Below are 56,555 nucleotides of genomic sequence, written 5' to 3'. Positions count from 1 at the left end.
AATGCGACTGACCCCGAACCCGCCCGAGACGATGATGTGGCGGCCGTCGATGATGCGATGACCATAGGCGAGATCGTGGCCCGCGACCGGGCGGATGGCCGGGGATCGGCCGAAGATCCGGACCTGCCCGCCATGGGTGTGGCCCGACAAAGTGAGCGCGACGCGCTTCGACATCCAAGGGAAGATCTTCGGCTCGTGCGCCATCATGAGGACCGGCGCGTCGTCCGTGACCTTCGCCAACGTGCCGGGGAGATCGGCGATGCTGATCGGCCTATACTCGAAGGGCTCCTGATCACCGAGCCCCGCGAGCCAGAACGGCTTGCCGTCCTTGGTGAGCCGGATGACGTCGTTCTCGAGGACGGGAATGCCCCGGGCCTCCAGGATCTTGCGGACGCGGGGCGTGCCGCCGACGGCGAGTTGCGTCGCCTCGTCGTCCCACCAATCGTGGTTGCCGAGGATGGAATAGGTGCCGAGGGGCGCGCGAAGTCCCTCCACGAGCCGGGCGAAATCCGACAGAGGCAGCTTTTGCCACGCGACCTTCCCGGCCGGATAATCCCCGAGCATCAGAATGAGGTCCGGGCGAAGCGCATTGGTCGTGTCCACGATCTGCGCCACCCTGTCGAAGGGCATGAACGGCTCACAAATGTGGAAATCGGCCAGCACGGCGATCCGAAGGGATGGACCGTTCGCCCATGACGGGATCGATGGCGCGTAGCGTGTCACGACCAGACGATGCAGGGGCTCGACGCCGAAGCCATAGGCCCCTGTCGCTCCCGCGACGCCGACGGCCGCACCGAGACCGGTGAGGAATTGGCGCCGGCTCGGCAGGATCAGCATGACCTCGTTCCGCTTCGTTTCATGACCTCGCCGATCCATTCCCGTTGCGGGATCATCTGGTTCATATCCGGTCTAGAACACCTTTGGTTGACGGCGCCTGAACCGGACTGCTCAAGATGATGGAAGCGGAGCATTCGCTTCTGTAAGGTCGCGCTGCCGCCCCCGTCCGTGAGAAGCGACACACACCCGACATGCTGAACCGCCCCCTGCGCATCGGCACCCGCGGCAGTCCGATGGCCCTCGCCCAAACGGGCATGGTCCGCGACAAGATCGTTGCCGCCAATCCCGGCCTGGAAACCGAACTCGTCGTCGTCACCACGGTGGCCGACAAGATCCTCGACCGGCCGCTCTCCGAGATCGGCGGCAAGGGTCTGTTCACCAAGGAATTGGAACAGGCGCTCTACGCGAACGAGGTCGACGTCGCCGTTCATTCGATGAAGGATGTCGAGACGTGGCTGCCGGAAGGGCTCGCCATCGCCTGTATCCTCGAACGGGACGATCCGCGCGACGCGTTCCTCTCGCCCCATGCCGAGACGCTGCTCGCATTGCCCGAGGGTGCGCGCGTCGGCACGTCGTCGCTCCGCCGGGCGGCGCAGGTGCTGATGCATCGGCCCGACCTGAAGGTCGTTCCCCTGCGCGGAAACGCCAACACCCGCATGCGAAAGCTCGAATCGGGCGAGTGCGACGCGACGCTTCTGGCGCTCGCGGGGCTCCAGCGCCTCAGCCTGGAATCCATGGCCCGCTCGGTCCTGCCGGTGGAGACCATGCTGCCCGCCGTGGCGCAGGGGGCGCTCGGCATCGAGTGCCGCGAGAACGATGCGGAGATCCGCGCGCTGCTCGCGCCCATCGCCTGCGAGACCACCACGATCGCCGTGGGCGCCGAGCGGGCTCTTCTGGCCGAACTCGACGGGTCCTGTCGGACGCCCATCGCGGCGCTGGCGCAGATTCAGGGTGACCGCCTGCGGATCGATGGGTTGCTGTTCCTGCCGGACGGAAGCCAGCATTGGGCGGCCTCAGGCGAAGGCCCTGTGGCCGATGCCGAACGTATCGGGCGGGAGGCTGGCGCCGCGCTGAAGGCGCAGGCGGGCGACACCTACACCAAGCACCTTCAGTAGAAGGGGGCTAGCGCGCGATCTCCGATTGGCCGCCCTGCGCGAAGGCTTCGCGCTCGCGCAGGGTCTCGATCAGGTCGAGCACGTGCAGCACGCGGCCTCGCAGATCCCACCATGACGGCAGGGCTCGGGGGCCGCGCGGCAAGGGATACGCCGCGACCGCCTCGATGAGGAAGGCCGTCTGTGCCAACGGCGGCAGGGCGAGGTCTGGACCGGCGGGACGCGGCAGGGCGGCAGCAAGGGCGTGGCCGAGCTTCGCCCAATCGCCGACCCTGGCCCGTTGGGTGACACAATCGTAGCCGTTGCGCGCGACCGACAGGCCGATGCGGGAATAGATCCGCGAGGCGGCACGGATCGCCGGCCGGCAGCGCGGCGGCAGCGCGGCGATGCCGGATTCGGCGCGGGCATAGAGCCCGTCGGCCTCCGCGAGCAGTCGGGCGACCACTCGCGCCAGGGCGGGTGAAGGGCGCGGATCGCTCAAGAACGCCTCGGCGTCGAGCCCGGCCTCGTCCATCCAGTCCCGGGGCAGATAGAGGCGGCCCATGCGGGCATCCTCGCCCACGTCGCGGGCGATGTTGGTGAGTTGCATCGCGGCGCCGAGATCGCAGGCGCGGGCCAGGGCTTCCTGGCTTCGCACGCCCATGATGAGGGCCATCATCACCCCGACAGCCCCTGCCACGCGGGCGGCATAGGCGTGTAATTCGCCGATATCCGCGTAGGAGCGGCCCTGCGCGTCCCATTCCAGCCCCTCGACCAGAGCGAGCGGCAGCGCGTCGGGAATGGCGTGGGCGGCGATGGTCGTGGCGAAGGCGCGGTCGGCCGGATCGTCGGCGGGATAGCCGGCATAGGCGAGATGGATCCGTTCGCGCAGACGGGCCACCGCCCGGTGCCGCCCGTGAACGTCGTCGTTCTCGTCCACGAGGTCGTCGGCCAAGCGGCAGAACGCGTAGAGACCGTGGGCGGGCTGGCGCACCGAGGACGGCAGCAGCAACCCCGCCGCGTGGAAGCTCTTGGAGCCCGCGCGGATCGCGGTGCGGCAGGCCGCGCGATCATCGGCGCGGATCGGTTCAGGCCGTGACACGGGCATCCGGCACCACGCGATCGAGGATACGAGCGGACGAGAGAACGCCGGGCAGACCGGCACCCGGATGGGTGCCCGCGCCGACGAGGTAGAGGTTCGGCACAGAGGATCGGTTGTGCGGCCGGAACCATGCCGATTGGGTCAGCACCGGTTCCAGGCCGAAGCCGGAGCCGCGGAAGCTCAGGAAATCGTCCTGAAAATCCTGCGGCGTGGTCACGAAGCTGGTGGCGAGTTCGGCACGAAGGTTCGGCAGGACGCTCTCTTCGAGCATCGCCTCGATCCGCTGGCGATAGGGCTCGGCCAAGGCCGCCCAATCCTGCCCGCCGGCAAGGTTCGGCACCGGAGCCAGCACGTAGAAGCAATCCTGTCCCGGGGGGGCGAGGCTGTCATCCGTCGCCGTGGGGCGGTGGAGATAGAGGCTCGCATCCTTCGCCAGCACCTTCCGGTCGAAGATATCGCCCAGCAGTTCGCGATAGCGCGGCCCGAGCATGATCGTGTGGTGGGCCACGTCCGGGTAACGGCGACGGGTGCCGAAATACCAGACGAACAGACCCATGGATGAGCGTGATCGCTTCAGGCGGCGCGGGCTCCAACGCAGGTTCTCAGGCAGGAGCTTCGCTTGGGTCAGGGCGGAGTCCGCGTTGCTCACCACGATGTCGGCGGGGATGACCTCGCCGCCCGCGAGCCGCACGCCGCGCGCCGCTCCCTGCTCGACGACGATCTCGCCGACCTCGGCGCCAAGACGCACCCGGCCGCCCTGCCCCCGAATGAGCCGAACCAGCCCTTCCACGAGCTTGCCCGTGCCGCCCATGGCGAAATGCACGCCCCAGCGCCGCTCGAGATCGGCGATCAGGCAATAGACACCGCTCGCCTTGAACGGGTTTCCGCCGATCAGGAGCGGGTGAAAGCTGAACACGGTGCGCAGCCGCTCGTCGCGGATGAAGCTCGCCACCACCGAATGAACGCTGCGGTGGCCGGAGAGGCGCAGCAGATCGGGGGCGATCTTCAGCATCGCGCCGACCGAGCCGAAGGGCACATGGCCCAGTTGCTCGAAGCCCAGCGCGCAGACCGCGCGGGCATGGGCCATGAACCGCTCATAGCCCGCTACGTCGCCGGGGGAGAACTTGGCGACCTCGGCGCGCATCCGCTCCGGATCGCCGCTGTAATCGAAGGTGGCGCCGTCGCTGAACCGGATCCGGTAGAACGGATCCATCGGCACCATGGTCACGTCATCGGAGAGGCGTTTGCCCGCCAGCTCCCATAATTCCTCGAACAGGAACGGTGCGGTGACGATGGTAGGCCCGGCATCGAACGTGAAGCCGTCCCGGCGGTGAACGCGGGCGCGCCCGCCGGGCTGCTCCAGCCGTTCCAGCACCGTCACGCGGTATCCGCGCGCTCCGAGGCGGACCGCGGCGGCCAGCCCGCCGAAACCCGAGCCGATCACCACAGCGTGAGGCCGTGGATCGCTCGTGTCCCTCGACTCCGGTCTGGCCGCGAGTGTCAACATTGCTTGACAGTGCCCGGCGATGTTCCGGCGCGCAAGAGAGAAAATCTCGCATGCGGCACCGTTGGCACCGGGTTCTCGCGCGTTCGCCGAAGCTGGCACAGTCCTGGCAGCGCGGCCGTCGGAGGTGAGCATGAGTGTGGACTTTCTCAGGCGGGCCATCACGCAGGGTGCGGGGCGCACCGACGCCGATCTCGTCCTCAAGAACGGGCGCTTCCTCGACCTCGTGACCGGCAACCTCGTCGCCTCCGACATCGCCATCTGCGGCGGGCGGATCGTCGGCACGTTCGGCAGCTATCGCGGGCAACGCGAGATCGACATCACCGGCAGGATCGTGGTGCCGGGCTTCATCGACACACACTTCCATGTGGAATCGTCGCTGATGCCGCCCCTCGAATTCGAGCGGTGCGTGCTGCCGCGCGGTGTCACCACCGGCATCTGCGATCCTCACGAGATGGCCAACGTCCTCGGGACGGACGCCTTCGCATGGTTCCTCGAATCGGCCGAGGCGACGGTCATGGACCTGCGGGTGCAACTTTCGTCCTGCGTGCCCGCGGCGGCGCATCTCGAAACCTCCGGTGCCTGCATCGAGGCCGCCGACCTTCTGCCTTTCGCAAGCCACCCCAAAGTGATCGGCCTTGCCGAGTTCATGAACTTCCCTGGCGTTCTGGCCGGGGACGAGGGTGCGCTGGCCAAGCTCGCGGCCTTTCAAGGGCGACACATTGACGGACACGCGCCGCTGCTGCGCGGGACCGCCCTCAACGGGTACATCGCCGCCGGCATCCGCACGGAGCACGAGGCGACGACGCCCGAAGAGGCGATGGAGAAGCTCTCCAAGGGAATGACCATCCTGATCCGCGAAGGCTCGGTCTCGAAGGATCTGCACGCCCTGGCGCCGATCCTCGACGAGCGCACGGCGCCGTTCCTGGCCTTCTGCACCGACGACCGGAACCCCCTCGACATCGCCGAGGAGGGGCATCTCGACTTCGTGGTGCGGACGGCGATCCGGCTCGGTTGCCCCCCGCTCGCCGTCTACCGCGCCGTCTCATGGTCGGCGGCGAGGGCCTTCGGGTTGCATGATCGCGGCCTCGTCGCCCCCGGGCAGCGGGCCGACCTCGTCATCCTCGACGATCTCGCCCAGTGCTCGGTCTCGGGTGTGCTCAGTGCCGGGAGGCTGGTCGACGATGCCGTGTTCGCGGAGCGCCGGGCGGTCGCGCCGATCGGGCGGAACAGTATCCGCAGCCGCCGGGTGAATGCGGCCGATTTCGCGGCGCCCGGCTCCGGCCCCTCGACGCCGGTGATCGGCGTGGTGCCGGGCAAGATCATTACGCTGCGCCACGACCTCACCCTTCCCTACTCGGACGGGGAGCGGAGGATCGACCTCGATCAGGACGCGGTGAAGGTCGCTGTGGTGGAGCGCCACGGACGGACACGGCCAGGCGACAGGGGAATCGGCGTCGCCTTCGTAAAGGGTTTCGGCATGAAGCGCGGCGCCATCGCCTCCTCGGTCGGGCACGATTGCCACAACATCACGGTGGTCGGCGCCGACGAGGCGGATATGGCGGTGGCCGTGAATCGCCTCGGCGAGATCGAGGGTGGCTTCGTGGTGGCCGAGGGGGGACGGGTCCTCGCGGAGATCGCCCTGCCGCTCGCCGGGCTGATGAGTCTGCAATCCCATTCCGGCATCGCCGAAGCACTTCGGCATCTGCGTGACGCGGCGCGCAGCCTCGGCGTCGTGTTGCCGGAACCGTTCCTTCAGGTCGCCTTCCTGCCCTTGCCGGTGATCCCACACCTGAAGATCACGGATCGCGGCCTCGTCGATGTGGACCGCTTCGAACTGGTCGATGCGTGAGGCACGCATGACAGGCTTGCTGGAATTTAGATTGCGCGCAATCGATATTCTGGATATCCGAACCGTGCCCGCCATTTAATGCGCACGGCCCATCTGCCGGGGAGATCACGATGTCCGTTGATGTGAAGTACCGCACCACTGCAACCGCCACCGGAGGCCGCGACGGCTCGGCCAAGACCGAGGATGGCAGCCTCTCGGTGAAGCTCTCCACTCCGAAGGAGCTGGGCGGCGGCGGCGGCGAAGGCAATAACCCCGAGCAGCTTTTTGCGGCCGGCTATTCCGCGTGCTTCCTCGGCGCGATGAAGTTCGTGGCGCCGCAGCTCTCGCTCAAGGTTCCGAACGACACGACCGTCACCGCCAATGTGGGCATCGGCCCGCGCTCCGAGGGCGGCTTCGGCATCACGGCCGATCTCAAGGTCAGCCTGCCGGGCCTCGACAAGGCGGATGCCGAACGTCTGGTGCAAGAGGCCCACAAGGTGTGCCCGTATTCCAACGCCACGCGCAACAACGTCGATGTCGGCCTGACGGTCGCCTGAGACCGAACCGACGCGCCCGAGCGTTTTCGCCCCTCCTTCCTCCGGGAAGCGAGGGGCTTTCTCATGCGTGAGACGCTGCGCGAACCAAAGCCACCATTCCGCTGCCGTGCCGTTCGATATGCCCGTCGAGTTCCAACTCGAGCAGGACGGTCTGGACCGTTCGGATCTCGCATTGCGCCGCGCGGGCGAGATCGTTGATCGCGACCGGTCCAGGACCGAGCAGGGCGAGGATGCGGCTATGCTCGTCGCCCGGCTCGGCGGGCTCGGGTTCCGGCGCCGTGTCAGCGACGGGAGCTGAGGCACCGTCGAAATCCAGCTCTTCCCAGAAATCCGGCTGGTCTGCGAGATCCGGACGCCTGCGGGCGGGAGCGGCCTCCGGCACGGCGCCGTGCTCGATGATCGGCCCGATCACTTCAAGGATGTGATCCGCCTCCGTCACCAGGGTCGCACCCTGGCGGATCAGGTCATTCGTGCCGTCCGAGCGCGGATCGAGGGGCGAGCCCGGCACGGCGAACACCTCGCGGTTCTGCTCCAGGGCATAGCGCGCGGTGATGAGCGAGCCCGAGCGGCGGGCCGCCTCCACCACGACGCTGCCATAGCTCAGGCCGGACACGATCCGGTTGCGCCGGGGGAAGTCCTGGCTGCGCGCCTGCCACCCCATTGGCATCTCGGCGAGGACGGCACCGCCCGCATCGAGAATGGCATCGACCAGGGCCGCATGGTTCGCGGGGTAGATCCGGTCATGTCCGCCCGCCATCACGGCCACCGTGCCCGTGGAAAGGCTGGCGTGGTGGGCGCGGGCATCGATGCCGCGCGCAAGACCGGAAACGATGACGAGCCCGGCCTCGCCCAGCGTGCGGGCCAGCCGCTCGGTGAACACGCCCCCGGCAGCGGACGCGTTGCGCGAGCCGACGATGGCGATGGCCGGGCGCGACAGGATCGCGGGGTCGCCGCGCAGGGCGATGAGCGGCGGCGCGGCATCGATCGCCCGAAGCAGGGCCGGATAGGCGGCGTCGCCCGAGGTGATGAAGCGGCCACCGAGTCGGGCGAGCGCCGCGACCTCGTCCTCGGTCTGGGCACGGCTCGGAGGAATGACGGGCCGTCCCTTGCGACGGCTGAGATCCGGCAAGGCCTCCAGTGCCGCTGCCGCGCCGCCGAACCGGTTGATCAGCTGGCGGAAGCTGCGGGGACCGATGCCCTCGGTGCGGATCAGGCGAAGCCAGTCGAGTCGTTGCGCGTCGGAAAGGTCCATCGCGCGCTCACCCCTTCTGGCCGATCCGCCCCTCGGTGCCTGCCGCAAGGCGCTTGATGTTGGGGGCGTGCTTCCACCACAGCAGGAGGCCGAGCACGACGAAGAGCAGGGCGGCGGCGGGCAGGCCGAGCAGCCACAGAACCAGGGGCGTCACCGCCGAGGCGGCCAGTGCCGAAAGCGACGAATATTTGAAGGCGAAGGCCAGCCCGAGCCACACCACGGCGAAGGCCAGGAGCGCCGCCGGGCTGAAGGCGATGAGCAACCCGATCAGCGTCGCGACGCCCTTTCCGCCCTTGAACCCGAGCCAAACCGGAAAGAGGTGCCCCAGGAAGGCGCCGAGGCCTGCCGCGATCGCGGGTCCTTCACCGAACTGCGCCGCGATCAACACGGCGGCGGTGCCCTTCAGGGCGTCCCCCAACAGGGTCGCGAAGGCGAGACCCTTGCGGCCGGTGCGCAGGACGTTGGTGGCGCCGATATTGCCGGAGCCGATCGAGCGCACATCCCCCAGTCCTGCGATCCGGGTGAAGATGAGCCCGAAGGGAATCGAACCGAGCGCGTAGCCGATACCCAGTCCCGCGAGGGCGGGGAGCGTGGCGAGATCGGCGGGAATCATGCCGCTGCCGCCAGATCATCGACCGCATGGACGACGCGACCACCAACCATGGTCAGCACCGCTGCACCTTGCAGGCGGGCACTGTCGAAGGGCGAGTTCTTCGAGCGGGACTTCAGCCGCCGCTTGTCGACGACATAGGGCAGATCCGGGTCGATCAGCACGAGATCGGCGGGTGCGCCGATCGCCAGCCGCCCGGCGGGCTTGCCCAGCAGGGTCGCGGGGTTCGCGGTCATCGCCGCGATCAGGCGAGGCAGGCTGACATCGCCCGTATGGACGAGGCGCATGGCGGCGCCAAGCAGGGTCTCGATGCCGAGCGCCCCATCCGCCGCCTCGGCGAAGGGCAGACGCTTGGTGTCGGCATCCTGCGGGTTGTGATCGGAGACGATCACGTCGATCACCCCCGAGGCCAGGGCGGCCACCATCGACTGCCGGTCGGCCTCGTCGCGCAAGGGCGGCGAGAGACGGCAGAAGGTGCGGTAATGGCCGATATCGTTCTCGTTGAGGACGAGGTTGTTCACCGATACGCCGCAGGTGACGGGCAACCCGTCCTCCTTCGCGCGACGCACGATTTCGACCGAATCGGAACAGGAGATCATCGCCGCATGATAGCGGGCCCCCGTGAGGCGCACGAGGCGGAGGTCGCGCTCCAGCATCACGGTCTCGGCCTCGCGGGGCACGCCCATCAGGCCGAGACGCGAGGCGAGTTCGCCTTCATTCATCACGCCCTCGGCGGCCAAGCTCGCCTCCTCGACATGCTGCATGATGAGCACACCGAAATCGCGGGCATAGGTCAGCGCCCGGCGCATCACCTGCGCATCGGCCACCGCGCGAAGGCCATCGGTGAAGGCCACCGCACCTGCCTCCTGCAACAGGCCGAACTCCGTCATCTCCCGGCCCGCGAGGCCCTTGGTGATGGCGGCGGCGGGCAGGACGTTGACGCAGGCCGTATCGCGCGCGCGCCGTAGGACGAAATCCACGATGGCCGGGCCGTCGATCACCGGATTGGTGTCCGGCATACAGACCAGCGTGGTCACCCCCCCGGCGGCAGCGGCGGCGCTGGCCGAGGCCAAAGTCTCGCGGTGCTCGGCGCCGGGCTCGCCCACGAAGGCGCGCAGATCGATGAGACCGGGCGCGAGGACACGGCCCGCGCAGTCGATCCGCTTGGCGCCCCCAGGCGCACCGGGCGCGGCGCCCTGCGCGATGTCGGCGATGGCCCCGTCTCGGACGAGAATCGCGCCGGGCTTTTCCGTACCGCTCGATGGATCGAGCAGGGTCGCGTTGGCGAGCAGAAGGTCGGTCACGGGCGCGGCTCCGCGAGGGGGTCGAGGCGCATGGCGAGGCCGGCGGCGGCCATATGCGCCTTGGCCTCGCTGATCGTAGCTTGGCCGAAATGGAAGATCGAGGCGGCGAGCACGGCGCTGGCCCCGCCCTCGGCGACACCCGCCACGAGATCGTCGAGCCCGCCGACACCGCCCGAGGCGATGACCGGCACGCCTACCGAATCGGAGATCGCCCGCGTGAGCGCGAGATCGTAGCCGGAGCGGGTGCCGTCGCGATCCATGGATGTCACGAGCAGCTCGCCCGCGCCCTTCTCCGCGACGAGCCGGGCGAAGGCGATCGCGTCGATACCGGTCGGATCACGCCCGCCATGGGTGAAGATCTCCCAGCGCAGGGGCTCACCGGGGGCGGAGACGCGCTTGGCGTCGATGGCCACCACAATGCATTGCGCGCCGAACTTTTCCGCCGCGCGGGCGACGAGATCGGGATCCTTCACGGCCGAGGTGTTGATCGCGACCTTGTCCGCGCCCGCGAGCAACAGGGCGCGGACATCCTCGACCGCGCGCACGCCGCCGCCGACCGTAAGCGGCATGAAGCAGGCTTCCGCCGTGCGGCTCACGACGTCGAGCAGGGTGCCACGGGCCTCGCGGCTCGCCGTGATGTCGAGGAAGCAGAGCTCGTCCGCCCCCGCCGCATCATAGGCCTTGGCGGCCTCGACCGGATCGCCCGCATCACGCAGGCCCTCGAAGCGCACACCTTTGACGACGCGCCCGTCCTTCACGTCGAGGCAGGGGATGATGCGGGTCTTGAGCACGGGACGGGCTTCCCTTCTGCCTGAGGTCGCCGCGAGCTTAACGCGAGGCCGCCGCGATCGCGGCCAGGGCCGCGATGGGGTCGATGCGGCCGTCATAGAGGGCGCGGCCGGTGATGGCGCCCGCGATCAGCGCGCAATCGGGCTGCAGCAGCCGGTGCACGTCCGCGATGGAGGCGAGGCCGCCCGAGGCGATCACCGGCACGGCCACGGCCTCGGCCAGCGCAAGCGTCATCTCGACGTTGAGACCCTTCAGGATGCCGTCTCGGGCGATGTCGGTGTAGACGATGGCCGCGACTCCGGCATCCTCGAACCGGCGCCCGAGTTCCTCGGCGGTCATGCTGGAGGTCTGCGCCCATCCCTCAACGGCGACGCGCCCGTCCTTGGCATCGATGCCCACCGCCACCTTGCCGGGATGCAGCCGGGCCGCCTCACGGACGAAGGCCGGATCGCGCACCGCGGCGGTGCCGATGATGACGCGGGCGACGCCTTTGGACAGCCAGCCTTCCAGGGTCTTCATGTCCCGGATGCCGCCACCGAGTTGCACCGGGATGTCGATGGTCGCGAGGATCGATTCGACCGCCTCGGCATTCCGCGGCGCGCCCGCGAAGGCGCCGTCGAGATCGACCACGTGCAGCCACGAGAAACCTTGGCCGGCGAAGATCGCCGCCTGCGCAGCGGGGTCGTCCCCGAAGACGGTTGCCCGGTCCATGTCTCCCTGGACGAGGCGGACGCAGCGGCCACCCTTCAGGTCGATTGCGGGATACAGGATCACCGGGATGTCTTTCTCGTCTGTCCTGCGGCGCCGGTCAGGGGCGCCAGCGAAGGAAGTTGGCGATGAGGGCGAGGCCGAGATGCTGGCTCTTCTCGGGGTGGAACTGCATGCCGGCGACGTTGTCGCGTGCCACGGCGGCCGTGACCGGGCCGCCGTACTCCGCCCGCATCACCGTGTCATCGGGATGCTTGGGCGTTAAGGCGAAGCTGTGCACGAAATAGGCATGCAGGCCCCCTTCCCCGGTCGGGATGCCCTCGAACAGGGCGTGGGGGCGAACCGCGCTGAGGGTGTTCCAGCCCATATGCGGCACCTTGAGCGCCGGATCGGACGGCCGGATCGGCCCGACATCGCCGGGGATCCAGCCGAGACCGGGCGTTTCGACATATTCGAGCCCGCGAGACGCCAGCAACTGCATGCCGACGCAGATGCCGAGGAAGGGCTTACCCTCGCGCTTCACCGCGCCGGTCATCGCCTCGACCATGCCGGGAACGGCGTCGAGCCCGGCCCGGCAATCGGCATAGGCGCCGACACCCGGAAGGACGATACGGTCCGCCGCCGCCACGACCTCCGGATCGGCGGTCAGGACGATGCGGGTGCCGTCGAGCCCGGTCTCGCGGGCGGCACGCTCGAACGCCTTCAAGGCCGAGTGGAGATTGCCCGATCCGTAATCGATGATGGCGACAGTCTGTCCGGTCATTCCCTGTCCCACGCCGTCACCGCAGCCCTTCACGGGCGGGGAACAGACCGATCACCGGCTCCGCCCGGCGCGCGGGGCCGCCCGGGAAGGGCGCGCGCGGCGGTAACGCAGCGTTGCTTGGGTCGAGCCAGCGGGCGAGCGCCTTTGCTTCGGCCTCGGCGGCATCCCGCGCCACGATCACGTCGCGGGCGGCCCAACCCTTTCGGGCCAACGTCCACCGACGCAGGCTCGACGCTTCGAGGCCAATGAGCACGCTGGCGAGCAGGGTCATCAGCGTACCCGCCCAGCGCGCCAGGCCGATGGCGAAGCCGCCAAAAGCCAGCAACACGAGCCCGGCCAGCACGAGGAGGGCTGCGATCCAGAGCCGGTGGTAGAGGAACCACAACACCGAGAAGGCGAAGGCGGGCCGCGAGAACCCGTCGGGCACGAGAACGGCCCGGTCGAGGCCGTCGACCTCACCGGGGCGAGCCTCGGGCGGCAGGTGGAGGGTGTAGCTGCGCATGCGCATTAGGCTTGGCCCCTACAATGTTCCCTTGGTCGACGGGACGCGGCCCTCTTCGCGTGGATCGATCGCGACGGCCTTTCGCAAGGCCCGGGCCAGTCCTTTGAAGCAACTCTCGGCGATGTGGTGTGCATTCTCGCCGTAGAACGTCTCCACATGCAAGGTGAGCCCCGCATTCATCGCGAAGGCCTGAAACCATTCACGGACGAGTTCGGTGTCAAAGTTTCCGATTTTCTCGACCCGGAACTGCGTGCGGAAAACGAGGAACGGGCGACCGGAGATGTCGACGCAGACGCGGCTCAACGTTTCGTCCATCGGCAGATGGACATCGGCATAACGGGTCACGCCGCGCTTGTCGCCGAGCGCCTTGGCGAAGGCTTGGCCAAGCGCGATGCCGCAATCCTCGGCGGAGTGATGCTGATCGACATGCAGGTCGCCCGCGACCTTGATGTCGATGTCGAACAGGGCGTGCCGCGCGAGCAGTTCGAGCATGTGGTCGAGAAAGCCGATGCCGGTGGCGATCGTCGCCTTCCCGGTACCGTCGAGGGCGACCGACACCGAAACGTCGGTTTCGGCGGTCTTCCGGCTGATACTCGCGCTGCGCATCGTGTCCGTGATGAGTGTCGGCGGCGAAGGGGCCGCCGGGTGCTTCTAGAATACGTGACGGGAAAGGGAAATCGCGCGCGGGCGTCAGCCCTTCAGTACGCGTCCGGCCACGGCATCGAGCTTGGCGAGCAGCGCCGGATCGCGCACGGCGGGCGCCGTCATGATCGCGCCGTCGAGCGCCCGGTGCGAGCCCGCGGGGCAGAGCTCGCGCTCGGCCGGGAAGTCGCGGGCGAGGCGCGATACCAGCTGCGCGGCTTTGTCGGCATTGGCCCGCGCCACGGCGATGACGGCGGCGACATCGACGGCGTCATGGCCGGGGTGCCAGCAATCGTAATCGGTCACCATCGCGATCGTCGCGTAGGTGATCTCGGCCTCACGGGCGAGCTTGGCCTCCGGCATGTTGGTCATGCCGATCACATCGAAGCCCTGCGCCTTGTAGGCGCGCGACTCGGCGAGCGACGAGAATTGCGGCCCCTCCATGCAGACATAGGTGCCGCCCCGGTGGACTTGGATGTCCTCAGCCTTGGCCGCCTCAGCGATGCGATCCTGCAGGTGCGGCCCGACCGGATGGGCCAGAGAGACATGGGCGACGCAGCCGTCGCCGAAGAAGGACGAGGCGCGCCCGTGGGTCCGGTCCACGAACTGATCGACGAGAACGAACAAACCGGGGGGTAGCTCCTCGCGGAAGGAGCCGCAGGCCGAGAGAGAGACGATGTCGGTGACGCCGACGCGCTTCATCGCGTCGATATTCGCGCGGTAATTGATCCCGGAGGGCGAGAGGCGGTGGCCGCGCCCGTGCCGGGGCAGAAAGACCAGCGTCGTCTTGCCGATCCGCCCGATGCGCAGCGCATCGGAAGGCTCACCCCAGGGAGAGGTGACGCGTTCCTCGCGCACATCCTCAAGGCCGGGCAGGTCGTAGACCCCCGATCCGCCGATCACCCCGAGCACCGCTGCCGTCATTCCGGCGTCTCCGTCACTGTTGTGGTTCGCCGGTAGCATGGTGGTCGCGCCCAAAAAAGACGGGCCTCCCGGAGGGGAGGCCCGCTTGTTCGTCCGAGCGCTGGCCGGATCACCAGGCCTTGTGCAGCTCCGGCTGAAGACCGTGGACCTCGCCACCGGCGCCCGCCCAGACCTTCTTCTTCACGTAGTAGAGCAGCCCCGACATCACGAGCAGGAACAGGATCACCCGGAAGCCCAGGGCCTTCCGCTCCATCATGTGCGGCTCGGCCGACCACATGAGGAAGGCGGCGACGTCCTTGCCGTATTGCTCAACCGTCTCGGGGACGACGGGCTGATCCTTGTCGTTCTTCGGATAGGTCACCTGACCGTCCGAGATCGGCGGCGGCATCGCGATGATGTGGCCCGGATAGTAGAGATTGTAGTGGCCGCCATCCGGCACCTGGAAGTCCTTTGGGGCTTCCTTGTAGCCGTTGAGAAGGCCGTGGATGTAGTCCGGCCCCTGCTCCGAGTAGCCGACGAAGGGTAGCCAATCGTAGAGGAACGTCAGATTACCGCGCGAGAAGGTGCGGGCCTTGGCGATCACCGAGAAATCCGGCGGCGCCTTGCCGCCGTTGGCGGCAGCGGCAGCCTGATCGTTCGGGAAAGGCGGCGGGAAGGTATCGGCCGGGCGGCCCGGCCGTTCGAACATGTCGCCCGCGTCGTTCGGCCCGTCCTTGACCTGATAGGTGGCGGCGAGCGCCTTCACCTGAGAGGCCGAGAAGTGCGGGCCGCCTTCCTGCGCAAGGTTGCGGAAGGAGACGAGCTTCATCGAGTGACAGGCGGCGCAGACTTCCTTGTAGACCTGGAAGCCGCGCTGGAGCTGCGCTTCGTCGAAGCGGCCGAACATGCCGGCGAAGCTCCACTTCACCCGCGGCGGGACGGGGCCGCCATGGGCATCCTCGGCCCGCGCGGGCGCACCGAGGAGAAGGGCCGCCACCGTGGCAGCGAGGGTGGTCGAGAGGACGCGCGTCATGGCCATCGTGTCGTCGTCCCTCAGCCCTTGATCTGCGGCGCCGCGGCGGCGCCCGCCGGCATGCCGGCTCCCGAGACCTGCTTACCCGGTCCCGTCACGCTCTCGAGGATCGAGCCGGGCAGCGGGCTGGGGGTCTCGAACAGGCCGCAGAGCGGCATCACGATCAGGAAGTGAGCGAAGTAGTAGGCGGTGCAGATCTGCGAGGCGATCACGTAGCCGCCCTCCGGAGGCTGCGAGCCGAGCCAGCCGAGCAGCAGGCACACACCCAGGAACACCCACATGAACTGCCGGTAGATCGGCCGGTAGTTGCAGGAGCGGACGCGCGACGTGTCCAGCCAGGGCGCGAAGGCCAGGATGATCACGGCCGAGAACATCAGGATGACGCCGCCGAGCTTATCCGGAACGGCCCGCAGGATCGCGTAGAAGGGCAGGAAGTACCATTCCGGCACGATGTGGGCGGGCGTCACCGCCGGGTTAGCCTGGATGTAGTTATCGGCATGACCGAGGTAGTTCGGCATGAAGAACAGGAACCACGCGAACAGGATCATGAACACCACGGTGGCGAACACGTCCTTGATCGTGGCGTAGGGCGTGAAGGGAACCACGTCCTTGCCGCTCTTCACCGGGATGCCGGTCGGGTTGTTCTGGCCGGTGACGTGCAGCGCCCAGACGTGCAGGACGACGACACCCGCGATCATCCACGGCAGCAGATAGTGCAGCGAGAAGAAGCGGTTCACGGTCGGGTTGCCGACGGAGTAGCCACCCCAGAGCAGGCTCTGGATCGTATCGCCGACCACCGGGATCGCCGCCAGGATGTTCGTGATGACGGTGGCGCCCCAGAAGCTCATCTGGCCCCACGGCAGGGTATAGCCGAGGAAGGCCGTAGCCATCATCAGCAGGTAAATGATGACGCCGAGGATGTAGAGCACCTCACGGGGGGCCTTGTACGACCCGTAGTAGAGCGCCCGGAACATGTGGACGTAAACCGCGACGAAGAACATCGATGCGCCGTTGGCGTGCGCGTAGCGCAGCAGCCAACCGTAATTCACGTCGCGCATGATCTTCTCAACGGAGGTGAAGGCCCCCGTCGCGGACGGCTCGTAATGCATCGCCAGCCACACGCCGGTGATGATCTGGATGCCGAGGAAGGCGGCGAGGATCGCGCCGAAGGTCCAGAAGTAGTTCAGGTTCCGGGGGACCGGATACGCGATGAACGACGAGTGGACGAGGCCGACCAGAGGCAGCCGCGACTCGAACCATTTCGCGACGCGGCTCTTCGGGACGTAGGTGCTGGCGGTACCGCTCATGTCTGCCTCTACCCTCAGGCCACGCCCTTGCCGCCAGCCGACTCACCGATGCGGATCTTGGAGTCCGACTGGAAGGCGTAGGGCGGAATCGGGAGGTTGATCGGTGCAGGGCCGCGGCGAACGCGGCCCACGGCGTCGAACTGGGAACCGTGGCACGGGCACGCCCAGCCCTCGAAGTTCCCCTGGTGGCCAATCGGCACACAGCCGAGGTGCGTGCAGTTGCCGTAGACCACGAGCCACTGATCGTGGCCGTTCTTCACCCGCGTATCGAACGCAGCGGGATCGATCTGCTGGTTCAGCGGCACGGCCTTCATGTCGGTGACCTCTTTCGAGGTCAGCTTGCGCACGAAGATCAGCTTTCCGCGCCAGAAGACGTTGATGATCTGCCCGTCCTGGATCGGCGTCAGGTCGACCTCGATCGGGGCACCTGCCGCGATCACGTCGGCGTCGGGCGCCATCGAGGCCACGAACGGCCATGCGATCGCACCGGCACCAACGGCGAGGCCCGCGCCCGTGGCCAGAAACAGGAAGTCACGACGGCTGCCGTCGTGGGACGCATCGGCGGGAGCGGCGGTTGAGTTCGCCAAGGGCTCAGCACTCCGAGGTCGTGTGTCACGGATACGAGTCCGCCGGGTGGCGGTCGCCGGGACCACAGCATTATGGTTCTAATCTGTGCAATGCGACCGGCCGTCGCCTCAAGTCAAGCCGGGGTCGGCATATGGCCAAGCCAAACCGGGGAAAGAGTCCCCGAACTGTGTCAGCAGGCCAGCGAGCCTTGGCGGGCGCCCTCGGAAACGGACTAGAAACGTCAATAACGACACAGCATCACGGGCCTTAGCTCAGAATTAAGCACGCTCACCTCAGGATGAGGGGAAGACGCTCATAGGTTGAGCAGGAGTTGCGACGTGCAGCTGTTGAAATTCCGTTTGAAATCGATCGGCTCGAAACTGGTCGTGGCGATGCTGGGGGTTTCCCTCGGCTCCGCAGCGGTGGTCGGCATCGTGAGTTATCAAGCTCAGGTCACCTCCAGTGAGAGCGCGATCAGCGCGAGCCTGCTGCGACGCTACAACGCCGTTTCGGAAGCCATGAGCGAGCAGGGCCAGCGCGCTCTGGCCTCCGCCGTCTCCCTGGCCAACGATCGCGGCATCGCCGATGCCTTCGGCCGGGGGGACCGGGCCGACGCCCTCGCCCGTCTCGCGCCGTCATTTCCGGCCCTCAAGAGCCTCAACCTCGGCTTGGTGACCCTGCACGGGGCTGACGGCAAAGCCTTCGCCCGCGCCCATTCCCCCGAGAAGTTCGGGGACGACGTCCTCTTCCGCCGCGGATTGGTGCGCGATGTGATCCAATCGCGCGGAACCCTGACCGGCATCGAGCCCGGCAAGGACAGCATCAGCATCTTCGCCGTGGTGCCCACCTTCTCGGAGGGCCGCTTCGTCGGCGTCACCGATGTCGGGGCCGTGCTCGGCGATGACTTCATCGCCGCCCTCAAGCGCCGGACCGGCGCCGACATCGCCATGCACCTCGTTGGCGAGAACGGCGTGCAGACCCTGGGAGCCACCTTCCCCCAGAAGACGCTGTTACCCCTTGAGGCGCAGCGTGAGGCGATGGCCGGGCCGATCCCGAAGCAGATGAGCGAAATCGGCGGCCGCCCCTTCGCGGTGCTCGCCGGCCCCCTGAAAAACTATTCCGGCAAGACCATCGGCACCCTGGAAGTCGCCCTCGACGCCACGGACCTCATCGCGGCCCGCGACCACGCGATGTTCGTGCTGGCCGGCGTGCTGCTGGCTGCGGCAGCGGCCACGATGGCGGCGGCCTATGCTCTGAACCGGCATATCGGGCGGCCCGTAGCGGACCTGAACACCAGCATGGGCGAGATCGCCTCCGGCCATTTCGACCGGACGATCCCCGCGATGGGCCGCCAGGATGCCATTGGCGACATGGCTCGCTCGGTCGCCTATTTCCGCGATGGGTTGGTGCAGCAGCGTGCCATGGAGGCCGAGAAGGAGGCCGGGACGCTGGAGAAGATGCGGCAGGCCGAGCGGATGAGCGCGCTGATCCACGGCTTCGAGGGCACGGTCGGCTCCATCGTGGGCATCGTTTCGTCGGCCGCCACGGAGTTGCAGGCCACCGCCCAGCATCTCACCCAGACGGCGGATGACACCTCGGCGCGTGCGGAAGCGGTCGCCGTGTCCGCCCAGCAGGCCGGGGCGAACGTCACCTCCGTGGCCGGAGCGGCCGAGGAGCTAGGCGCCTCGGTGAGCGAGATTGCCCGGCAGGTCGATCATTCGCTAGCCCAATCGACCCACGCCGTGGCCGAGACCCAGGCGTCGGCCACCACGGTCGGCGAGTTGAAGGAGGCGATGAGCCGGATCGGCGAAATCGTCGCGCTCATCGACGGGATCGCCTCGCAGACCAATCTGCTGGCCCTCAATGCGACCATCGAGGCCGCGCGGGCCGGGGATGCGGGACGCGGCTTCGCCGTGGTCGCTTCCGAGGTGAAGGCCCTCGCCACCGAGACCAGCCGGGCCACCGCCGAGATTTCGGAGCAGATCGCGAGCATCCAGGCGACCACCGCACGGGCGGTGTCGGGGATCGGCGGCATCGTGACCACCATCCACGACATCAACCGGGCTGCCTCCGCCATCGCGTCGGCGGTAGAGCAGCAGGGAGCGGCCACTCGCGAGATCGTCCAGTCGGTGTCGCAGGCCTCGGTCGGCACGTCCGAGGTTGGCAGCAGCATCGCCGTGGTCTCGCACGCCGTGTCCGGCACCGGCGCGGCGGCGGGTCAGGTCTTCGCGGCCTCCGAAGAACTAGCTCGTCAGGCCGAGGCCCTGCGCGCCGAGGTGGAAGGCTTCCTCCACGGCGTGCGCGCCGCCTGATCGCCTACTCGGCGGCGTCCTCGAAGGGCGCCGTCCTGTCGGGCAGGAACCCACCCGATTGCCGCGCCCAAAGCCCGGCATAGACTCCACCCCGCGCCACGAGTTGGGCGTGGGTGCCCTCCTCCACGATCCGGCCCGCCTCGATCACGACGAGGCGGTCCATGGCCGCGATGGTCGAGAGCCGATGCGCGATGGCGAGCACGGTCTTGCCCGCCATCAACGTGTCGAGAGACTCCTGGATCGCCGCCTCGACCTGGCTGTCCAGTGCCGAGGTCGCCTCATCGAGGATGAGGATCGGGGCATCCTTCAGGATCACGCGGGCGATGGCGATGCGCTGGCGCTGCCCGCCCGACAATTTCACCCCCCGCTCCCCAACATGGGCTTCAAAGCCCCGGCGCCCCTTGTGATCCACGAGATCGGCGATGAACCTGTCAGCATGGGCAAGGCGCGCCGCCTGAGCCACCTCCGCGTCCGTGGCGTTCGGGCGGCCATAGGCGATGTTGTCCCGGATCGAGCGGTGCAGCAGGGAGGTATCCTGGCTCACCATGGCCACGGCCTCGCGCAGCGATCCCTGCGTCACCCCGGCGATGTCCTGCCCGTCGATGAGGATGCGGCCGCCCTCGACGTCGTAGAGCCGTAGCAGCAGGGAGGCGAGGGTCGACTTGCCCGCTCCGCTCACGCCCACCAGCCCGACCCGCTCCCCGGCCCGGATCGTGAGCGAGAAATCCTCGATGATCGAGGCGTCGCCCCGTCCGTAGTGGAAGCCGACCTGCTCGAAGCGGATTTCCCCGCCGGTCACGGCGAGTTCGCGCGCGTCCGGCGCGTCGACGAGGCCGTGCGGACGGCTGATCGTCTGCATGCTCTCCTGGATGACGCCGACATTCTCGAACACGCCGCGCACGGTCTGCATCACCCAGCCCGACATGGCGATGAGACGCAGCACCAGGGCGAGCCCGGCCGAGGCCTCGCCCGTCGTGAGGCCGCCGCCTTGCCACAGGAGCAGGCAGGCCCCGGCGGTCGCGACGAGGAGCGCGCTGTTCAGGATTCCCAGAAGCGTCGTGGTCAGGGTCACCAGCCGGAACTGGAACAGGTAGGTATCGGTGTTGGTCTGCACCGCCTCGCGCACCGCCGCGCGCTCCTCCCGGTCGCGGGCGAAGAGCTTCACGGTGAGGATGTTGGTGTAGCTGTCGACAACACGGCCGATCAGGGCCGAGCGCGTCTCGGCGGTGGCGTGCGAGCGCGCCCGGGCGCGGGGCACGAACCATGCCGTGAGCCACGCATAGGCGCCGATCCAGACCAACACGGGCAGGGCGAGCCAGGGGGAAATCGAGCCGAAAAGGCCGACCGCCGTCACCGCGTAGATTGCGACGTAAAGCAGCGTGTCGATGAAGACGACCGCCAGTTCGCGCACCGCCGGGCCGACCTGCACGATGCGGTTCGACAGCCGCCCGGCGAAATCGCCCTGAAAGTACGAGAGCGAGTGGCCGAGGGTGTAGAGATGCGCCCGCCAGCGGACGAGGTTGGTCGTCTGCGGTACGACGAGCTGGTTCGAGAGGGCCTCGTGCGCCCAGATCGACAGGGGCCGGACCAGGGCGACCAAGACCAGAGCGAGGGTGATGCCCGTGGCATGGTCCGAAAGGATCGACGTTCGGTCGGCCGTACCGAGCAAGTCGATGAACCAACGCATCACGAGGTAGAGGGACGCCTCGACCGTGCCCGCGATCACCGCGATGACGAAGAGCGCCGCCAGCGCCCAGCGGACCGGACGCAGATAGAACCACACGAAGCCGGTAACCGACTTCGGGGGCATCCGCGTCTCATCGAAGGGCGCGAAGGGGTCGATCCGGCGTTCGAGCCAATCGAGAAACATGCTGGACGCGGGTGCTCCGGAGGGAGCCCCTCATGTAAGGTCCGGGAGCCGCGGGCCAAGCAACCGCGACTCCACGACCGGACGACTACCGGTTGAGGGCGAGAGAGGCGCCGGACTTGGTGAGTGCGCCGTCGAGGCCCGCGCCGCCCTGGCGAAGCCGGGCCGCCACGGTGCCGCCGGGCTGGTAGAGGTAGACCTCGCCATCGCGGTAATCCCAGGCCGAGACGCGGCCGAGTTCCTTGTTCGAACAGCCCGAGGTCGAGGCCTTGTACAGGTCGAGGGAGGGCGTGCTCGACAGCGTCACGCGGCAGCTGGCGCCCGTGGCGTCGCGGGCATCCCAGCCGCCGACGACGGCGGCGCGGCCGGTGGTGGTGACCGGCGGCGGGGGCGGAGGCGGGGTCACCGGCTCAGGCACGACGGTCGGCGCCGGAGCGCTCGGATTGAGGCCCGCGACGGGACCGGGCGGGGGCAGATCGGGGCTGGCCGCGGCGCCCGGCGGGGGCGCAAGCGGCGAGGCCGTGACGGTGCCCGATGGAATTGCGGTGATGGGGGCGTCGAAATCGGCGCGGGGTCCGGGGGCGCGGGTCTTCGGGCCCTCCAACCGGTCGGACGCACAGGCGCCGAGCCCGGCGCTGAGGCAAAGCACGGCGATCAACGAGGGGCTCGGGCGCAGCATCGTTCCACTTGGCTCGGGCAGAATGGCTCGGACGGACACCTCGCGATGTCGTGCGCCTGCCTCGGCGGGAAATGCGCTCGCCACAAGGCGAGCTCCGCGGCGAACTCGTGTTCCGGCGTGAATAGCGGGCTTTTCGCCCCGGTGTTGCGAGCGGGCCGCACCCGCCTCGTCTTTGCGAGCGTGAGCGAAGCTATCCAGGGATACGCGACGTGCCGTGAGGTCGCGCTGCCCTGGGTCGCTTCGCTGCGCTCGCGATGACGGCCGAGCCGTCCGTCAGACCTCGCGCTCGACCATCATCTTCTTGATCTCGGCGATGGCCTTCGCCGGGTTCAAGCTCTTCGGGCAGGTGTTCGCGCAGTTCATGATCGTGTGGCAGCGGTACAGCCGGAACGGATCATGCAGGTTGTCGAGGCGCGCGCCCGTGTTCTCGTCGCGGGAATCGATCAGCCAGCGATAGGCTTGGAGCAGGGCCGCCGGGCCCAGGAACTTCTCGCCGTTCCACCAGTAGCTCGGGCACGAGGTCGAGCAGCAGGCGCAGAGGATGCACTCGTACAGCCCGTCGAGCCTCGCGCGGTCCTCCGGCGTCTGACGCCACTCCTTCTCCGGCGACGGTGTGTCGGTCTGCAGCCAGGGCTCGATCGCCGCGTGCTGCGCGTAGAAGTTCGTCAGATCCGGCACCAGATCCTTCAGCACCGGCATGTGCGGCAGCGGATAGATGCGGATGGCGCCGTCCTTGTCCTTGCGGGTCAGGATCGGCAGCGCGTTGTCGGGGCTCTTGCACTCATCGATGCCCATCGTGCAGGCGAGCGCGTTCTGCCCCTCGATGTTCATGGCGCAGGAGCCGCAGATGCCCTCGCGGCAGGAGCGGCGGAAGACCAGGGTCGAGTCGACCTTGTTCTTGATCCAGAGCAGGGCATCGAGGACCATCGGACCGCAATCGTCCCGGTCGACGAGGTAGGTGTCGACGCGCGGGTTCTGCCCGTCATCCGGGTTCCAGCGGTAGATCCGGAAGGTCTGGAGGTTCTTCGCCCCCGCAGGCGCGGGCCAGGACTTGCCCTGCGTGATCTGCGAGTTCTTCGGAAGGTTGAACTGGGCCATGGGCTTGATCGGATCCGCAAGGGCAGGTCGATGCGGCGGATCGTAGAGCGACCCGCCGCCTGATGGTTCAGCCGAGATGAAGGCTCAGTACACGCGGGCCTTGGGCTCGATGTACTGGATCTCGTTCGACATCGTGTAGGTGTGGACCGGACGATAATCGATGGTCACGCCGCCCGTATCGCCGATCCAGGCCAGGGTGTGCTTCATCCAGTCCTTGTCGTCGCGGTCCGGGAAGTCCTCGCGGGCGTGGGCGCCGCGCGATTCCTTGCGGTTGGCGGCCGATTCCATCGTCACCACGGCCTGGCCGATCAGGTTGTCGAACTCCAGGGTTTCCAGGAGGTCGGTGTTCCAGACGAGGGAACGGTCGGTGATCTTCACGTCCGAGGCGGCGTCGTGGACCTTGTGGATCAGGCCGCGGCCCTCTTCCAGCACCTCGCCGGTGCGGAAGACGGCGCAGTTGTTCTGCATGGTCTTCTGCATCTCGGCGCGCAATTCCGCCGTAGCGGTGCTGCCGTTGGCGTAGCGGAACCGGTCCAGGCGCTCGAGGGCCTTGTCGGTGGCGCCCTTCGGCAGTTCCATCGCCCGGCCGTTCGGCTCCACGATCTCGGCGCAGCGCTTACCCGCCGCGCGGCCGAAGACCACGAGGTCGATGAGCGAGTTCGAGCCAAGGCGGTTCGCCCCATGGACCGAGACGCAGGCCGCCTCGCCGATGGCCATCAGGCCCGGCACCACGGTGTCGGGGTTGCCGTCCTTCAGGGTCAGCACCTCGCCGTGATAGTTCGTGGGGATGCCGCCCATGTTGTAGTGCACGGTCGGGATGACCGGGATCGGCTCCTTGGTCACGTCGACGCCCGCGAAGATCTTCGCGCTTTCCGAGATGCCGGGAAGCCGCTCGTGCAGGATCTTCGGGTCGAGGTGGTCGAGGTGCAGGAAGATGTGATCCTTGTTCTTGCCGACGCCGCGGCCGTCGCGGATCTCCATGGTCATGGAACGCGAGACGACGTCGCGGGAGGCGAGGTCCTTCGCGGACGGGGCGTAACGCTCCATAAAGCGCTCACCCTCGGAATTCGTCAGGTAGCCGCCCTCGCCGCGCGACCCTTCCGTGATCAGGCAGCCGGCGCCGTAGATGCCGGTCGGATGGAACTGCACGAATTCCATGTCCTGCAGCGGCAGGCCGGCGCGCAGCACCATGGCATTGCCGTCACCCGTGCAGGTATGGGCCGACGTCGCCGAGAAATAGGCCCGGCCGTAGCCGCCGGTGGCCAGGATGGTCTGCTGGGCGCGGAACCGGTGAATTTCGCCAGTCGCCTGATCGAGGGCGATGACGCCCCGGCAGCGGCCTTCCTCGTCCATGATAAGGTCGAGAGCGAAGTATTCGATGAAGAAGTCCGTCTGGTTCTTCACCGCCTGCCCGTACAGGGTGTGCAACATGGCGTGACCGGTGCGGTCGGCTGCCGCGCAGGTGCGCTGGGCGGTGCCCTTGCCGTAATCGGTGGTCATGCCGCCGAAGGGGCGCTGGTAGATCTTGCCCTCTTCCGTGCGGGAGAAGGGCACGCCCCAATGCTCCAGCTCGTACACGGCCGCCGGAGCGTTGCGCACGAGATATTCGATGGCGTCCTGATCGCCGAGCCAGTCCGACCCCTTCACGGTGTCGTACATGTGCCAGCGCCAGTCGTCCGGCCCCATATTGCCGAGCGAGGCCGAGATGCCGCCCTGCGCCGCCACGGTGTGCGAGCGGGTGGGAAACACCTTGGTGATGCAGGCCGTGCGCAGGCCCGCCTGCGAGCAGCCGACCGTGGCGCGAAGACCTGCGCCGCCAGCGCCCACGATCACCACGTCGAAGGCGTGGTCATGGATTGTGTAGGCGGGCTTGCCGCCGTTCGTTCCGTTCACGGCCATGGTCGGCTCCGAAGCTTGCGGTGTCAGACGGGCGGCTGGCCGAAGCCCACGCGCAGGATCGCGTAGAGGCAGGCCACAGCCACGATGACAGCATAGAAATTGTTGGCGAACACGGCCGCGATCTTGGTCGCGGGCGCGTGGACGTAATCCTCGATGATCACCTGCATGCCGAGACGCATGTGGATCGTCACCGACAGGACCGCCAGGATGAGGATCAGCGACACGAAGGGGCTGCCCACGAGACGGATCGCCTCAGGGTAGGGCCGACCGGCCATGCGCGCGATGATCACCACGAAGGCGAGCATCAGCACCACGTTGGCGACGGCGGTGAGCCGCTGAACCCACCAATGGCCCGCGCCGTGGTGGGAGACGCCGAGCCCCCGGACCCGCGCGCGCGGCGTCCGGATCGAGACGGCGGGGTTCTGGCGGATGTTTTCCTTGGCCATGTCGTCCCCCCCTCAGCGCGCCAGAAGGCCGATCACCCACACGACGACGGTCAGAACCGTCGAGCCGATGAGGGTGAGACGGGCGAGACCGAGGCGCTGCGTCTTGTCGAAGCCGATGCCCGCGTCCCACACGAAGTGGCGGATGCCGCCGAGCATGTGGTGCAGCAGGATCCATGTGTAGACGAACAGGATCAGCTTCCCGAAGATCGAGCCGAAGAAGCCCGCGACCCAGGCATAGGCCGCCGGGCCCGAGGCGAGCGCAACCAGCCAGATGGCGACGAGCGCCGTGCCGCCGTAAAGCGCGGTGCCGGTGATACGGTGGAACACCGACATCGCCATCGTCCACGTCCAGCGGTAGATCTGGAGGTGCGGCGAGAGCGGTTGGGCCACTGTCGGGCGGGCTGTAGGAGCCATGTGCGGGGGAACCTCGCGGTTTCGAACTGGACCGTCTCTAAGGTGGAACCGGTAGTGTCTGGGCGGGCAAGCCGCAAGGCGGCATGGTGCGGCGCAATGCGCACAACCTGCTGACACTTCATCTAGTTTGTCATTTCGGCCATCCCAGCAGCCACCACCATCCGAAATCCAGCGGCGCTGCAACCAAAAGCGAGACGAGCCCGAACGGCACCGTCAGCCGCGCAACCCGGCGCAACGGCACACGCCCCAGTTCGCTGGCGAAGACGATGGGCGGCGCCTGATAGGGAAAGAACAGGTTCGAGTAGCCGATCACCTGAATCGACACGACGGCGAGGGCCGAGAGCCCGCTCGCCTGAACGATCTCCGGTGCGAGCGCCGTGTAGAGAGCGGGCGCGCCGTTGGCTGTGACGAGAAGGGTGATCGCCGTGCTGAGACCGGTCAGCACCGCGAAATTCTGCGCAGTGGCTCCGGGCGAAAGGGGCGCCACGGCCAGCAAGGCATGGCCGAGCCGCTCGCCGAGCCCGGTGGCGTTCACCACGGCGACGAGGCCGAGCAGCGCCGCGATGTAGAAGCAGGTTCGCAGGCTCACCTGCCCGAAGGCATCCGCATTCATCACGCCGACCTTCGGCAGGAGGCAGATCACCGCCGCCGCGAGGCCAACCCAGGCCGGAGGAATCCCGTGCAGGCTATCGGTCATCCAGAGGGCGAGCGTCCCAAGGAGGATCGCCGCGAGCCGCCGCTCCGGCCCTGTGAGGGGTTGCAGGGCGGGTAGATCCGTCGTGGGCGCCGAAACCCGGTCAGGGAACAGGCGGACTATCAGTGCGATCAGGATCGCGCCTTTGACGAAGGCCAGGACCGGGGCGTGCAACAGGAAATAGGACAGGTAGGAGAAGTGCAGCCCGAGCAGCCGCTCGGCCGCGCCTGCCATGACGAGGTTCGGCACGTTGGCCGGCAGGATGGCCGCCGAGAGGACCGGCGTCGCCACGCCGACCGCGAGCACCGCCCCCTCTCGCCCTGGCCGACCGGCCCCGAGACCGAAGGCATCGCAGAGCGCCAGCGTCACCGGGATCATCAGGGCGATGCGCCCGAGATTGGACGGCATCACCAGGGCCAGCAGGAAGCTGAGTATGACCAGACCAGCAATGAAGCGCGTGTAAGAGCCGGACAATCGCTGGGCGAGCACCCGCGCCATCCGCGCGCCGAGGCCGGTACGGGTCATACCCTGCCCGACGATCATCCCCGACAGGACGAGCCAAAACGCCTGGGACGCGAAGCCGGAAAACACCGTCTCGGCCGGGGCGAGCTTGAACAGCATCGCCAGCCCGAAGAAGGCGAGCGCGGTGACGATCTCCGGAAGCAGCGACGTGGCCCAAAGGCCCATGCAGAGGACGAGCAGGAAAGCCGAGCCGAGCAAAACACCCTGTCCGACCACAGCCAGGCCCCCGTTGTCGTTGGGCGCCGATCCTGCCTTGTTCAGAATTATTCGCAATGCGTCGTCCGTGCATCCAGCCTTCGCCCGCGACGAAGGCTGGATGCAACTCGCTCGGGCGCTAGACCGGAAATCCAACGCCTGCCGCGAAGGATACCGGCAATGCCCCTACAGCCACTCCTTCTGCTGAATGCTGCAGACGGCCTCAGTGATCGGGCCCGTTTTCAACTGAAAGTTAGATCGCACGCAAATTCAAGCATCTAAATGTCCACATCCCGAGCGCTTTCATTGTAAAAAGTCTAAAAGAAATTTTCGATCGCTCATGTTTACTCGTTGTGTTCGGATCTAGAATCTGCGTCATTACGCCACTCCGAACGATCCATCGCGCGCACAGCGCTGAGATAGACACCGAAATGGTCTCAATACTTGAACGTACGCATCCGCGCGCCGTCCTATTCTGCATGATTGCCGTGTTGTGCGCGGCCGACCCTGCGAATGCATGGGATCCTCAAGCCACGCCAACCGACGTGACACTCGAAACCTTGACGGTAGAGGGGCAAGCCGGACCGAGGGGTGTCGTGCCGCCCTATGCCGGAGGGCAGGTGGCGCAGGGCGGGCGCCTCGGCCTCCTCGGCAACACCGAGACGGCGAAATCACCGTTCAGCATCTCAAGCTATACGGATACCTTCGTTCGCGATCGGCAAGCCTCGACGGTCTCGGAAGCCTTGGCCCTCGACCCTTCGGTCCGTGCGACGCAGACGACCGGGGCGCCGTTCGACTCCCTTTCCGTTCGGGGCTTTCCCATGAGCGAAGGGATCAGCGGCGAGATCGCCTTCGACGGTGTCTACGGCATCGCGCCGACCTTTCGCGTCTTCGCCGATTATGCCGAGCGGATCGAAGTGCTGAAGGGCCCTTCGGCCGGCCTGTCGGGCATGCCGCCCAATGGCGGAATCGGCGGTGTCATCAACGTCGTCCCGAAGCGGGCGGGCGAGGATCTGACCCGCGTCACCCTCGATTACGGCTCCCTCGCCCGGGGCGGCGGTCAAATCGATTTCGCTCGGCGGGGCGGCGAAGGCCGCGAATGGGGCGTCCGGTTCGTCGGCAGCCTGCATCGCGGCGACACGCCGATCGACCGTCAGGCCGAAACGACCGGCGTCGGCGCCCTGGCCCTCGATTACCAGGGAGAACGGTTCCGGGCGTGGCTCTACCTTCTCGCGCAGACGAACCAGTTCCGTGCCCCCCTGCGTCCGTTCCTCCTCAAAGCTGGCGTGCCGGTACCGAAGGCGCCCGATGGCCGCCTCAACCTGACCCAGCCCTGGGAAAGCGGGACAGTGGATGACCACGGCGGGCTGCTCCGCCTGGAATACGACCTCACCGACACGACAACGCTGTTCGCCGATATTGGCGGGTCCCAGACCAGCGTCTCCCGCATCTTCGCCTCGGCGCCAACTATCACCAACGCGCAGGGCGACACGACCACGAATCCGCAATTCTACGGCTTGGAGTCCAGCCGGTTCACAGCCGATGGCGGTCTGCGCACCGGGTTCGATACCGGCCCGATCCACCACGCCGTCGCGGTTCAGGCCTCCTATTACCGCGAGGAGATAGGCCGCTGGCTCTCGCCCATGCGGTCCAGCTACCGCTCCAACATCTACAATCCCGTCCTCGTCCCCCCGCTCGCCGTGCCGGTGACGGGTGCACGCCCGCGCTTCTTCGACAGCACCCTCACCGGCGTCACGGTGGCCGACACGATGTCCGCCCTGAACGAGCGCATTCTGCTCACCGCGGGCGTGCGGCGGCAGACGGTCGAGGCGCATAACTATGCCGTGAACGTGCCGGTGATCACGACCTCCTACAACAAGAGCGCCGTCACCCCCTTCGTCGGCCTCGTGCTGCGCCCGTGGGACAACGTTTCGGTCTACGGAAACTATATCGAGGGCCTGAGCCGGGGCGATTTCGCGCCGGCCGTGGCGACCAATTCGGGGACCGCACTCGCCCCCTATGTCGCCCGCCAGGTCGAACTCGGCGTAAAAGTCGATTGGGGGTCGGTCTCCACCAACCTCGCCGCCTTCCGCATCACCAAGCCGAGCGGCGAACTCGGCCCCGACCGCGTTTATGCGCAGACCGGTGAGCAGCAGATCGACGGGCTCGAACTCACCCTCTACGGCGAGGTCATACCCGGCATCCGGGCGCTCGGCGGCGTCACCTTTTTCGACGGCACCCTCACCCGCACCGTCACCGCCGCCAATATCGGCCATAAGCCCATCGGCGTACCCGGCGTCCAAGTGAATTTCGGCGGGGAATGGGACATTCCAGGCGTACCGGGCCTCACCCTCGACGGGGCCGTTGTCCATACCGGGCGCCAATATCTCGATGCCGCCAACCTCCAGGCGGTGCCGGATTGGACGCGCTTCGACCTCGGCGCCCGCTATGCCACCCTGATCGGCGGTCACCGTACCGTGTTCCGCGCCAACGTCATCAACGTCGCCAACGCGAAATACTGGACGGGCGTCGCTTCCTACGGGACCTTCTTCCAGGCGGCCCCGCGCACCTACCTGCTGTCGATGTCGGTGGATCTGTAGATCAGCGGAAGGGCGGCTCGTCGAAGCTGCGGAGCTTGCGCGAATGCAGCCCCGCCCGGTCGGCGCGGAGCGCATCCAGGGCGGCAAGACCGACCTTCAGATGCTCCGACACCGCCCGGTCGTAGAAAGCATTGGCCGCGCCCGGCAGCTTGATCTCCCCGTGCAGCGGCTTGTCGGAGACGCAGAGCAGCGCCCCGTACGGCACCCGCAGGCGGTAGCCCTGCGCCGCCACCGTGCCGCTTTCCATATCCACCGCGATGGCCCGCGATTGGTTGATCCGGCGGCGCTCCTGGGTAAAGCGCAACTCCCAGTTGCGGTCGTCGTAGGTCACGACGGTGCCGGTGCGCAGGCGCCGCTTGAGGGCGTCGTCGCGCTCGCCCGTCACCTGGGCGGCGGCCGATTGCAGGGCGACCTGCACTTCGGCGAGCGCCGGGATCGGCACATCCGGCGGGACCAGCTCGTCGAGGATGCGGTCGCGCCGGAAATAGGCGTGGGCCAGCACGTAATCGCCGATGGTCTGGGATTGGCGAAGGCCGCCGCAATGGCCGACCATCAGCCAGCAATCCGGCCGCAACACTGCCAGATGATCGGTGATCGTCTTCGCATTGGACGGTCCGACGCCGATATTGACCAGCGTCGTGCCCTGCATCGACCCGTCGGGCGCGCGGGAGACGAGGTGGTAGGCCGGCATCTGATGCTTGTGCCAGGGCGAGGCCGCGAGCAGCGCGGCCGGATCGGCATTCGCCGCCTCCTCGCGCTTCACCACGATGCCGCCGGGCAGCACCAGCCGCTCGAACCCCTCTTCCCCCGACGTCAGCCGTTCGAGCCCGTGCCGGATGAACTGATCGACATAGCGGTGATAATTGGTGAGCAGGATCCAGGGCTGGACCTCCCGCCAATCGCAGCCCGTGTAATGGACGAGGCGGCGCAGCGAGTAATCGACCCGCACCCCGTCGAACAGGGCGAGCGGGCGCGGCTCGCCCTCGACCATGTCGAATATGCCGTCCGCAATCTCGTCGCCCACGACGGAGAGGAGCGGAACGGGGAAGTAGGTCGCCAGTTCGGCCGCCTCGACCGAGCGGGCCGAAGGGTCGAGCCCCGCTTCGAGCACGTAGGGATAGGGAATTTCCTGCGCGCTCAGGCCCACTTCGAGGGACACGCCGTAATCGGCGACCAGCGGCTCGAGTTGCCGCAACAGGTAATCCCGGAAGAAGGCTGGGTGCGTGACCGTCGTCGCGTAGGTGCCCGCCGCCTGAAGCTTGGCAGTCGCCCGGCGCAGGCGCGGCAAGGGGCCGTCCGGCCGGTGCGTCACCCGCAGTTCCGGATAACGGAAGGCCAGCCGCTCCGAAGCATCGGGCGGCGCGCCGCCTTCCAGATATCGCTCCAATGCGCCGCGCAGCGCCGAGGTCGCACCGTCATAGAGGGCGACCAGTTGGTCCACTGCCTCGGTGGCATTCTGGACGGCCTGCATCGGCCGCAATTCGCGTTCGATCATCTCTCCTCCGGTCTTTCGGATTACACGGTCGCCGCTGCGGGCGCGAGGCGGTCCTTCGGGGGCCCTTGCATCGACAGGCCCCATGGCCGACACCCCGGTAAGGCAGGACAGGCTCGATGCAGGCAGACGAATTCGGGGTGCGCCCCGGCGAGGTCATGGCGGATCTGCCGGCGTCGTTCGATGCCGGCCTGCATTTCATCGGCCGCCTGCGCACGCCCTGGACCGAGCGCGCGGATTGCCCCAAGAACGGGCTCGAAACCCAGGATATCTGCACGGTCGAGGTCGACCCGGCCTACGCGGCGGGGCTCGGCAACGTCACCGGCTGCACGCACCTGATCGTGCTCTATTGGATGGAGCGAGCGACGCGCGGCCTCCTTATCCAGCAGCCGCGCCACGCCGACGGGCCACGTGGCACCTTCTCCCTGCGCTCTCCGGCCCGGCCCAATCCCATCGCCCTGTCGGTGGTGGAATTGCTCGGGCGCGAGGGAAACACCCTTCAGGTACGCGGCCTCGATTGCCTCGATGGGACGCCGCTCCTCGACATCAAACCCTATTACGCCACGACCGATTCCCGGCCCGAAGCCCAGGTCAACCGCGCGAGCGCCGATCAATGAAGCGCTTCATCGCTCCGGCCCTCGCCGCGCTCATGATGCTCGCGGCGGGGTTCATCGCAGGCTGGACCTCGCACCGGGCCCCCGCGGATGCCCGCGCCTACGCCGCGATGCGCGTCGTGGCCGTGCAGGTGGCTCTGGACGAGGCGCCTGCCGGATATGACTTCCTGGCGGGCGATTCACAGACCGAGTTGCAACCCGGCGACCAGCGGCCCTGCGGTATCCCCATCGTCAATGGCGGCGTGAGCGGTGCGACCTCCTCGACCTATGCGGAGTACTTCGCCAAGCTCACTTTCCCGGTGCGCCCGAAAGCGGCCTCGCTCACCATCGGCACCAACGATCTTCTCTTGAAGAACCGCCCGCGCGGCACCGATGCGGCGTCCCGCTTCGAAACCTCGGCCGAGCGCATCGTGCGGGGCCTCCAAGCGGTGACCGACCGCGTGGTCGTCACCGCCCTCCCCCCGGTGGGACGCGAGATCGCGGCCTTCGTGGATGCCGGGGCCGTGGGAGACTACTCGCAGAGATTGAAGGCGCTCTGCGGAAAGCTCGGCTGCCTCTACACCGACCCCTTCGCCGATCTTCGTGACGGAGAGACCGGCTTCGCCAAGCCCGGCGCGCTCCGCGACGGGCTGCACCTCGCCAAGTTCAGGCCAGCGATCCAGGCCCTCGCGCCGGCTTTGTGCGGGGGGTGAGGCTCACTCCCACTCGATGGTGCCAGGCGGCTTCGACGTGATGTCGTAGGTCACGCGGTTGATGCCCTTCACCTCGTTGATGATCCGCGTCGCCACGCGGCCGAGGAAGGCCATGTCGAAGGGGTAGAAATCGGCGGTCATGCCATCGACCGAGGTTACCGCCCGCAGCGCGCAGACATGGTCGTAGGTCCGGCCATCGCCCATCACGCCCACCGTCTTCACCGGCAGGATCACCGCGAAGGCCTGCCAGATCGTGTCGTAGAGGCCAGCCTGACGGATCTCGTCGAGATAGATCGCGTCGGCCTTGCGCAGGGCGTCGAGCTTCTCGCCCGTAATCGTGCCAGGGCAGCGGATGGCGAGGCCAGGGCCGGGGAACGGGTGGCGGCCCACGAAGGCCTCCGGCAGGCCGAGTTCCTTGCCGAGCACCCGGACCTCGTCCTTGAACAGCTCGCGCAGAGGTTCCACGAGCTTCATGTTCATGCGCTCGGGCAGGCCACCGACATTGTGGTGGCTCTTGATCGTCACCGAGGGGCCGCCCGTGAAGGACACGCTTTCGATCACGTCCGGATAGAGCGTGCCCTGCGCCAGGAACGCCGCCCCGCCGATCTTCTTCGATTCGGCCTCGAACACGTCGATGAACAGGCGGCCGATCGTCTTGCGCTTGACCTCGGGGTCGGACACCCCTTCGAGCGCCGACAGGAACATGCCCGACGCCTCAACGTGGACAAGCGGGATGTTGTAGTGGTCGCGGAACAAAGCCACGACCTGCTCGGCCTCGCCGAGGCGCAGAAGCCCGTGGTCCACGAACACGCAGGTCAGCTGATCGCCGATCGCCTCGTGGATCAGCACCGCCGCCACCGCCGAATCGACGCCGCCGGAGAGGCCACAGATCACCTTCTCCGAGCCGACCTGCTCACGGATCTTGGCGATGGCCTCCTCGCGGTAGGCGCCCATGGTCCAGTCGCCGGAACAGCCGGCGATGTCGCGCACGAAGTTGCGGATCAGCAGGGCGCCGTGGGGCGTGTGCGCCACCTCCGGGTGGAACTGCACCGCGTAATATTTGCGCGCCTCGTCGGCCACCGCCGCGAAGGGTGCATTCTTCGAGATGGCCACCGTGGTGAAGCCGTCCGGCAGCTTCGTCACGCGGTCGCCATGGCTCATCCAGACCGGGTATTTCTCGCCCTTGTGCCAGATGCCGTTGAAGAGCGGGCAATCGGCCAGGATCTCGACCTCGGCCCGGCCGAATTCGGCATGGTGCCCACCTTCGACTGCACCGCCGAGCTGGGCTGCCATGGTCTGCTGGCCGTAGCAGATGCCGAAGACCGGCACGCCCGATTCGAAGACCAGCTGAGGCGCGCGGGGCGAGGCTTCGACGGTCACCGATTCGGGGCCGCCGGAGAGAATCACGCCCTTGGGCTTCTGCTCGCGGAACGCGGCCTCGGCCTTGGTGAAGGGCACGATCTCGCAATAGACGCCCTCTTCGCGCACCCGGCGTGCGATGAGCTGCGTCACCTGAGAGCCGAAATCGACGATCAGGATTTTGTCGTGGTCGGTATTCATCGGCGGCAGTTAAACGACGTGGAGCGGGCACGCAACGCGCATGCCCGCTCGGTCTGGGGACTGGTCTCAGTCGAAGTTGCGGATCTTGGCCGAACCGCCGAGGCTGATGGCGGGCTTCGCGGCGCCCGCGAGGCTCACCTTCTTCTGGCCGGGCATCGGCTTGTGCTTGGTCAGGGCCGCAGCCGGGTCCACCGCCGGGCGGGACGGCTTCAGATGGGCCTGCCCGTGAATCACCGCGCCGATCTCCCCCGCCACGCGGATCAGATCCTCGCGATCGCAGGAGCGGGCGACCTTCAGGCCGAGCTGGTGCGTGTGGCTCTTGCCGTAGAGATAGGCGGCGAACTGCGCGCGCTTCAGGGGCGGGATCTGCTCCAGGATCAGCGGCAGGTCGTAATCGTCGGCGCGGTAGACGTTGCCCAGAACCTCAAGGCTCACGGGGCAGTCGATCTCGGGTTCGGCGCCGCTGGTCGGGTGCGCTTGCGTCATGGTCGCCTCTCGGGGATCGGTGGTTCGAAGGTCGGCCCGGATGCCTCACCGGGGCGGTCCGTTTCAAGCCCCCGGACCGCAGGAATTTCAGGCACGGCCGCACTGGCCAGGAGCCGGGCCTGCGGCGGCGTCCAGGGTGCCAAGCACCCGGTGCAGACCGATTCGATGATACGGCGCGCCCGCGCATTGCTGCGCTCGAAGGCAGCTTCGCGGGCGGCGCGTTCGGCATCGCCCCCGCCGCCGACACCGATGGCGGTGGGATCGGGCTGCGGCCGGATGCGGAGGAATAGGGCTTCCTGCGCCTCGGCCGCCACCGGAGCGACGAGGATGGCGAGACCGGCGAGCGTGGCCAGGCGATGTCGCGGACCCCTCTGCCCTGCCATACCCGCCCCCGATCCGCGCCAGCCGCATCGGTGTGCCGGGATGGTAAACGTGCAGTTAACGCCGTCCGGTAACCTTTCGTTAAATCCCTTCCGGCGATCCTGACCCTTAGCGTTCGGAGGTGTCGCCATGGCGGTCCTGAACACCGCGTTGCCCGGTCTCGTCGTCGGTGCCCCGGCCGTCCTGGCCGCCCTCGCCGCAGCGCTCCTCGCGGCCCGCCGAAAGCCCCAGCCGCAGGCGGTCAAGGTGTCCGCCCGCCGCCGGTAGCTCCGCCGTTCAGGCCGGGTTGTGCTCCTCGCGGATCCGGTAGCAGCCGACATAGAGCGCTGGCAGGAACAGCAGCGTCAGGAAGGTCGCGGCCAGGATGCCGCCGATCATCGCGAAGGCCATCGGCCCCCAGAAGACCTCGCGGGCGATCGGGATCAGGCCGAGGCTCGCCGCCGCCGCCGTCAGCAGGATCGGCCGCATCCGGTGGTGCGTCGCCTCGTAGACGGCATCCCACGGCGTCTTGCCCTCGGCGTGGAACTCTTCGATCTGAGTCACGAGGATCACCGCATTGCGGATGATGATACCGACCAGGGCCAGGATGCCGAGGATGGCGACGAAGCCCATCGGCTTGTCGAACAGGAGCAGCGCGGGCACCACGCCGATCAGCCCCAGCGGCGCCACGGTGAAGACGAGGAACATCCGCCCGAAGCTCTGTAGCTGGATCATCAGCAGCGTCGCCATGATGAGCAGCATCACCGGCACGACGTTGGCGATGGGGCCCTGGCCCTTGGCGGCTTCCTCCACGGCACCGCCGGTCGCCAAAGTGTAGCTCTCCGGCAAGGCCTTGGCGAAGGCATCGATGCCCGGCTTCAGGTTGGCGACGATGGTGGCGGGCTGTGTGTTGTCGCGGATCGTCGCCCGCACGGTGACGGTGGGCATCCGGTCCCGGCGCCACACGATGGGCTGTTCCAGTTCGTAGCCGATCCGGGCGAAGGCGAGCAGCGGCACGACCGCGCCGTTGGCGAGCCCGATCTGAAGGCTCTGGAGCGTGTCGAGGGAAGTGCGTTCGGCGGCCCGCGCCCGGCCGATCACGTCCACCAGATAGATCGAATCGCGCACCTGCGTGATGCTCTGGCCGCCCGCGATCCCATTCAGAACGCCCGCGATGTCCTGGCTGGTCACGCCGAGCTGACGGGCCTTGTCCTGCAGGATGTGGACGCGCAGCACCTTGCCGGGCTCGTTCCAATCGAAGGTCGGCACGTCGAGGCGGGAATCCTGCGCAACCACGTTGGCGAGGTCGAGGGCGCGGCGGCGCACGTCCTGCACGTCGGGGCCGCTGAGGCGGTACTGCACCGGCCGGCCGACCGGAGGCCCGAGGCTCAAAGGCTGGACCAGTACATCGGTGCCGACATAGTCCTGCCGGGCGCGCGCCTGCAGTTTGACCATCATCCGGTCGCGGACCTCCAGTGACTTGGTGACGATCACGATCTGACCGAAGAACGCGTTGTTCAGCTGCTGATCGAGGGGCAGGTAGAAGCGCACGGCGCCCTGGCCGACATAGGACGACCAGCTGACGACATCGGGATCGCCCTTCAGCCCCGCCTCGAACCGGTCCATCTGAGCCTTGGTCTCGGCGATGGTGGCGTTTTGCGGCAGCGTGAGATCGACCAGCAGCTCCGGCCGGTCGGAGGATGGGAAAAACTGCTGTTGGACATGCCCCATGCCAACGATCGCCGCCGCCATGAGGCCGATGCACAGAACGACCGTGGTCCAGCGCCAGCGCATGGCGACGCGCAGGCTCGCGAGGAAGGCGCGGGTGAACAGGCCGCGCTTCTCGGCATGGTGCTTCACCGTCTTCGGCAACAGCGTGACGCCGATGAGCGGTGCGAAGAGCACCGCCACGATCCAGGATATCAGGAGCGAGGCGGCGATCACCACGAACAGCGAATAGGTGTATTCGCCCGCACCCGACCCGTTGAAGCCGATGGGCAGGAAGCCCGCCACCGTCACCAGGGTGCCGGTGAGCATGGGAAAGGCGGTCGAGGTGTACGCGTAGGTCGCGGCCTTCTTCAGGGACTCCCCGAGTTCGAGCCGCGCGACCATCATCTCGACGGTGATCATCGCATCGTCCACGAGGAGGCCCAGCGCGATGATCAGGGCGCCCAGCGAGATGCGCTGCAGCGTCACGTCCATGATCTGCATGACGACGAACACGATCGCCAGCACGAGGGGGATCGAGACCGACACGACGAGGCCGGCGCGGACGCCGAGACTGACGAAGCTCACACCGAGGACGATCACCACCGCCTCGACCAGCGCCTCGGTGAAACCGCCGACCGCCTCTTCCACGATGCGCGGCTGATCGGACACGAGGTGGACTTGTACACCGAGCGGCAACTCGCCCTCGATGCGGTGCATCTTCTCCTTCAACGCCTCGCCGAAATGCAGCAGATTTGCGCCGGGGCGCATGGCGATGGCGAGGCCGAGCGCGGGCTTGCCGTTCACCCGGAATAGCGGCGAGGGCGGGTCCGCATAGCCCCGGCTGATCTCGGCGATGTCGGCGAGACGATAGAAATGGTCGTTCACCCGCAGGTTCACGTCCTGCAAGGAGGTCTCGTTGGCGAAGGAGCCGCTGACGCGCAGCGAGATCCGCTCCGGCCCGGCCTGGACCACGCCGGACGCCGAAACCGCGTTCTGCGCCTGCAAGGCCTTGGTGATCGCCTGGAGGTCGATGCCGTAGCCGGCGAGCTTGCGCGGGGAGAAGTCGAGGGAGATCACCTCGTCCTGCGCGCCGAGGATCTGCGTCTTGCCGATATCGGGCACCTTCAGGATCTCGGTGCGTACCTTCTCGACGTAATCGCGCAGCTGCCGATAGCTCAGCCCATCCGAGGAAAAGGCGTAGACGTTGCCGTAAACATCGCCGAACTCGTCGTTGAAGAATGGGCCCTGCACGCCTGCCGGGAATTGGCCCTTGATGTCGCCCAAGCGCTTGCGCGTCTGATAGAAGGCCGGCTGCACCTGAGACGGCTTGGTGGTGTCGCGGAACTGCACGAACACCGTGGTCTGGCCGGGCGTCGTGTAGCTGCGGACGTAATCGAGTCCGTTGAGCTGCTGAAGTTCCTTCTCGATCCGGTCCGTCACCTGATCGAGGGTGTCCGTGATGGTCGCGCCGGGCCACATCGCCTGCACCACCATCGTCTTGATGGTGAAGGGCGGGTCCTCCTCGCGGCCGAGGCGGCCATAGGCCATCACCCCGGCGAGCAGGCAGACGCCCATCAGGAACCAGACGAGCGATCGGTGCCGCAGCGCCCAGTCCGAGAGATTGAAATCCTTCACGATCCGACCCGCTCCCGCACGGTCACTCCGCGGCGGTGGCGAGGCGCACGGCCTGCCCGTCGCGGATGGAATGGACGCCCGCCACGACGACGCGTTCGCCCGGTTTCAGCCCATCCGTCACGGCAATGTCGTCCGGGTTCTCAGGGGGCCGCCCGATCGTCACATCGCGCCGGGTGACGGATTTTCCGTCGGCCGCCACGACCCAAACCGAGCGCCGCTCGCCTTCGTAGAGGAGCGCCGTCGCCGGGAGCACGAAGCTGCGGGGCTTGGCGCGGCTGAGGGACACGGTGATCGTCGCGCCCAAGCGGAAGGCCGGGTTCGGATCCTCGAGGGTCATGCGGATGCGCCGTGTCCGCGTACTGGTCTCTGCGAAGGGCGCCGTCTCGCGCACGCGGCCGCGGGCGGTGATTTCCGGCGCGCTCTGGAGCGAGACTGTGAACAGTCCATTCGCCGGCATGGCGCCGACGAGGTCTTCTGGAATATCGACCACCGCGTCGCGGGCATCCGGCCGGGCGACGGTGACGACGCCCTGGCCGGCGCTCAGCACCTGCCCGACTTCCGCGAGACGCTGGGTCACCACGCCGTCGAACTCGGCCTTGAGTTCGGTGTAGCCCATCTGGTCACGGGCCTTCTGAAGACTCGCTTCCGCCTGGGACAGGCGCGCCTGCGTGGTGTCGCGCTTCGCCACCGCCTGATCGAGCGCCGCTTGACTCACGGCATTGCCCGCCAGGAGGCGCCGTGTCCGCGCCTCGGCGGCCATAGCGTTCTCGGCCTGCCCGCGCGCGTCCGCGAGGTCGGCTTCGGCGCGGGTCAGATCGAAGCGCGACACCACCGGATCGAGCGCTGCGAGGCGCTGGCCCTGCTTCACCAGATCGCCCATCGTGACGTCGCGGGCGACCATGCGGCCGGGAATCTGGAAGCCGAGTTGCGACTGGTAGCGCGGCTCGACCGTGCCCGCGAAGGGACCGAATGTGACGCTGTCGCTCGGCTGCGCCACCTGCGTCAGCACGGGGCGAACGGGTGCGGCCTCATGCGCCTCCTCGGTCGGCTTGCACGCGCTAAGCGCGAGGGCGGCGATCACCAGTGCGGCTGGGTGGAGACGGTTCATCGGCGTTCGCCCGTCACGGCCGCACCCTGAAGCGGCGTCTCGCCGAGGGCGATGGCCGACACCATCTGGCCCGGCCGCAGGAATTGAATACCCGCCACCACCACCTGCTCACCCTGCTCGATGCCGGATTTCAGGGTGATGACGTTCGGCCCGTAGCGATCGATGACGACCTTACGCACCGCGACGGTGCGCTTGGCCGGATCGTAGACCCAGACCGCCGGCTCGTTCTCGTAACGATAGAGAGCTGACCATGGCAGCACGATCACGTCGCGCGGAATGAAGGTCCCGCGCCCCACGACCACCGAGCCGAGACTCATGGCGGGCGGCGTCGATCCGAGCCCGATCTTGACCCGTACCGTGCCGCTCGACGCATCGACGGTCGGGGAGATTTCCCGCACCGCCCCCACCGTCTTCACGGAAGGATCGGCCTGAAGCGAGACTTCCACGACCTTGTTGCCCGGCGGGCGCGCGGTCAGCGCCTCGTAGACGTTGAACACCGCGTCGCGGGGTCCATCCTGCGCGAGAACCAGAACCGTTTGGCCGGATTGCACCACCTGCCCGACCTCGAAGTCCCGGCGGGTGACGATGCCCGGCACGCCCGCACGCAATTCGGTATAGCTCAGCTGCTCCTGCGCGGTGCCGAGGGCCGCCTTGGTCGATTCGACGGAGGCCTGGGCCGTACGCAGATCCTGCTCCGCGTTGTCGTAGGTCGAGCGTGTCGTGAACCCGCCGCTGAGGAGTTGCTTTTGCCGCTCGAAGGTCAGCTTCGCCTGCGTGAGCTGCGCCTCGGCCGAGGAGACCGCCGCGCGCGCGTTATCGAGATTGGCGCGTTGCGTCAGTGGCTCGAGTTCGGCGATGACCTGATCCGCCGCGACATGGTCCCCAACCTCCACGAGGCGCTTGGCGACCTTGCCGTTCGTGCGGAACGAGACGTTGACCTGAGCCTGGGCCTGGATGTCACCGCTGAAGACGACATCCTCGGCCATGGAGGTGCGTCGTGCCTCGGCGATACGCACGCGCAGGAGTCCCTCGTCCCCCGGCGGCGAAGCGGCGGCGAGGAATGGGGCCGCCAGGAAGACGGCGAGTGAGATGCGGAACTTGCAGCGAGGATGCATGATGCGAGCAGCACCGCGACGAACGCCAAGCGGCGAGAGAACCTTTGCTCCCTATAATCCCTTTGCTACATACCGTCCAGTCGGTAACTAAGGAGCGTCATGCAGCCTAAGCGCCAGCGGCTCGCGGAGCGACCGGAGATCATCCTCGACGCAGCGGACGCCGTGCTGCTGCGCAACGGTGCGCGCGGGCTCACCATCGACGCGGTCGCCGCCGAAGCGGGGCTGAGCAAGGGTGGTGTGCTGCACCACTACAACTCGAAGGACGCGTTGGTGGCGGCGCTTGTCGCGCGCAAGCTCGCCAAGCTGCGAACGGGAATCGCCGAGTGCGAAGTTTCGGAAACGGGGGAGCGCCGAAGTCTCGCGCGGGCCATGGTCGCGCATTTCCAGCAAAACCTCTGCGCCGACGACGAGATTTCCCGCGCGCTTCTCGTGGCCTCCATCGAGAACCCGGCCGCCCTCGCCGATTACAACGGCTTCGTCGCGGAACGCCTGGACAGGTTGGCCGCGGCGGAAGGCGGCTTTGGCGCGGGATCCGTCACGTTCTTCGCGATCCTCGGCATCGCCATGGGCCGGGCGCTGGGCCTGCACGACATCCCGCCGGAGCAGTTCGACGCCGTGTTTTCCGCCCTCGACCGCATCGCAGCCTTGGACGATCCCGCCGCGAAGGCGTGAGCCCTCTGGCCTTCCGCCACCGTTCTGCGCAAAGGCTTATCGCGAGACACCCGCCCGGAGCGCATGATGGATCACGCTGCCCTCGCCCCCTATGTCCGGCACGTGATTGAGGAGGCGACCCTCCCCGAACTGCCGAACCATTACCGGGGCAAGGTCCGGGACAATTACGATCTGCCGGATGGGCGGCGCATCCTCATCACCTCCGACCGGATCAGCGCGTTCGACATCGCCCTGGCGGCGATCCCCTTCAAGGGACAGGTGCTGACGCAGACGGCCCGGTTCTGGTTCGAGCGCACCGGCGACATCTGCCCGAATCACGTTCTCGCCTATCCCGACCCGAACGTGGTGGTGGGGCAGCGGCTCTCCATCCTGCCCGTGGAGATCGTGGTGCGCGGCTACCTCGCAGGCACGACCTCGACCTCGATCCTCACCCGCTACAAGGCGGGGGAACGGGAGATGTACGGACACCGCCTGCCCAACGGGATGAGCCCGAACCAGAAGCTCGACCGGCCCATCATCACGCCGACCACCAAGGCCGACCATGGCGGCCACGACGAGCCCCTGACCGAAGCCGAGATTCTCGATCGCGGCCTGCTCACCGGCGAGCAATGGGCGACCGTCAGCGCGGCCGCCCTCGGCCTGTTCGCACGCGGTCAGGAGATCGCAGCCGAGCGGGGCCTGATCCTCGCTGACACCAAGTACGAGTTCGGACTGGACGGCGAAGGCCGCATCGTCCTCGCGGACGAGATCCACACGCCCGATAGCAGCCGCTACTGGTTCGCACAGAGCTACCCCACGCGGTTCGCGGCGGGCCAAAGCCCCGAGAGCTTCGACAAGGACTTCATGCGCAATTGGGTGGTCGCCCGCTGCGATCCTTACAAGGACCCGATCCCCGAGATCCCCGCCGAGGTGATCCTTGAGACCGCCGCCGTCTATATCCGCGCTTATGAGACCATCACCGGACAGGCATTCCCCCTGCCCGAGACCGCAGAGAACCCGCTGGAGCGCATCCGCCGCAACATCGCGGCCTATCTCCGGGGCGATGGAGCGCCGAAAGCCTGATCGCGATGGCGGCGGGCGGCTCGATCATATTTTAGTCAGACGGCGATGAGGGCCCCTATCCCGGCGGAACCCTGAGCCGACTGCTCGATTGTGCCGCCAGGCTTGCCGGTGGTCGGGGGCCGCCCGATCTCCAGAACCGGTGGCGCTTTCGGCATGTCCCAGCCTTCCACCGCTCTGAAACCCGGACATTTCGCCCTCACCACCGCAGCGGCCTGGCTTGTGCTGTTCGCGCTCTACATGCTCTTCGCGGGCTCGTTCAGCCTGGACGAGGCGGCAACCGGCGCGGGCGCCGCGACCCTCGCTTGCATCTGGTGGGCCTTGGGCGGCCGGGGCGGCGGCATGCGGTTCTCCGGTTGGACGGGCTTCCTGCGCCCGGTCTGGCAATCCTTGCTCGCCCTGCCCGGCGCGACGTTCCATGTGGGGCGGCAATTGCTCGGCTTTATCCTTCACGGTGCCCCACCGGGCCGCACGACCTACGAGCGCGATGCCGACAGCGCCTGGGCGACGGCGGATGCCCCGGCCGAGCGTGCTCTCGGCCTGATCGCCAAGTCACTCGCACCGGACAGCTTCGTCCTGCGCGAGAAGGGCGGCGATGCCGGGATCGTCGAGCACTCCTTGAGCGAGAGCGAGGCACGGCGATGAGCGTCTGGATTCTCGCGATCCTGGCCCTGATGCCTCCGCTCGTCCTCAGCACGGCGCTCACGTGGCGCGGACGACCCGGTCAGCGGCTCGCGGCCTACCAGCTCGCCACGACGATCGGCGTGACGATCCTGACGCTGCTGACCTTCGCCACCGACCAAGCGTCGGTCATCGACCTCGCCCTCACCGCCGTACTCCTGGCGCTGCCCGGCACCTTGCTGATCTCCGTCTTCATGGAGCGGTGGATATGACGGTGATCATTGCGGCTCTTCTCGGCCTCGCCGTCGCGACCACATGGCTCTCGACGCTCGCCCTGTGGCGGATGCCCCGCGCCCTCGACAGGCTGCATGCGGTGTCCTTCCTCAACATCGCGGCGGGTGCCTTCGTCACCGCGGCCACCTTCGCCTCGGACGGCATCTCTGTGCGCTCCCTCAAGATCCTGCTGCTGACCGTGCTTCTCGTCGGGTTCGGTGCCGTCATCTCGCACGCAGCGGGCCGGGCCATCCTCCTGCGAGAAGGCCGGTCCGCGTGAGCATCCTGCTCGGCCTCCTGTTCCTGCTCACAGCCGCATCGGGCACGGCGGTTGTGCTGGTGCGCGATCCGCATCGCCAGATCTTCGCGATTTCCGCCAACGGAATCGTCCTCGCGATTCTGTTCACCGCCCTTCAGGCGCCGGATGTCGCCCTGTCGGAACTCACGGTCGGCGCCGTCGCCGTGCCGCTCCTGTTTCTCGTCGCCCTCATGGCCGTGCGGGCGGGCCGGATCGAGCAGGCCAACGGGGAAGGCAACGAGAAGTGAGCCCGCGCCTGCGCCTCGCCCTCCTCGGGGCCGCTCTCGCGGGCCTCCTGCCCGGCGCGGTCGCCGTGATCGGCCGCCTTCCGGAATTCGGTGCGACCATTGCCGCCTATGGCGAGCGCATCAACGCCATCGTCCCGGGCGAACGGCACGTGGCGAATATGGTCAGCGCCATCAATTTCGATCTGCGCGGGCTGGATACGCTGGGTGAGGAGTTCATGCTCCTCGCCGCCATCACCGGCACCGTCGTGCTGCTGCGTGGGCGTCGCGGGGAATCCACCACGGACCGCGCGATGCGCCTGCCCGGCCGGGCGATTCTGCCCCGCTCCGAGGCCGTCGTGCTGACTTGCCGCCTCGCCGGGCCGCTCCTGATGCTGTTCGGCCTCTACATCGTGGTCCACGCCACGGTGACGCCGGGTGGCGGCTTTCAAGGCGGCGTCATCCTCGCCTCGGGAACGCTGCTCGCCTATCTCGGCGAGGGCTATGCCGGGTGGCGCGACGTCGTCCGCAGCCATTGGCTCGATGCCATGGAAGGTGGGGGCGCCCTGCTTTTCGCCCTGTGCGGGCTTGCGCCGATGCTGACCGGCGCCGCCTTCATGCAGAACGTGCTGCCCCTCGGTACCTTTCGCGATCTCTATTCCGGCGGGTTGATGCTCATCGAGAACGCGGGCGTGGCCCTGGCGGTCTGCGGCGGCTTCACGCAGCTCTTCCTCGAGTTTCTCGAAGAGACGCGGGAATCCGATGGCCCGGAAGAGCCGGGGGAGGATACCGCGTGACCTGGCTTCCCTACGCGGTCGCCGCGTGGCTCTTCGCGGCTGGACTTTACGGCCTCGCCTCCAGCCGCAACCTGATCCACCTCGTGGGTTGCCTCTCGGTCTGCCAATCGGCCACCTATGTGCTGCTGCTCGGCCTGGGCTATCGCTGGGGCAGCATCGCGCCGATCTTCTACGACCACCCGCCCGGCACGCCCGCCGTTGACCCGGTGATGCAGGCCCTGGTTCTCACCGACATCGTCGTCGGCGCGACCCTGACCGCCCTGCTGCTCGTCTTGACCGTGCAGATCTTCAAGCGCAGCGGCACCCTCGATCCCGAGCACCTGAAGCCCCTGCGGCGCCGGGGGGACCCTTCGGCGGAGAAAGCCAAACCCAACGCGGAGCAACCCGCACCATGAGCGGCATCCTGCTCGCGGCCTGGCCGACGGCGATCCTCGTCCCCCTGCCGGTGGCCGTGCCCCTGGTGGTCTGCGCCACCCTCCTCGCAACGGCCCATCTCCTGCCGGGGCGCCTGCCCGATATCCTCGCCACTCTCGCCTCCCTCGCAGTGACGGCTCTGTGCGCCCTCATTGCCTCGCGGGCCGGAGACGGCACGGTCGATTACTGGTTTGGCGGCTGGGAGCCGCGCGATGGCGTCGCGCTGGGCATCGGCTTCTCGGTCGATGCCGCCAGCGGCTGGATCGCTGCGTTCATCGGGCTGCTCTACACCCTCACCTTCGTCTTCGCCTGGGGCTTCTTCGGCCGAACGCACGGGCATTTCCACATTCTGATGTTGTTGTTCCTGGCCGCGATGGTGGGGTTCTGCTTCACCCGCGACCTCTTCAACCTGTTCGTGTGGTTCGAGGTGATGAGCGTGGCCGCCTTTGCGCTCACCGCCTACCACCTTGAAGAATCGGCACTCGCGGGCGCACTCAACTTCACCGTGGTGAACAGCCTTGCGGGCTTCCTGATGCTCGGGGGCATCGGCCTGCTCTACGCCCGCGCCGAGACGTTGGACTTCGCCGGAATCGCCTATGCCGTCGCCCATGCGGGGCGCGATCCCGTCGTGGCCGGAGGTTTCTGCCTCGTCGCAGCGGCGCTGATGATCAAGGGCGCGGCTGTGCCGTTCCAGTTCTGGCTCGCCGACGCGCATGCCGTCGCGCCGAGCCCGGTCTCGGTGATCTTCTCCGGTGCCATGGTGTCGATGGGCGTGTTCGGGCTCGCCAAACTCACCGCCTTCGTCTTCGCCGGATCGCCTCAGATCCGGGAGGCCGTTCCCACCCTGATGATCGGGCTTGGCGCTATCAGCGCCGTCATCGGCGGCTGGATGGCCCTGTTGCAGCGACACCTGAAGCGGCTGCTCGCCTTCTCCACCATTTCCCATGCCGGCATCATGCTGACCGGCATCGGCGCGCTGTCCTCCTCCGGAACCGGGGGGCTCCTCGTCTACGTGGTCGGCCACGGACTCGTGAAGGGCGCGCTCTTCATGATCGCGGGCATCCTTCTCGCGACGCGTGCGAGCATCGACGAGATTTCCCTACGCGGCCTCGGACGGGGTATCGGGCCCGCAGGCGCCGCAATGGGGATCGCCGCCTTGCTCCTCGCGGGACTGCCGGTCGGGCTGCTCGACTACGGCTCACGCCTTCTCCATGGAGCGCTTGAGGAGGCTTACCCCCTCGCGCTGGCCGCGAATGTCGCCGGTGCCGCCCTCACCGGCGGCGCCGTGTTGCGCGCGGCCGGACGGATCTTCCTCGGCCTCGGCGAGGATCCCGGCGACGAGGCCCATGCCCCGAGCGAGGAAGAACGCGAGAAGGCCGATCGGCCCCTCTGGCTGATGCTCGCTCCTTGCTGCCTGCTGCTGGCGCTCGACGTCGCCATTCCAACGCAGTGGGCGCATGCTCTCGCACCTGGCGCGGTCGTGGCTTTCACCCGTGGGACGATGACGGGTGCCCTTCACGAGGGACCGGCCTGGGCGGGCTGGCTTTCCGTCGCCGCGGCACTGATGCTCGCGGCTTACGCGCTGTTCCGGCAGCGCCTGCCCGGCGCGGTGGTTCGGCCACTCCAAGCGACCCAATCCGCGCCTGCACGGGCACTTGAAGCTCTGCATAGCGGGTTGATCGGAGACTACGTGGCGTGGCTCGCCCTCGGCCTTGCCCTCATGGCCGGTGCATTGGCCATGGCGTGATCGCTTCCGCGACGGGAAGCCAAGCCTTCAGCCATCCACGAGGTTGAACAGAAGATCGTCATAGCGGGCGACGAGCCCGGGATCCGTTGCGAGGAAGCGGCCGATCCGTTTCCGCTGGTCCGCGCGATAGGCCTGCCACCCGCTATCATGATGCCGGAGGGACTGGAGCAGGGCTTCGGCCGCCGCCTCCAGATCGTGAGCCGGATAGTAATATCCGAGATCTTGTACGATCTCGGCATTATGGATCAACGGAAAACCCTGCCAGCAGCACTCGAGATAGAGATAGTTGAGCGGTAACCCCCATTGATGGGAGACGACCACATCGGTGTGCTCCGCCAGAAAATACGGCGTCGTGACGCGCCCGATAAAGGAGGCCCGACCCGCGCGGATCAAATCGAGGTGGTGCATGAGCATGGCAAATTCGCGGTTTTCCCGCGCAAGCCGATCCGCGTTGGCGACATGGAGAAACTGCACCAGATCGGGGGCCTGCCGGTAAGCCCGCTCCGCGATGAAGACCGGGTAGAGGCAGAACTTCATCACGTCGATGTTGGGCTCGATCACGGTCAGGCGCTTCGCCGCATGACCGGGTCGATACTCGCCGCCATGCGGTAGATCACACGTCGCGGCCTCGAGGGCCATCGGATCCCATACAAACGGCACCGCCTGGATCGGGCATCGACGCAAGGTCTCGAAGAAACCGCGATTCAGATCCCAAACCTGGGGGATGATCCACACGCAATCATAATGCTGGTTTATAAAGATCGAGTCATAGAGCGGGCGACCGAAGATCATCGCCTCCATGTTCTGGACGTATTCCGGTCCGCAGCAATAGCTGACGATCTTCGTTCCCTGGCGCTTCAGACGCGCTGTCTGATCGGGATCGATCTGTCCGCCGAGCTCGATCAACACATCGAGCCCCTCCCAACCCTCCTCGAACGGCCGGGTTTCGAACTGGGCGCAGTCCCAGGGAAGGGACGCGTTCAGGGGTACGGCCGTCGTGTTGAGGAGAATAGCCCGGTGCCCCAGGGGCGAGTGCTGGAAGAGCTTGGCGAGATACAGGGCGTTCTGCTTGATCCCGTTCAGCCACAGGCTCTCTCCAGGATCCCGGAGGCCGATCGTAATACCGATTGTCAGCGGTCGCCGTGTCATCGCTGAAACCTCACACCGCTTCCGCCTGCGCCCGGCGAGAGGCCAACGTCGGGTCAGCACGGCGATCCGGATCGAACAGCCCGGCAATGGCATCGCTGTAGAGGCGGACATTCGCCTCCGAAGTCGGCTCGAGCTTGGACAGCAGCTTTCGCCCGCTGGACATGTAGGTCCCGAGGCTTCGATCGTGCTCCAAGAAAGCCTGCAGCAAGGCGCGGCCACCATCCTCGGGATCGAAGTCGGCGTAGGAATACCCACATCCGTCGAGTAGATGCGAGTTGTGGATCAGCGGATAACCCAGGTATATCGCTTCGTAGTACAGATAGTTTTGCGCATTTTCCCAGTGGTGCGAGACGATCGCATCGACATACGACCCGAGCAAGTGAAAGATCGGGAAGCGTCCTTCAAAACTTGCTTTACCATTCTTAACCACATCGAGGGAACGAGCGAATTTTGTAAATACCTCGTTCGATCGAACGCTGTCTGTATTGAAAACGCGCAGCGCTTCAAGAGATTTCGGCGACATCCGGTAGGCGCTTTCGCAGACCAGCATGGGGATGTGGCATGTCTTGACGGAGCAGAGATTCGGCTCGAGCACCCCGACCCGCCAGCGAGACCGTCCGGGCGAGTAACGCAGCCCCTCGTATTGGCCTGCCTCCGAGGCTCCCTTCTCGAGAAGGACAGGCGACCACAGGTGTTGCATGATCCGGACGGGCGCCCGGAAGCCCATTTCGTAGTAGGTCCGGCAGGTCGGCTCGAAAGCCGGCAGCGTCCACACCTCGTGATAGGGCACACCTGACATCAACAGACCTGGCGTCAGGCCGAATGCCATGCGCTCGGCGTCGATGACGAAGTCGCTGGCGACCCGCATCGCCACGATCCGCCCTCCCCGCTCCACGAAGCGATGCCCCCATTCCGGATCAAGCTGGGCGCTCAATTCGATGACGACATCCAGGGTCTCCATCGCTTCGGTGAGATCGATGACGCTGGCCTCCGCCCCGGACAGGAAATGCTTGGCCGTCGCCGGATCCCCCGGTCCGGAAGCCACGATGCAACTCCATTCGACGAGCGGAGACTTTCGCAACGTCTCCAAGAGAAAGAAGCTATTCTGAAAAATACCGTTTTCCCAGATTGACTGACGCTCGTCCCGCAGGAACAGCGTGACGCCCACACGCAACCGCCTGGAACGGCCTCGATCCTGCGCCCCTGCCGTCTCTGTCATGCCGACCTCCGGGTCGCATTCGCACTCGTCAGCGCCACCAAACGGCGGGCATAATGATCGACGTTCGACTTTGCGGACGGTGACAGGCCATCCACGACGCGCTTTGCGCGCCCTGTGTAGGCATCCAGGTTATCGTCATGGGTCTCGATCGCCTGCTGGAGAGCTTGGGCCCCTGCCATGACGTCCGATCCCTCGTAGTAATAGCCCACCTCCTCGAACAGCGGAGAATTATGGATCAGCGGGTAGCCACCATGGAGGGCATCCAGATAAAGGTAGTTTTGCGGGCAATTGAGCTGATGACTCACCACGATATTGGACCCACGACCCATGACATGGGCAAAGTAATCACGTCCCGTAATCCGGGCCTTCCCCGCCTGATAGACGGCCGAGTTCTGCATGAAATGGACGAACGTCGGATGCGTCATCAGACCGTCGCCGTTGAGATATGTCACATCCTCGAGCATGTCCGGCGAGCGGCGCTCGACTGCATCGCAAATCATGTAAGGAATGAGCCCCATCTTGATCGGCGATAGGTTGGGCTCGAAGATGGCGGGGCGAGCAGTTCCCCGCTTGAGCGAGCCCTGGCGGTAACCGTAGCAAGGTTGCCCATTCCCCGCCGTCTCGATCGTTCGATCCAGGAACCTCGGCGCCCAGAGATAGGGCACTTCGTAGACGGGACACCGATGGATCGTCCGCAGCATCGGCGCGAAGATCATGTCCTTGGCAAGGAGCCAAATCTCATCGGCCCGCTCCGCCTCGATAAAGAAGCCTTGGCGGCCGAAAACTGTAGGCTCAATCAACGAGACGTAGGGCTGACCGCATAAATGTAAGATGAACTTGCCGCCCTGAAACCGAAGCCGGCGGATCCACTCGACATCGATTGCCCCGCCCATCTCGATGCCCACATCGACCAGATCCAGGGCGTCCGCTGCCCTGACCAGCGGCAAAGACGTGGCCTGCTCGTCCGAACCATTCGGATGAAAATCGTGGTCTCCACAGTTGATGAGATAAACCTGTTCGACGAACGGTATCGCTTTCAGAAGAGCCGCGAAATGATAGATGTTCTGGACAAGACCGTTATTCCAAACATGTTGTTTGCTTCCGGTCATGATAGAGATGCCGATACGCATCCTAGATCCTTACGGGCCGCACAATGCGGTGCGGACAATCGTCTATGAACAGAAGAGCCGCTCTTTGAGCGCCGGCGGAACTAGTCCTTGACCACGAACAGAAGCCGAGACGACCCGAGAAGCCGCATTTTCAGCACTCCTCAGCCGCCTCATCTCGAGAGCGCGAGCGCGCCACAAATCCACCGCAGCCTATGCGACTGCGCGAATTCATGTGCGATCGGCGCCCCCTCAATCAAACGCGGCGTTTGCTATGTCTGATATTGCACAGCATCTTATGCGACATGCTGCGCCTCGCTGAACCTCACATTTCGACTTTCTGTCCGCCGCCGACCATTCCGATCGGCAGACGAATTGGTATGCACATCATTCCGTTGATGTTGTAGCCTCATCGATCTCAGCGTGAGGCAAGATACGCGATCGTATTGCGAGACTCTTGCAATGGGTACTCGACACGAACTTCGCCAACACCGAGCCCGACCCAGGAAGCACTGGCCTTGGGAGACTCTGCCACTTCACGAGTGAGAGCCTCGTCCATCGGAACTGCCGCGGAGCAGAGAGCCGGCTCACAGCTGACATAGTTGAGGTGTCGCGGCGCTGCATCGCCAATCTTGAGCATAACGCCGGGCGCAAGATCGATCCCCGTCGGGGTCTGTATGACGAGTGTTGATTTTCCTTCGGCTTTCACAATGTTCATGAAGACGATGGGACGCGGATCCTCTTTGCTTTTGATCACTGTCGTCTTCGCCATACACGTCCGCGACTGCCCAGTAGCGCCGAGCGGCGTGCATGACACCGACCATCCCTGAAAGGTCGCCGTCTCGTTCTTCGAAGCGGCCGGGGCGGGCGCGGGGGCAGGTGCTGCAGCGGCAGTCGGTGCGGGAGCTGGTGCAGGCTTCAGGGTCGCACGCTCTGGCGCTTTGGGCTTCTGCTCGGTCCGGTGAAGCTTCGGTGCGGAATTGACAGCGGGATGCTCCTGGGCCGAAACGAGGACAGGCGCGCCTAAAAAGGTTCCAAGGCAACCCAATGCGAGCGGCACACGATTGAATAAGCGCTTCATGGCTTTCGATCCTGACTGACAATGATGTACGAGACGCAAGGACTCTGCGGCACGCTTAGTGCCCGTAGATCATCCTGTAGCTTGCGCCCCTAGCCGTATCGTTGACTTCACCCGCAGCGGGGTCGATCCTGATACATTTATGGACGACGCCCTTCGCATCAGCACAGGGAATGATGTCGAATTCCGCTGAACCTTGAGCGAAAGCCCTTACCTTGGGCTTTTGTGTCGCGACGGATTTGGTCGCAGGCTGAGCGCGAGTCGTCGCACCTCCGTGCACCGCAGGAGCAGGACCTTCCATGCTTTGAGCCATGGCAACCCCTGCACCCGCTGGGGAAAAGAACGCCAAGGGAATGATGAGGAAGGCCCGCAATTGCAGAAAAGGGTTCGACATGCTCAAGCCTTTCGAAGGAACTTACTGGGCGCCACAGCTGCACTATTCAGTCTTGTCTCAATGCCCGTAGATCACACGGTAACTTGCACCCTTTGAAGTGTCGTTGATCTCTCCGGCCTTCGGGTCAATGCGAATGCACTTATGAATATGCCCAGCAGCGTCGCCACACTCAATCATTTCGAAATTATTTCGCGGAGGAATACTTGATACCGCGGAATAGATATTTGCCCCTGTCAAGGCGATAATATTGATTGTCAGGGAGACGAAGATGACAAACAGAATGTTTTGCTTAACCATTTGCTCGACTTTCGTTGTCGCGGGGCAACTGGCCCGTTGAGGGCCCGCTCGTCATTCGCCAACAAACCATTGCGCCCCAATGTCACCGCAATTATTCTGCGAGGAGAAGCGCTACAGCACGTCGTGTCCAATGACGAATTGGATTTTGTTCAGGACTACCAAACCTTAGTACTCTGCGAGAGAGCGTCAGCGAATCCACGACCAGATATCGTGAAAGATTTGATGAGTTGCTTTGGTCTGTCGTTACGAGGTTTTTCTTTCGGTTCATCCTGAGCTGGAGAGGCGATCGAGACCGCATCACCAGCGTTGAGAATGAAGATCAATCTCGAATCCAGGGGAAACATATACTTGCAACTTGTATCGCAGATCATGGGCCGAGTCGTTGTTTCGAACTCAACCTTCACGACCTTGCCGTCGACTCTACCAATCGAGCTTGCTCGAACGGCGATAGGCTTACCCTCGGTCAGATCATGGGATAGCGCAATCATCATAGCCGGAATACCAGTATCTGTAGACGCTATAATGACAGATCCCTCAGCGTTTCCGCGATAATTCACGACGTTTGATAAGAGATTACAGACTCTTTTCTTAATTTTTACGATCTGTCGGCAGCTGGCTGCCCAGTCATCGAATTTGAAGTGTTTATCTTCAACTGCCCCGTCCTTGAAGATGCTCGTATCAATCGCCGGAGTTGCCACCGCTGATTGGGCAAGACACTCATCGCCACAGATTGTGAAGACGAATGCTGCCACCACCGCGATGAGAAGAGAGCGCTGCATAGCCCTCAATAGCACACAGACCTGCAATTTCAAACTTTTACTTGCAATTGTTAGACATCGATGGTTAAATCTGAAGTTGCATTACCTTGCTAAGGCGAGATTTGGACGTTTCGCTCGCTATCCTCGCCATCGACGAGTGGGGATCGGGCACGTATTCCCGTGCCCGATCCATCCGGTAACTACCAGCTATAGGACAAGCCGGCACCCATACCGATCTTGTTGATTGCCGATGAGTACGAGAGCGAAGCCGTACCGCGCCACGCGCCATCCTCAGAGGTGAACCCATAGCCAACCGCCATGGCACCTTGACCGTCATAGAAGCCGGTTCCGATACCGAGGCTTTGCGAGCCTGGGCGATCTGTGAACCGCATCTGGCTCATCGCGAAGGCTGAGGCCACGCCGCCCGCCGCGATATTGCGGTTTCGCGTGATTTGCGTCTGCAGGGATGCCGTGACGGCATACATGTTGTTCTGCAAGGACGTCAGGCCTTCATCCAGCGCCGTGATAGCGCCGCCAACGCTGGTGTAGGTCGATCCCTGCACCTTGTAGGCCGGCGCCGTGACTTGACCGGTCGCCGTATCCAGCGTCGCTCCACCACCCAGAGCCGTTGCGATGCTGTTGCCGAGTGCAACCATCTGGCCGCCGTTGATCGCTTCGCTGGAGTCGGCCGCCAGGCGACCGGCCGCCACGTTGTGAAGAACAACGGGACCCGATCCTGATTGAGGCTGCAGGAACAGATCGTTCGGCGAGGCATTGCCGGATCCTGAGCCCGAGCCCGAGTTCCCTCCCGAGCCGGATCCTCCCGTGCCATATCTCAGCGGCCCGACCTCGCCGTTCGCAAGGCTTGCAACCGTGCTGTTCGTGCCGGCAAGTCCGGTCGATAGCGACCCGACCGAAGCCGCCGTGCTGCTCAATCCTGTCGAGAGAGCCGCAACGGAACTCGCGGTGTTGGACAAACCAGACGATATCGCGGCAACCGCGCTGCCGGCCGAACTCAACGCCGTCGACAGTGACGGGGTTGTCATACCGGGCAATCCACCACCGCCTGCGACACTGGTCGACAGTTGCGCGACGACTTGCGCCACTGCGTAGAGCTGGCTTCCATTCACCGCATCGGTTGAGGTGGCGCTGATCCGTCCGGCAGCTACGTTCTGGATCTGCCGCTCGTTCCCGACAGACCCCACGGAGAAGGTCCCGATCGGAGCGATACCAGCGAAGCCGGAGACAGTAGTTCCGTTGATCGTGGCACTCGAAACAGCCACCGGCGCGGTTACGATCGATCCATCGCCCAAAGCGATACTACGCGACGCCGATACCGTCGCACCTGAGCCCAGCGCAATGCCGGAGGTCGCGCCCGATGCCACGACGGCCTCGTTGCCGATCGCAATGGCGCCGGTGTTCGCAGCATTGGTGTGATAGCCAAGAGAGATACTCCCTTGCCCAACTGCGATGGCCTCGTTGCCGATGGCCACCGCTCCATCCGCTGCACCACCCGTTATCGTGCCATCCGACGAGGCGCCAGAGTTATAGCCGGCGGCGAAGACGCCCTGGCCAATCGCGAAGGTCGGATCGCCGATCGCGACCGCACCCGCGCCCTTCGCCACGTTGCCCAAACCAATGGACACAGCGGAGCCGACACCGAAGCTATTCGCTGATGCTTGGGTACCGATCGCGATATCATTGGAGCTGGTGGCCAGTGACTGACTACCGATCGCGATGCTGCTTTCACCCAAAGCTTGAGCGGCGCCGTTGGTGCCCGCACCGATTGCCGTCGAACCAGTCCCGGAGGCGCTGGCCATATAGCCGACAGCGGTCGAGTAACCCTTACTTGCATCTGTGCGGACACCGACCGCTGTTGCGGTTGTGTCTGAGGCATTGGCGCCAGCGCCGATGGCGATCGTTGTGTTTCCGGCCGCATTCGGCGAGTAAGTATTGTATAGATCCGACACCCTACTATCGACCGCAAAGAGCTGAGATCCATTCACTGCATCCGTGGACGATGCACTGATTGTGCCCGCAGCGACGCCAGTGATCTTCTGCGCGACTCCGTTGCGGTATGCGTCGAAGTACGTTCCATTATGCAGCAGAGCATTTTGGCTCAGTGTCGCAATGCTGGTTGAGAGCGAGGCGACCGAGCTTGTCGTATTACTGAGGCTGGTGGAGATGGACTGAGTACCACTCGCGGCGATGTTGCTGAGTGAGGTTGAGAGCGAAGTCGAAATCGAGGTCGAAAGAGAGGCAATTGAACTGAGTGTATTGCTGAGGCCGGTCGACAGAGAGGTGACCCCCGTCGAGAGGCTCCAGATCGTGCTGCCCGTAGTCGACAAGCCAGTCGACAGAGAACCGATACCCGTCGACAGTGAACCGACGTTGCTAACCGTGTTCGATAGCCCAGTCGACAGCGAGCCGACACCCGTCGACAGCGACGTCACACCCGTCGACAGCGAAACGACACCCGTCGACAGCGAGCCGACATTGCTGGCCGTGCTCGACAGACCCGTCGACAGAGACGTCACACCCGTCGACAGCGACGTCACACCCGTCGAGAGCGAGCCAACGCTGCTGGCGGTGCTCGACAGACCGGTCGATAGGGACGTGACACCCGTCGACAGAGACCCGACATTGCTGGCCGTGCTCGACAGACCCGTCGATAGGGACGTGACACCCGTCGACAGCGAGCCGACATTGCTGGCCGTGCTCGACAGACCCGTCGACAGAGACGTCACACCCGTCGACAGCGAGCCGACGTTGCTGGCCGTGCTCGACAGACCCGTCGACAGTGAAGTCACACCCGTCGAGAGCGAGCCGACGTTGCTGGCCGTGCTCGACAGACCCGTCGACAGCGACGTCACACCCGTCGATAGCGAGCCGACATTGCTGGCCGTGCTCGACAGACCCGTCGACAGCGATGTGACACCCGTCGATAGCGAGCCGACATTGCTGGCGGTGCTCGACAGACCCGTCGATAGGGACGTCACACCCGTCGACAGCGAGCCGACATTGCTGGCCGTGCTCGACAGACCCGTCGACAGTGAAGTCACACCCGTCGAGAGCGAGCCGACGTTGCTGGCCGTGCTCGACAGACCCGTCGACAGTGAAGTCACACCCGTCGAGAGCGACCCAACGTTACTGGCCGTGCTCGACAGACCCGTCGATAGTGACGTGACACCCGTCGAGAGCGAAGTGACACCCGTTGAGAGCGAGCCGACGTCGCTGGCCGTGCTCGACAGACCTGTCGACAGCGACGTCACACCCGTTGACAGCGAGCCGACATTGCTGGCCGTGCTCGACAGACCCGTCGACAGCGACGTCACACCCGTCGAGAGTGAGCCGACATTGCTGTTCGTGCTCGACAGACCTGTCGACAGCGAAGTGACACCCGTCGAGATCGAACTCACGTTGCTGTTCGTGCTCGACAGACCCGTCGAGATCGACCCGACACCCGTCGAGAGTGAGCTCACGTTGCTGTTCGTGCTCGACAGACCCGTCGAGATCGACCCGACACCCGTCGACAGCGAGCTCACGCTGCTGTTCGTGCTCGACAGACCCGTCGAGATCGACCCGACACCCGTCGACAGCGAGCTCACGCTGCTGTTCGTGCTCGACAGACCTGTCGACAGGGAACCGA

53 protein-coding genes (1 of these 53 running past the window's edge) are annotated in these 56,555 nt (G+C 66.2%); 18 read left to right on the top strand and 35 right to left on the bottom strand.

The window, feature by feature from the left end; all coding sequences use genetic code 11:
- On the bottom strand, positions 1 to 837 hold the 5' portion of the coding sequence (locus J4O73_RS19995; protein ID WP_426220236.1) for a metallophosphoesterase. It extends 78 nt beyond the left edge of the window; 837 of the gene's 915 nt are visible here — the first part of the coding sequence; its start codon is at positions 835 to 837; its stop codon lies beyond the left edge, outside the window.
- Between the two features lie 191 nt (positions 838 to 1,028).
- Here J4O73_RS19995 and hemC point away from each other — a divergent pair, with 191 nt between their 5' ends.
- On the top strand, positions 1,029 to 1,952 hold the full coding sequence (gene hemC, locus J4O73_RS19990) for a hydroxymethylbilane synthase (protein WP_426220234.1): 924 nt from the start codon (positions 1,029 to 1,031) through the stop codon (positions 1,950 to 1,952).
- 7 nt (positions 1,953 to 1,959) lie between these two features.
- Here hemC and J4O73_RS19985 read toward each other — a convergent pair whose 3' ends face one another.
- Both J4O73_RS19985 and J4O73_RS19980 read right to left on the bottom strand, forming a co-directional pair.
- A complete protein-coding gene (locus J4O73_RS19985; RefSeq protein ID WP_426220233.1) occupies positions 1,960 to 3,036 on the bottom strand; it encodes a phytoene/squalene synthase family protein in 1,077 nt (358 codons plus the stop codon).
- Positions 3,017 to 4,537: a phytoene desaturase gene (locus tag J4O73_RS19980; protein ID WP_426220231.1), complete on the bottom strand. Its 1,521-nt coding sequence runs from the start codon at positions 4,535 to 4,537 to the stop codon at positions 3,017 to 3,019. The genes J4O73_RS19985 and J4O73_RS19980 overlap by 20 nt, the downstream gene beginning before the upstream one ends.
- A gap of 130 nt (positions 4,538 to 4,667) precedes the next feature.
- Here J4O73_RS19980 and ade point away from each other — a divergent pair, with 130 nt between their 5' ends.
- Positions 4,668 to 6,386 carry an adenine deaminase gene (gene ade, locus J4O73_RS19975; RefSeq protein ID WP_426220229.1) on the top strand — a complete coding sequence of 573 codons (1,719 nt, stop codon included), beginning with the start codon at positions 4,668 to 4,670 and terminating at the stop codon, positions 6,384 to 6,386.
- A gap of 110 nt (positions 6,387 to 6,496) precedes the next feature.
- Positions 6,497 to 6,922: an organic hydroperoxide resistance protein gene (locus J4O73_RS19970; RefSeq protein ID WP_426220227.1), complete on the top strand. Its 426-nt coding sequence runs from the start codon at positions 6,497 to 6,499 to the stop codon at positions 6,920 to 6,922.
- Between the two features lie 61 nt (positions 6,923 to 6,983).
- On the opposite strand, the gene dprA is transcribed toward J4O73_RS19970, so the two are convergent.
- From dprA to petA, 12 genes are all read right to left on the bottom strand, one after another.
- Positions 6,984 to 8,174: a DNA-processing protein DprA gene (gene dprA / locus J4O73_RS19965; protein ID WP_426220225.1), complete on the bottom strand. Its 1,191-nt coding sequence runs from the start codon at positions 8,172 to 8,174 to the stop codon at positions 6,984 to 6,986.
- Positions 8,175 to 8,181: 7 nt separating this feature from the next.
- Positions 8,182 to 8,787, bottom strand: coding sequence for a glycerol-3-phosphate 1-O-acyltransferase PlsY (plsY, locus tag J4O73_RS19960; protein ID WP_426220223.1), 606 nt, complete (start codon positions 8,785 to 8,787; stop codon positions 8,182 to 8,184).
- Complete coding sequence (locus J4O73_RS19955) at positions 8,784 to 10,088, bottom strand: dihydroorotase (protein ID WP_426220221.1); 1,305 nt, start codon at positions 10,086 to 10,088, stop codon at positions 8,784 to 8,786. The genes plsY and J4O73_RS19955 overlap by 4 nt, the downstream gene beginning before the upstream one ends.
- Positions 10,085 to 10,879 carry an imidazole glycerol phosphate synthase subunit HisF gene (gene hisF, locus J4O73_RS19950; protein WP_378969660.1) on the bottom strand — a complete coding sequence of 265 codons (795 nt, stop codon included), beginning with the start codon at positions 10,877 to 10,879 and terminating at the stop codon, positions 10,085 to 10,087. The genes J4O73_RS19955 and hisF overlap by 4 nt, the downstream gene beginning before the upstream one ends.
- A gap of 37 nt (positions 10,880 to 10,916) precedes the next feature.
- Positions 10,917 to 11,651 (bottom strand): 1-(5-phosphoribosyl)-5-[(5-phosphoribosylamino)methylideneamino]imidazole-4-carboxamide isomerase, encoded by a 735-nt coding sequence (gene hisA, locus J4O73_RS19945; RefSeq protein WP_426220219.1) that lies wholly within the window; start codon positions 11,649 to 11,651, stop codon positions 10,917 to 10,919.
- A 34-nt stretch (positions 11,652 to 11,685) separates the two neighbouring features.
- Positions 11,686 to 12,348, bottom strand: a complete 663-nt coding sequence (hisH, locus tag J4O73_RS19940; protein ID WP_426220217.1) for an imidazole glycerol phosphate synthase subunit HisH — start codon at positions 12,346 to 12,348, stop codon at positions 11,686 to 11,688.
- 16 nt (positions 12,349 to 12,364) lie between these two features.
- The gene (locus J4O73_RS19935) at positions 12,365 to 12,850 is read right to left on the bottom strand and encodes a DUF2628 domain-containing protein (protein WP_426220216.1); all 486 of its coding nucleotides are present in this window, start codon (positions 12,848 to 12,850) and stop codon (positions 12,365 to 12,367) included.
- Between the two features lie 18 nt (positions 12,851 to 12,868).
- Positions 12,869 to 13,456 carry an imidazoleglycerol-phosphate dehydratase HisB gene (gene hisB, locus J4O73_RS19930; protein WP_426220214.1) on the bottom strand — a complete coding sequence of 196 codons (588 nt, stop codon included), beginning with the start codon at positions 13,454 to 13,456 and terminating at the stop codon, positions 12,869 to 12,871.
- Positions 13,457 to 13,540: 84 nt separating this feature from the next.
- Positions 13,541 to 14,416: an S-methyl-5'-thioadenosine phosphorylase gene (locus tag J4O73_RS19925; RefSeq protein ID WP_426220212.1), complete on the bottom strand. Its 876-nt coding sequence runs from the start codon at positions 14,414 to 14,416 to the stop codon at positions 13,541 to 13,543.
- 109 nt (positions 14,417 to 14,525) lie between these two features.
- Positions 14,526 to 15,434 carry a cytochrome c1 gene (locus J4O73_RS19920; protein WP_426220210.1) on the bottom strand — a complete coding sequence of 303 codons (909 nt, stop codon included), beginning with the start codon at positions 15,432 to 15,434 and terminating at the stop codon, positions 14,526 to 14,528.
- 14 nt (positions 15,435 to 15,448) lie between these two features.
- Complete coding sequence (locus J4O73_RS19915; protein ID WP_426220208.1) at positions 15,449 to 16,735, bottom strand: cytochrome b; 1,287 nt, start codon at positions 16,733 to 16,735, stop codon at positions 15,449 to 15,451.
- A 14-nt stretch (positions 16,736 to 16,749) separates the two neighbouring features.
- The gene (gene petA / locus J4O73_RS19910) at positions 16,750 to 17,322 is read right to left on the bottom strand and encodes a ubiquinol-cytochrome c reductase iron-sulfur subunit (RefSeq protein ID WP_378969643.1); all 573 of its coding nucleotides are present in this window, start codon (positions 17,320 to 17,322) and stop codon (positions 16,750 to 16,752) included.
- 318 nt (positions 17,323 to 17,640) lie between these two features.
- Between petA and J4O73_RS19905 the strand changes: the two genes are divergently transcribed.
- Positions 17,641 to 19,614, top strand: coding sequence for a methyl-accepting chemotaxis protein (locus J4O73_RS19905; protein WP_426220206.1), 1,974 nt, complete (start codon positions 17,641 to 17,643; stop codon positions 19,612 to 19,614).
- A gap of 4 nt (positions 19,615 to 19,618) precedes the next feature.
- Here the strand turns inward: J4O73_RS19905 and J4O73_RS19900 are convergent, their stop codons facing one another.
- The 7 genes from J4O73_RS19900 to J4O73_RS19870 form a co-directional block, all read right to left on the bottom strand.
- Entirely contained in the window at positions 19,619 to 21,484 is a 1,866-nt protein-coding gene (locus J4O73_RS19900) for an ABC transporter ATP-binding protein (protein ID WP_426220204.1), read from the bottom strand.
- 85 nt (positions 21,485 to 21,569) lie between these two features.
- The gene (locus J4O73_RS19895; RefSeq protein ID WP_426220202.1) at positions 21,570 to 22,160 is read right to left on the bottom strand and encodes an AprI/Inh family metalloprotease inhibitor; all 591 of its coding nucleotides are present in this window, start codon (positions 22,158 to 22,160) and stop codon (positions 21,570 to 21,572) included.
- Between the two features lie 273 nt (positions 22,161 to 22,433).
- Positions 22,434 to 23,258, bottom strand: coding sequence for a succinate dehydrogenase iron-sulfur subunit (locus tag J4O73_RS19890; protein WP_426220200.1), 825 nt, complete (start codon positions 23,256 to 23,258; stop codon positions 22,434 to 22,436).
- A gap of 84 nt (positions 23,259 to 23,342) precedes the next feature.
- Positions 23,343 to 25,157: a succinate dehydrogenase flavoprotein subunit gene (gene sdhA / locus J4O73_RS19885; RefSeq protein WP_426220198.1), complete on the bottom strand. Its 1,815-nt coding sequence runs from the start codon at positions 25,155 to 25,157 to the stop codon at positions 23,343 to 23,345.
- A gap of 23 nt (positions 25,158 to 25,180) precedes the next feature.
- On the bottom strand, positions 25,181 to 25,603 hold the full coding sequence (gene sdhD / locus J4O73_RS19880) for a succinate dehydrogenase, hydrophobic membrane anchor protein (protein ID WP_426220196.1): 423 nt from the start codon (positions 25,601 to 25,603) through the stop codon (positions 25,181 to 25,183).
- A gap of 12 nt (positions 25,604 to 25,615) precedes the next feature.
- Positions 25,616 to 26,017 carry a succinate dehydrogenase, cytochrome b556 subunit gene (gene sdhC, locus J4O73_RS19875; protein WP_426220195.1) on the bottom strand — a complete coding sequence of 134 codons (402 nt, stop codon included), beginning with the start codon at positions 26,015 to 26,017 and terminating at the stop codon, positions 25,616 to 25,618.
- A 130-nt stretch (positions 26,018 to 26,147) separates the two neighbouring features.
- Positions 26,148 to 27,398, bottom strand: coding sequence for an SLC13 family permease (locus J4O73_RS19870; RefSeq protein WP_426220368.1), 1,251 nt, complete (start codon positions 27,396 to 27,398; stop codon positions 26,148 to 26,150).
- 509 nt (positions 27,399 to 27,907) lie between these two features.
- Here J4O73_RS19870 and J4O73_RS19865 point away from each other — a divergent pair.
- Entirely contained in the window at positions 27,908 to 30,028 is a 2,121-nt protein-coding gene (locus J4O73_RS19865) for a TonB-dependent receptor (RefSeq protein ID WP_426220193.1), read from the top strand.
- A gap of 1 nt (position 30,029) precedes the next feature.
- Here the strand turns inward: J4O73_RS19865 and J4O73_RS19860 are convergent, their stop codons facing one another.
- Positions 30,030 to 31,523, bottom strand: a complete 1,494-nt coding sequence (locus J4O73_RS19860; RefSeq protein ID WP_426220191.1) for an AMP nucleosidase — start codon at positions 31,521 to 31,523, stop codon at positions 30,030 to 30,032.
- A gap of 116 nt (positions 31,524 to 31,639) precedes the next feature.
- Between J4O73_RS19860 and tsaA the strand changes: the two genes are divergently transcribed.
- Both tsaA and J4O73_RS19850 read left to right on the top strand, forming a co-directional pair.
- Positions 31,640 to 32,137 carry a tRNA (N6-threonylcarbamoyladenosine(37)-N6)-methyltransferase TrmO gene (gene tsaA / locus J4O73_RS19855; RefSeq protein ID WP_426220189.1) on the top strand — a complete coding sequence of 166 codons (498 nt, stop codon included), beginning with the start codon at positions 31,640 to 31,642 and terminating at the stop codon, positions 32,135 to 32,137.
- Entirely contained in the window at positions 32,134 to 32,826 is a 693-nt protein-coding gene (locus J4O73_RS19850) for an SGNH/GDSL hydrolase family protein (RefSeq protein WP_426220187.1), read from the top strand. The genes tsaA and J4O73_RS19850 overlap by 4 nt, the downstream gene beginning before the upstream one ends.
- Positions 32,827 to 32,829: 3 nt before the next feature.
- Here J4O73_RS19850 and guaA read toward each other — a convergent pair whose 3' ends face one another.
- From guaA to J4O73_RS19835, 3 genes are all read right to left on the bottom strand, one after another.
- Entirely contained in the window at positions 32,830 to 34,386 is a 1,557-nt protein-coding gene (gene guaA / locus J4O73_RS19845) for a glutamine-hydrolyzing GMP synthase (protein WP_426220185.1), read from the bottom strand.
- Positions 34,387 to 34,452: 66 nt separating this feature from the next.
- Positions 34,453 to 34,872 (bottom strand): hypothetical protein, encoded by a 420-nt coding sequence (locus J4O73_RS19840; RefSeq protein ID WP_426220183.1) that lies wholly within the window; start codon positions 34,870 to 34,872, stop codon positions 34,453 to 34,455.
- Complete coding sequence (locus J4O73_RS19835; protein WP_426220181.1) at positions 34,869 to 35,255, bottom strand: hypothetical protein; 387 nt, start codon at positions 35,253 to 35,255, stop codon at positions 34,869 to 34,871. Before J4O73_RS19835 ends, J4O73_RS19840 begins: the two co-directional genes overlap by 4 nt.
- Before the next feature lie 127 nt (positions 35,256 to 35,382).
- Between J4O73_RS19835 and J4O73_RS19830 the strand changes: the two genes are divergently transcribed.
- Positions 35,383 to 35,520: a hypothetical protein gene (locus tag J4O73_RS19830; protein WP_426220179.1), complete on the top strand. Its 138-nt coding sequence runs from the start codon at positions 35,383 to 35,385 to the stop codon at positions 35,518 to 35,520.
- A gap of 9 nt (positions 35,521 to 35,529) precedes the next feature.
- On the opposite strand, the gene J4O73_RS19825 is transcribed toward J4O73_RS19830, so the two are convergent.
- From J4O73_RS19825 to J4O73_RS19815, 3 genes are read right to left on the bottom strand one after another with little or no spacing between them, the layout of a single operon-like run.
- The gene (locus J4O73_RS19825; RefSeq protein WP_426220177.1) at positions 35,530 to 38,577 is read right to left on the bottom strand and encodes an efflux RND transporter permease subunit; all 3,048 of its coding nucleotides are present in this window, start codon (positions 38,575 to 38,577) and stop codon (positions 35,530 to 35,532) included.
- Between the two features lie 22 nt (positions 38,578 to 38,599).
- A complete protein-coding gene (locus J4O73_RS19820; protein WP_426220176.1) occupies positions 38,600 to 39,685 on the bottom strand; it encodes an efflux RND transporter periplasmic adaptor subunit in 1,086 nt (361 codons plus the stop codon).
- On the bottom strand, positions 39,682 to 40,800 hold the full coding sequence (locus tag J4O73_RS19815; RefSeq protein ID WP_426220174.1) for an efflux RND transporter periplasmic adaptor subunit: 1,119 nt from the start codon (positions 40,798 to 40,800) through the stop codon (positions 39,682 to 39,684). The genes J4O73_RS19820 and J4O73_RS19815 overlap by 4 nt, the downstream gene beginning before the upstream one ends.
- Positions 40,801 to 40,899: 99 nt before the next feature.
- On the opposite strand from J4O73_RS19815, the gene J4O73_RS19810 reads away from it, so the two are divergent.
- The 9 genes from J4O73_RS19810 (at position 40,900) to J4O73_RS19770 (ending at position 46,905) form a co-directional block, all read left to right on the top strand.
- The gene (locus J4O73_RS19810; protein WP_426220173.1) at positions 40,900 to 41,472 is read left to right on the top strand and encodes a TetR/AcrR family transcriptional regulator; all 573 of its coding nucleotides are present in this window, start codon (positions 40,900 to 40,902) and stop codon (positions 41,470 to 41,472) included.
- A 66-nt stretch (positions 41,473 to 41,538) separates the two neighbouring features.
- Complete coding sequence (locus J4O73_RS19805; RefSeq protein WP_426220171.1) at positions 41,539 to 42,534, top strand: phosphoribosylaminoimidazolesuccinocarboxamide synthase; 996 nt, start codon at positions 41,539 to 41,541, stop codon at positions 42,532 to 42,534.
- Between the two features lie 153 nt (positions 42,535 to 42,687).
- The gene (locus J4O73_RS19800; RefSeq protein WP_426220169.1) at positions 42,688 to 43,176 is read left to right on the top strand and encodes a hypothetical protein; all 489 of its coding nucleotides are present in this window, start codon (positions 42,688 to 42,690) and stop codon (positions 43,174 to 43,176) included.
- Complete coding sequence (locus tag J4O73_RS19795; RefSeq protein ID WP_426220167.1) at positions 43,173 to 43,424, top strand: monovalent cation/H+ antiporter complex subunit F; 252 nt, start codon at positions 43,173 to 43,175, stop codon at positions 43,422 to 43,424. Before J4O73_RS19800 ends, J4O73_RS19795 begins: the two co-directional genes overlap by 4 nt.
- On the top strand, positions 43,421 to 43,705 hold the full coding sequence (locus J4O73_RS19790; protein ID WP_426220166.1) for a monovalent cation/H(+) antiporter subunit G: 285 nt from the start codon (positions 43,421 to 43,423) through the stop codon (positions 43,703 to 43,705). Before J4O73_RS19795 ends, J4O73_RS19790 begins: the two co-directional genes overlap by 4 nt.
- Positions 43,702 to 43,971: a Na(+)/H(+) antiporter subunit B gene (locus J4O73_RS19785; protein WP_426220164.1), complete on the top strand. Its 270-nt coding sequence runs from the start codon at positions 43,702 to 43,704 to the stop codon at positions 43,969 to 43,971. The genes J4O73_RS19790 and J4O73_RS19785 overlap by 4 nt, the downstream gene beginning before the upstream one ends.
- The gene (locus J4O73_RS19780; protein ID WP_426220162.1) at positions 43,968 to 44,744 is read left to right on the top strand and encodes an MnhB domain-containing protein; all 777 of its coding nucleotides are present in this window, start codon (positions 43,968 to 43,970) and stop codon (positions 44,742 to 44,744) included. The genes J4O73_RS19785 and J4O73_RS19780 overlap by 4 nt, the downstream gene beginning before the upstream one ends.
- Entirely contained in the window at positions 44,741 to 45,139 is a 399-nt protein-coding gene (locus J4O73_RS19775) for a sodium:proton antiporter (protein WP_426220160.1), read from the top strand. The genes J4O73_RS19780 and J4O73_RS19775 overlap by 4 nt, the downstream gene beginning before the upstream one ends.
- Entirely contained in the window at positions 45,136 to 46,905 is a 1,770-nt protein-coding gene (locus tag J4O73_RS19770; protein ID WP_426220159.1) for a complex I subunit 5 family protein, read from the top strand. Before J4O73_RS19775 ends, J4O73_RS19770 begins: the two co-directional genes overlap by 4 nt.
- Positions 46,906 to 46,932: 27 nt before the next feature.
- Here the strand turns inward: J4O73_RS19770 and J4O73_RS19765 are convergent, their stop codons facing one another.
- The 6 genes from J4O73_RS19765 to J4O73_RS19740 all read right to left on the bottom strand — a co-directional run bounded on the left by J4O73_RS19765 (position 46,933) and on the right by J4O73_RS19740 (position 55,359).
- Positions 46,933 to 48,054 carry a DUF2827 domain-containing protein gene (locus J4O73_RS19765; protein WP_426220157.1) on the bottom strand — a complete coding sequence of 374 codons (1,122 nt, stop codon included), beginning with the start codon at positions 48,052 to 48,054 and terminating at the stop codon, positions 46,933 to 46,935.
- Positions 48,055 to 48,064: 10 nt separating this feature from the next.
- Positions 48,065 to 49,273 (bottom strand): DUF2827 domain-containing protein, encoded by a 1,209-nt coding sequence (locus J4O73_RS19760; RefSeq protein ID WP_426220155.1) that lies wholly within the window; start codon positions 49,271 to 49,273, stop codon positions 48,065 to 48,067.
- The gene (locus J4O73_RS19755; protein WP_426220153.1) at positions 49,270 to 50,403 is read right to left on the bottom strand and encodes a DUF2827 family protein; all 1,134 of its coding nucleotides are present in this window, start codon (positions 50,401 to 50,403) and stop codon (positions 49,270 to 49,272) included. The genes J4O73_RS19760 and J4O73_RS19755 overlap by 4 nt, the downstream gene beginning before the upstream one ends.
- 394 nt (positions 50,404 to 50,797) lie before the next feature.
- Positions 50,798 to 51,460: an invasion associated locus B family protein gene (locus J4O73_RS19750; RefSeq protein WP_426220151.1), complete on the bottom strand. Its 663-nt coding sequence runs from the start codon at positions 51,458 to 51,460 to the stop codon at positions 50,798 to 50,800.
- A gap of 843 nt (positions 51,461 to 52,303) precedes the next feature.
- Entirely contained in the window at positions 52,304 to 52,927 is a 624-nt protein-coding gene (locus tag J4O73_RS19745) for a hypothetical protein (RefSeq protein WP_426220150.1), read from the bottom strand.
- Between the two features lie 179 nt (positions 52,928 to 53,106).
- Complete coding sequence (locus tag J4O73_RS19740; RefSeq protein ID WP_426220148.1) at positions 53,107 to 55,359, bottom strand: YadA family autotransporter adhesin; 2,253 nt, start codon at positions 55,357 to 55,359, stop codon at positions 53,107 to 53,109.
- Here J4O73_RS19740 and J4O73_RS19735 point away from each other — a divergent pair.
- Positions 55,307 to 56,555 (top strand): hypothetical protein (locus J4O73_RS19735; RefSeq protein WP_426220146.1); only part of this gene is annotated, 1,249 nt, incomplete at its 3' end. The two genes, J4O73_RS19740 and J4O73_RS19735, sit on opposite strands and share 53 nt — an antisense overlap.

Source organism: Methylobacterium sp. NFXW15 (genome assembly GCF_049887755.1).
Lineage (GTDB): Bacteria > Pseudomonadota > Alphaproteobacteria > Rhizobiales > Beijerinckiaceae > Methylobacterium.
The sequence above is the reverse complement of the archived record's forward strand: the minus strand, read 5'-3'. Positions and strand labels throughout refer to the sequence as shown.

Coding starts and splice junctions, on each gene's coding strand:
- hemC (WP_426220234.1), top strand. CDS start 1,029: ATGCTGAACCGCCCCCTGCGCATCGGCACCCGCGGCAGTCCGATGGCC.
- J4O73_RS19985 (WP_426220233.1), bottom strand. CDS start 3,036: ATGCCCGTGTCACGGCCTGAACCGATCCGCGCCGATGATCGCGCGGCC.
- J4O73_RS19980 (WP_426220231.1), bottom strand. CDS start 4,537: ATGTTGACACTCGCGGCCAGACCGGAGTCGAGGGACACGAGCGATCCA.
- ade (WP_426220229.1), top strand. CDS start 4,668: ATGAGTGTGGACTTTCTCAGGCGGGCCATCACGCAGGGTGCGGGGCGC.
- J4O73_RS19970 (WP_426220227.1), top strand. CDS start 6,497: ATGTCCGTTGATGTGAAGTACCGCACCACTGCAACCGCCACCGGAGGC.
- dprA (WP_426220225.1), bottom strand. CDS start 8,174: ATGGACCTTTCCGACGCGCAACGACTCGACTGGCTTCGCCTGATCCGC.
- plsY (WP_426220223.1), bottom strand. CDS start 8,787: ATGATTCCCGCCGATCTCGCCACGCTCCCCGCCCTCGCGGGACTGGGT.
- hisH (WP_426220217.1), bottom strand. CDS start 12,348: ATGACCGGACAGACTGTCGCCATCATCGATTACGGATCGGGCAATCTC.
- J4O73_RS19935 (WP_426220216.1), bottom strand. CDS start 12,850: ATGCGCAGCTACACCCTCCACCTGCCGCCCGAGGCTCGCCCCGGTGAG.
- hisB (WP_426220214.1), bottom strand. CDS start 13,456: ATGCGCAGCGCGAGTATCAGCCGGAAGACCGCCGAAACCGACGTTTCG.
- J4O73_RS19925 (WP_426220212.1), bottom strand. CDS start 14,416: ATGACGGCAGCGGTGCTCGGGGTGATCGGCGGATCGGGGGTCTACGAC.
- J4O73_RS19920 (WP_426220210.1), bottom strand. CDS start 15,434: ATGGCCATGACGCGCGTCCTCTCGACCACCCTCGCTGCCACGGTGGCG.
- J4O73_RS19915 (WP_426220208.1), bottom strand. CDS start 16,735: ATGAGCGGTACCGCCAGCACCTACGTCCCGAAGAGCCGCGTCGCGAAA.
- J4O73_RS19900 (WP_426220204.1), bottom strand. CDS start 21,484: ATGTTTCTCGATTGGCTCGAACGCCGGATCGACCCCTTCGCGCCCTTC.
- J4O73_RS19895 (WP_426220202.1), bottom strand. CDS start 22,160: ATGCTGCGCCCGAGCCCCTCGTTGATCGCCGTGCTTTGCCTCAGCGCC.
- J4O73_RS19890 (WP_426220200.1), bottom strand. CDS start 23,258: ATGGCCCAGTTCAACCTTCCGAAGAACTCGCAGATCACGCAGGGCAAG.
- sdhA (WP_426220198.1), bottom strand. CDS start 25,157: ATGGCCGTGAACGGAACGAACGGCGGCAAGCCCGCCTACACAATCCAT.
- sdhD (WP_426220196.1), bottom strand. CDS start 25,603: ATGGCCAAGGAAAACATCCGCCAGAACCCCGCCGTCTCGATCCGGACG.
- sdhC (WP_426220195.1), bottom strand. CDS start 26,017: ATGGCTCCTACAGCCCGCCCGACAGTGGCCCAACCGCTCTCGCCGCAC.
- J4O73_RS19870 (WP_426220368.1), bottom strand. CDS start 27,398: ATGGGCCTTTGGGCCACGTCGCTGCTTCCGGAGATCGTCACCGCGCTC.
- J4O73_RS19865 (WP_426220193.1), top strand. CDS start 27,908: ATGATTGCCGTGTTGTGCGCGGCCGACCCTGCGAATGCATGGGATCCT.
- J4O73_RS19860 (WP_426220191.1), bottom strand. CDS start 31,523: ATGATCGAACGCGAATTGCGGCCGATGCAGGCCGTCCAGAATGCCACC.
- tsaA (WP_426220189.1), top strand. CDS start 31,640: ATGCAGGCAGACGAATTCGGGGTGCGCCCCGGCGAGGTCATGGCGGAT.
- J4O73_RS19850 (WP_426220187.1), top strand. CDS start 32,134: ATGAAGCGCTTCATCGCTCCGGCCCTCGCCGCGCTCATGATGCTCGCG.
- guaA (WP_426220185.1), bottom strand. CDS start 34,386: ATGAATACCGACCACGACAAAATCCTGATCGTCGATTTCGGCTCTCAG.
- J4O73_RS19840 (WP_426220183.1), bottom strand. CDS start 34,872: ATGACGCAAGCGCACCCGACCAGCGGCGCCGAACCCGAGATCGACTGC.
- J4O73_RS19835 (WP_426220181.1), bottom strand. CDS start 35,255: ATGGCAGGGCAGAGGGGTCCGCGACATCGCCTGGCCACGCTCGCCGGT.
- J4O73_RS19830 (WP_426220179.1), top strand. CDS start 35,383: ATGGCGGTCCTGAACACCGCGTTGCCCGGTCTCGTCGTCGGTGCCCCG.
- J4O73_RS19820 (WP_426220176.1), bottom strand. CDS start 39,685: ATGAACCGTCTCCACCCAGCCGCACTGGTGATCGCCGCCCTCGCGCTT.
- J4O73_RS19815 (WP_426220174.1), bottom strand. CDS start 40,800: ATGCATCCTCGCTGCAAGTTCCGCATCTCACTCGCCGTCTTCCTGGCG.
- J4O73_RS19810 (WP_426220173.1), top strand. CDS start 40,900: ATGCAGCCTAAGCGCCAGCGGCTCGCGGAGCGACCGGAGATCATCCTC.
- J4O73_RS19805 (WP_426220171.1), top strand. CDS start 41,539: ATGGATCACGCTGCCCTCGCCCCCTATGTCCGGCACGTGATTGAGGAG.
- J4O73_RS19800 (WP_426220169.1), top strand. CDS start 42,688: ATGTCCCAGCCTTCCACCGCTCTGAAACCCGGACATTTCGCCCTCACC.
- J4O73_RS19795 (WP_426220167.1), top strand. CDS start 43,173: ATGAGCGTCTGGATTCTCGCGATCCTGGCCCTGATGCCTCCGCTCGTC.
- J4O73_RS19790 (WP_426220166.1), top strand. CDS start 43,421: ATGACGGTGATCATTGCGGCTCTTCTCGGCCTCGCCGTCGCGACCACA.
- J4O73_RS19770 (WP_426220159.1), top strand. CDS start 45,136: ATGAGCGGCATCCTGCTCGCGGCCTGGCCGACGGCGATCCTCGTCCCC.
- J4O73_RS19765 (WP_426220157.1), bottom strand. CDS start 48,054: ATGACACGGCGACCGCTGACAATCGGTATTACGATCGGCCTCCGGGAT.
- J4O73_RS19760 (WP_426220155.1), bottom strand. CDS start 49,273: ATGACAGAGACGGCAGGGGCGCAGGATCGAGGCCGTTCCAGGCGGTTG.
- J4O73_RS19755 (WP_426220153.1), bottom strand. CDS start 50,403: ATGCGTATCGGCATCTCTATCATGACCGGAAGCAAACAACATGTTTGG.
- J4O73_RS19750 (WP_426220151.1), bottom strand. CDS start 51,460: ATGAAGCGCTTATTCAATCGTGTGCCGCTCGCATTGGGTTGCCTTGGA.
- J4O73_RS19745 (WP_426220150.1), bottom strand. CDS start 52,927: ATGCAGCGCTCTCTTCTCATCGCGGTGGTGGCAGCATTCGTCTTCACA.